Raw genomic sequence first — 54,732 nt, 5'->3', positions numbered from 1 at the left:
TCGGGCGGTCGTTGATTGAATTCGGGCGATCGTTTGTTGAATTCGGGCGATCGTTGATTGAATTCGGGCGATCGTTTGTTGAATTCGGGCGATCGTTTGTTGAATTCAAGCAGTGGTTAGGGTGGGGTAAAGATACAATTTAACTTCCACGCTGTCTTGCTTGTGCCTGTTAGCTCAAATGCTATGGATCTTCAGGAAAAACCCATTTTGGCGGTTCCATCATTTTTTTTTGCAGACGTTCTTGTGCCAACTCCAGCATTTTCTCTAAGGGAGTCTCTTCAATAAATTTTGCGGCTGACTCTCTAAACTCGGTATTAGGGCATTTATCCCCTAAAACACACCCATTAACACAGGCTACAGCGCAGTTAATCTTTTGCTCCACAGTACATTCCTCTCTCTAAAAGTTATAAGTTATAAGTTGTGAGTCATGATTTTCATCTCTAACTCTTCACTGTTAACTCTTTACTATCAGGCATGACCTACAGGTAAATTTTACCTTGCCAGTTGGTATCTCATTAGTCTAAATACTCACTATTTAGAAAGTTATGAGTTATGAGTGAAAGTTATGAGTTATGAAGTTATGAGTTATGAGTTATGAGTTATGATTTTTACTCCTAACTCCTCACTCCTCACTCCTCACTTTTATAAAGGGCGCTCATGTCAGAACTGTTTGCTACTACTGGAACTATAGCCGCGATCGCCACTGCTGTTGTCCCCCAACAGGGTAGTGTTGGGATTGTGCGGGTATCCGGTTCTCAAGCAATGGCAATCGCCCGAAGTCTCTTTCATACACCAGGGCGACAAGTTTGGGAAAGTCACCGGATTCTCTATGGTTACATTCGCCATCCCCAGACGCGACAAATAGTGGATGAAGCCCTATTGTTGATGATGAAAGCACCCCGTTCTTACACCCGTGAAGATGTAGCGGAATTCCATTGCCACGGGGGAATTATGGCAGTGCAGCAGGTGTTGCAACTGTGTTTAGAAAATGGCGCTAGACTAGCGCAACCTGGAGAATTTACTCTCCGCGCCTTTTTGAATGGACGATTAGATTTAACTCAAGCCGAAGGTATTGCTGATTTAGTCGGAGCTAAATCGCCTCAAGCTGCTCAAAGTGCTTTAGCTGGTTTACAAGGAAAATTAGCTCATCCGATTCGGCAGTTACGCGCTAACTGTTTAGATATTTTGGCAGAAATCGAAGCTCGGATTGATTTTGAGGAAGACTTACCTCCGTTGGATGATAAAGCAATAATATCAGCAATCGATAAAATTGCCGCAGAAATAACTAGGTTATTGCAAACCAAAGATCGAGGTGAGTTGCTACGCACTGGTTTAAAAGTGGCAATTGTCGGGCGTCCGAATGTGGGTAAGTCGAGTTTATTGAACGCTTGGAGCCGGAGCGATCGCGCCATTGTGACTGATTTACCAGGTACAACCCGCGATGTTGTTGAATCTCAGTTAGTTGTTGGCGGAATTCCCGTACAAGTGCTAGATACAGCAGGGATTCGGGAAACAACAGACCAAGTGGAAAAAATTGGCGTCGAGCGATCGCGTCGTGCTGCCAATGCAGCTGATTTAGTCTTGCTTACCATCGATGCTTCCGCAGGTTGGACAGAAGGCGATGAAGAAATTTATCAAGAGGTACAACATCGTCCGTTGATTATAATAATTAACAAAATCGATTTATTGCAAGAAAGCGAAAGAACAACTCTTCAATCTAAAATCTCAAACCCAAAATCCAAAATTGTCACAGCCGCAGCCCAAAATCAAGGTATTGAAGCTTTAGAAACAGCAATTTTAAAAATAGTTCAATCTGGAAAAGTGCAAGCTGCTGATATGGATTTAGCCATTAACCAAAGGCAGGCAGCAGCCTTAACTCAAGCTAAAATGTCTTTAGAACAGGTGCAAGCGACAATTACCCAGCAGTTACCTCTGGATTTTTGGACAATTGACTTACGAGGTGCGATTCAAGCTTTAGGAGAAATCACTGGAGAAGAAGTAACAGAATCCGTTTTAGAGAGGATTTTTAGTAGATTTTGTATTGGTAAATAAACTATAAAAATTTTTGTTGAATTTTACTGTTCTTTTACTCAAACTTCGATTGATAACTAAATGTACATCTCAATTCGTCAAGCAACCATACAAGATACGGCGATCGTTTCGGATGTGCTATTAGAAGCAGCTTTGTGGCTCCAGCAGAGTGGTAGACCTCTGTGGCATGAGAGTGAGATTTCGCCAAAAAGTATCTCTAAAGATGTTGCTAACGGCTTGTTTTTTATTGCTGAGTGGGCAGGTGAACCAGCCGGTACAATCAAGTTTCAACTAGAAGATTTACTTTTCTGGCCTGACATTTCTCAGGAAGATTCAGCATTTGTACATCGTCTTGCAGTTCGACGGCATTACTCCGGCGGTAAAGTCTCTTCAGCACTTCTAGCTTGGGCTGTTGAACAAGCACAAAAACTTGGCAGACATTATTTACGTCTAGATTGCGACGCTTCACGTCCACGCCTCAGAGCAGTATATGAACGTTTTGGTTTCCGTCATCACAGCGACAAACAAGTTGGTGCTTATTTTGTCTCTCGCTACGAATATCAAATACCTCCAATGTATAAAATGCGTAAGTCCTAAAAACAATGTCTGATGAGCTAGCGAGTGCTTCATTCTAAAATCAAAGTAAACCTCTTGTCTAAGTGGTAGAAAAAAGGCTAAATAAGGATTATGACCGTAACTACCTATAAATGGACAATTAAACGTTATCACCTAGCAATAGAGGCAGGTATTTTTGACGACCAGCCCATTGAACTATTGCGCGGCGACCTCATTGTTATGCCCCCAGAACGAGAATCTCACGCTTACTACAACACAGAAGCAGCTGATTATCTTCGCACACTGCTCGGTGAACGGGTAAAAATCCGCGATGCAAAACCCGTTACCTTACCCAACGATTCAGAACCTGCTTCCGATGTTGCGATTGTCAAACCTTTAGGTAAGGTCTATTTAGAACACCATCCTTACCCAGAAGATATCTTTTGGGTAATTGAATTCTCCAAAGCCACTAGTAGCAAAGATTTAGGTGACAAAAAAGACATCTACGCTGAGGCTGGTATTGTTGAATATTGGGTTGTCAACCTGAAGACTCCGCAGTTAAAAGTATTTCGTGACCTAGAAAATGGGGAATACAAGACCGAACTGACACTAACTACAGGTACTATTTCACCCCTAGCCTTTCCTGATGTATCCGTCCGAGTTGAGCGCCTTATAAGTAAGACCTAGTACAGCGTATTATGGAAAGGGCGTAGGAGTTATAAGTTATGAATTATAAATCGATCGCTCATAACTCATAACTTATAACTCATAACTCATTTTCTGTCGCGATCGCTCTTGGCATATTACCAGCAGTTGCCAGTTGCACTGTAAAAGTAGAACCTTCAGATAATTTACTTTTTACAGAAATAGATCCACCACAGCGCAGCAGCAATTGCTGTACTATCGTTAACCCTAACCCAGCACCGCCATTATCTTCGGTTGCTGTTGTACGCACGCGATAAAAGCGATCGAAAATTTTGGGAATTTCGTTTTCCGCAATACCGATACCTGTGTCGCGGAATTCTAATTGGACATAATCGCCTTGATTACGGGCACGCACCCATACTTGACCTCCATTAGGAGTAAACTTAAGACTGTTGTGCAACAGATTAATCACAATTTGCCTTAGCTTACCAGTCACGCACCAAACAGATGGGAGTTCAGTCGGTACGGTGTAGGCTAGCATAATTCCTTTTTCTTGGGCTACAGGTTGGTAAGTACTAACTACTCCAGGTACTATATCTGAGAGACGCACCAACTCCAAAGTCGTCCCGTTAAAATTCTGTTCTAGCTGCACCAGTTCCAAGAAACCAGTAATCAGGGAATTTTGCTGATCGCACTGGGTATTTAACATCTGTAAATAACGTTGTCGTTGCGGGGGTTTCAGATTAGGGGAATTTAATAACGAAAGTGCTGTCTTCATGTGTGTCAAAGGTATACGTAGTTCCTGACAGACATTTTTCAGGTATTCATCTTTGAGTTGCTCTTTGTTGTGCAGTTCTTGATTTTGCTGTTCCAACTTATTAGTACGTACTGTGATGATTTGACGATTAATTTCATCTTGTCGGAGGAGTTGTTTTGCCAACAGTTGATTCATCAGTGCAGGTTGGGGCACGGTTGGACAAATAAAACTAGCAGGTATTGAAGATGATTCTGGTGCAATCGCCTGTTGGATACTATTTAATACTTGCTGAATTACTCTCCCCTCAACAGTAGTTATAATCAGCAATGGCTGGTTTTTATTAGTATTTACCTTCCCCGATGTCTGATTTTTACGTTTTTTAAGTGGTCGATGAGCCAAAATTAAACTGCAAAACTGTGGCGATAACACCATCAGAAAGTTTTCCCGCCGCATTTGGCTATCTGGTGGTAGATGAACGGGGACATAATTAGATGATGGGGATGAAGGAGATGAGGAGATATTTAATCTTCCCTCTTCCTTATCTTCCCCTGCTTCCCTTTTCCTACTCTCGTCAATCTGGCAACTATAAATGAGACTAGACGCACCTACCGAGGATTGATAACGCGCTAATTCTGATTGCCAAATTTTATCTGGTGGTAGCTTCACCCAGAGAGTGGCTGCAATTTGCTGCTCAATGAGTAAGTCAATTTGCGCTCTCACCAGTGATAGCAGAGTAGCAGGACTGAGGGACAATGGTTTCGGAGGCGCTTGCACTCCCATAACCAGTTGATAAACAGACAGATCCTTAGCCAGAGAAACATTCATGAGTCAAGCACAACTTGGATGAAGCAAGAAATAATTCTGTCTTCGATTTTCACCTTTATATGTGCATTTTTTACAAAATCACCACGGAAAAAAACATTAACTATAAAAAACTCTATCCACGAGGGGATGGGGGAGCAGGGGAGCAGGGGAGCAGGGAAGAAATTGCAGTAAGTTTTTCTCCTCTGCCCCTCTGCCTCTCTGCTCCCCTGCCTCTTCCAATGCCCAAATTATTGTACGTTAAGTCTTTGCTGTAAAGCCTCGCGGGCGTGTTCTCGGTCGTCAAAATGGATTTTTTCGGTGCCGAGAATTTGGTAATCTTCGTGACCTTTACCAGCAAGCAATACTCCATCACCGGGTTGTGCTTGTAAAATAGCGGTACGAATTGCGATCGCTCGATCGCAAATTACTCTTGGCTGCACTGTATCAGCTATTCCCGCTAAAATATCTTGCAAAATCCTTTCTGGATCTTCAGTGCGGGGATTATCTGATGTCACCACTGCCACATCAGCTAACTCAGCAGCAATTTTACCCATTTTTGGGCGCTTAGTGCGATCGCGATCGCCTCCACAACCAAATACACAAATCACTTTTCCAGGTATAAACGGACGCGCAGCTTTCAATAAATTTTCTAAGCTATCGGGCGTGTGGGCATAATCCACAATCACGCTAATATCTTGCTCAGTACTAATCTGTACCCGTTCCATCCGTCCGGGAACTCCAGGGAACTCAGGTATCACAGCTGCCACTAACTGTAAATCTAGCCCTAAGTGCAAAACTGCTCCTACGGCTGCTAAAAGATTTTCTAAATTATATTGTCCGACTAGGGGCGATCGAAAAGCCACATCACCTTTTGGTGTATGTAATGTCCCACTAACACCATTTGGCTGGTAACTTAAATCGCTCATCCATAAATCAGCGCTGTTGTCGTTGACGCTGTAACTCCAAACGCGTTCGGAATCTAACGAGGCAATTAACCGCTTCCCGTAGGAATCATCAGCATTAATTATTGCCCGTCCCTTGAGATAATTAGGACTAAACAATAACGCTTTGGCAGCAAAGTAATCTTCCATATCGCTGTGATAATCGAGATGGTCTTGAGTAAGATTACTAAATACCCCTACCTCAAATTCACAACCCAACACTCTACCTTGGGCCAAAGCGTGAGAACTGACTTCCATCACCCCAAACTCACTACCAGCCTTTACAGCTTCTGCTAGCTGCTGTTGCAGTTCCACTGCAAAGGGTGTAGTGTGGGCAGCAGTTTGCTCAAAACCTGCCCAACGAGTGTAGAGAGTTCCCATCAAAGCTGTAGCTAAATTAGCTTTGTTGAGGAGAAATTCAATTAGATGAGTAGTTGTAGTTTTGCCATTTGTACCAGTCACACCTACCAACTTGAGTTTTCGCCCTGGATAACCGTAAAAAGCACTGGCTATCTGCGCACAAGCTTGAGTGATGTTACTTGCACTAATGACCACAGCCTGATTTGTGGGAGGATTTTTTTGTGCAGCTTCGGGAGAAACGATCGCAGCGACAGCCCCTGATGCGATCGCACTTTGCCAAAATTCCCCACCATCAACCCGCGTTCCTGGCATCCCAATAAACAAATCACCCACACGACAAGCATGGGAATTCGTCTTTAAACCCCTAACTTCCACATCCTCTAAAGTTGGATAACTAGGCAATTGCTCAACACTGTCTACCGCTGTTAGTAATTCCCGCAATTTCATTTTGTGAACCTCGTCACATTCTTGATCTTGCGCTTATTCTGCATTATTTTTTTCTAATTGGCTAAATATTTACGCAACATTTGCTCCAATTGCTGCACGTTAGCACGAGGAGAAGGACGCGGCAATGGTTTCTCACTTCCCTCTGCGCCCTCTGCGCCTCTGCGGTTCGATAAATAAAGCACCGGCACTTCATACTGATACGCAGCAAACCAATCTTCACGAGTTGTAATATCCCTAACTTCCAACTCGAAACTGAGATTTTGGATTTGTTCTAGCTTTTCTTGCAAGCCTTCACATAAATGACAGCCGGGTTTACTGTATAAAATTAGTCGCATTCTTGATATGAGTTGGCGCAAGAAGTTATAAGTTTAGAATAACGTAGACGCTTCTCCTGTCGGAGACGCTACGCGAACGGCTTGTCGCAGCCACAGCAGAGGGCACGAAGTAGAAGGATGAAAGCTCATTGATTCATGAAAGTAGTCTAATGACCAAATTCTGTGACAATGATTAACAACCAACCAGAATACTGTATTTAAGCTACTCATGAGCCAAAGTTCTCAAAACAGCCCTTTAACAGGCAAACCTGTTCAATCATATTTCCAGTGGTTATACGCCTTCTGGAAATTCTCTCGCCCTCACACAATTATTGGTACAAGTCTGAGTGTTTTGGGTTTATATTTAATTGCCATTGCCATCAGTAGAGACCCGATTAATCATATCTCTACAGACGCGATGAATCGCGTCTCTACAAACGCGATGAATCTTGTCTCTACGTATTCTGTATTCCCTGTCTTTGGTGCATGGATTGGTTGTCTGTGTGGCAATGTTTATATTGTCGGGCTGAATCAATTAGAAGATGTAGAAATTGATAAGATTAATAAGCCTCATTTACCCTTAGCGTCTGGTGAGTTTTCTCAGCAAACTGGGCAATTAATTGTTGCTTCTACTGGGATTTTGGCGCTGGTTGTGGCGTGGCTAACTGGCCCGTTTTTATTGGGTATGGTAGCAATTAGTTTGGCCATTGGTACTGCTTATTCTTTACCGCCAATTCGCTTAAAACAGTTTCCGATTTGGGCGGCGCTGTGTATTTTTTCGGTGCGCGGTACGATTGTTAACTTAGGGCTATATCTGCATTACAGTTGGGCGTTGCAACAAAGCCAAACAATTCCGCCTGTGGTATGGGTGCTGACGTTATTTATTTTGGTGTTTACCTTTGCGATCGCTATCTTTAAAGATATCCCCGATATGGAAGGCGATCGCCTCTACAATATTACTACTTTCACTATCAAACTTGGCCCTCAAGCTGTGTTCAATCTATCTCTTTGGGTAATAACTGCCTGTTATCTGGGAATAATTCTGGTTGGGGTGCTACACGTCGCCTCAGTTAACGCTATATTCCTGGTAGTTACTCATTTGGGGCTGTTGGCTTGGCTGTGGTTACGGAGTTTGACGGTAGACTTACAAGAGAAAAGTGCGATCGCTCAATTCTACCAATTTATCTGGAAACTCTTTTTTATGGAATATCTGATTTTTCCTATCGCCTGTCTTTTGGCTTAGACAATGCTAGAAACCTTTCCTACTAGTTCGATTCTCGCTGCTGTTGTAGTTGTTCTGAGTCTGTCAATCCTTGGCTATTTCGCTTGGAAAACTTTGATTACCTCAGATTTGTTTCAAAAAGGTATCAATCTTGCCCAAGCAAAAGATTACCAAGGTGCAGAAGCAGCTTTTCGCAAAGTGATTTCCATCAACTCTACAAATGACGTAGTGCGCTTGTTTTTGGGAGATGTTTTAAACCAGCAAGGACAAGTAGAAGAAGCAACAGAATTATTTCGGGAAGTAATTCGCCGCAGTCCGAAAAATCCTGATGCTTACTTGCGGCTGGCAAATATTCTCATGCAGCAAGAGCGAGAAGAAGAAGCTAAAACTAACCTGCAACAAGCTAAAGATTTATTACAAAAACAGCGCCAACCTGAAAAAGCTAAAAAAATCACTCAACTATTAGATAAAATGAGTGCTAAGTCAAGCGAATCTTAACTTTAATGAGAGTTGCAGAGATTAAATTTTCCTGTTGTGTCTCCTAATTTTTGCCATTCCCATCATTATGGTGAGAATGGTTTTTATTTGGTAATTTACTATTGTATACCATAATTATGTCTGCAACTTCCGCAAGTTTGACCGCTCTCTTCACAGCCCTTACAATTGCGATCGGATGCGCCACAAGCTTCATAGCTACAATTAATTCATTTAGGCTTTATAAGAAAAAATATTGTGAATTTTAAATTATATCATGTCTGCTTGATTGCTTATTAAACCCGAAGAACCCCACCCCGCCAAAGCTGTGCTTTGTCTCCCCTCCCCGCTTTTCGGGAGGGGTTGGGGGTGGGGTTCTTTTATTATGGGTAATTTGGCGGACATGATATTATTTATGTTTGCAAAACAGTGATGATACTAACAGCCTTTTTGTTTTGTAAAGACATATTGTAGTTTATTTAAGCAGTACAGAAATTAGACACACTGTATCACTAATATTTTAGTACTAAAATATTATTAAGCAAGGGTAGAAATTTAGTAGTAGATTGTTTAGATTAAAGAATCCAGTTTTTATGTCAAATATAATATCAGAATTGTGGACTAACTTTTTGACATCAGAATCATTTATTCCACATGGACACTGCTATCTATGGCAAACGAATTTAGTTTGGTTACACATATTATCTGACGCATTCATTGCACTAGCTTATTACTCGATTCCAGCTACACTCTTCTACTTTGTCCGCAAGCGACAAGACTTGCCCTTTGATTGGATTTTTCTACTATTTAGTGGATTTATCGTAGCTTGTGGCACTACTCATTTAATGGAGATTTGGACACTTTGGCATCCAATCTATTGGGTGTCGGGGTTTCTCAAAGCAGTAACTGCCACAATATCTGTAATTACCGCGTTAAAGCTTGTACCTTTAGTTCCTCAAGCATTGGCACTTCCTAGCCCTACTCAATTAGAACAAGCAAATCAAGAACTTCAAACACAAATAAGCGAACGCTTATGGGTAGAAGAGGAACTGCGAAAATACCAGAATCATCTCGAAGAAATGGTTGCTGTTCGCACCAATGAAATTACTCAGACTAACGAGCAATTACAACAAGAAATTCTTGAACGTCAACGCATCTTAGAAATTCTCCGGCAAAGCGAAGAACGTTACCGTTACTTGGCTGAGGCAATTCCTCAACTTGTTTGGACAACTAAACCTAACGGTGAATGCGATTATTTTAATCAAAATTGGTGCGAATACACTGGGCTAACGTTAGAACAATCTTTGGGTTCTGGTTGGTTGGCTGCATTGCATCCAGATGATGTTCAAAGAGCTGATAAAGTGTGGTCTGATGCTGTCAAAAATAGCACTATATATAACAATGAGTATCGCTTTAAACGAGCTGCTGATGGCTCTTATCGTTGGCAGCTAGCGCGAGGTTTACCACTTAAAGATGAGCAAGGTTTTGTAGTCAAGTGGTTTGGAACCTGTACGGATATCCACGAACAAAAACAAATACTTGAAGAACGAGCGCACCTACTGGAATTAGAACAAGTAGCACGAGCGAAAGCAGAAACAGCCAATCGAATTAAAGATGAATTTTTAGCCGTCCTCTCTCACGAACTACGCACTCCACTCAACGCAATTCTCGGCTGGTCAAAGTTGTTGCAAACCCGCAGATTAGACCAAACAAAGACATCTGAAGCCCTAGCCACAATCGAGCGAAATGCTACCTTACAAGTTCAACTCATTGAGGACTTGCTGGATATTTCCAAAATTTTACAAGGCAAACTGACGCTAAATATCACGAAGATTAATCTCAAGTCCACGGTATTGTCGGCACTACAGACAATGCAGTTAGCAGCAGAAACAAAGTTGATTGAGGTAAATACAGTATTTGAACCAGGTGTGGGACAAATTATGGGCGACTCGACTCGTTTGCAGCAAGTCGTCTGGAATCTCGTTTCTAACGCAATCAAATTTACACCCAGAGGAGGAAAGGTAGAAGTGCGACTCCAGGAAACTGATGGCTATGCTCAAATAATTGTTAGCGATACGGGTAAGGGAATTAGCGCTGACTTTTTGCCATTTGTGTTTGATTACTTTCGCCAAGCAGATAGCACCTCTACGAGAAATTTTGGTGGATTAGGACTGGGATTAGCAATTGTGCGTAATATCATCGAAATGCATGGCGGCATCGTCAAAGCAGATAGCCACGGTGAGGGTAAAGGGGCAATATTTACTGTTAGCTTACCGCTTCTGCCAAATGAAAGTCCAAAGCTGACGGATGGACAAAATTATCCTGCATTTTTAGCTACTAACTCCTTACCTCTGCATGACATCAGGATTTTAGTTGTCGATGATGATACTGATTCACGAGATTTTGTTGCTTTTGTATTAGAGCAAGATGGGGCTTTTGTGATGACAGTATCTTCAGCAGAAGAAGCATTACAAGCCTTAGCAGAGTTCAAGCCAGATGTGTTGGTAAGCGATATTAGTATGCCCGATATGGATGGCTATATGTTAATACATGAAGTGAGAACTCGGATACCAGAACAAGGTGGACAAATTCCAGCAATTGCCTTGACTGCCTTTGCGAGAAACGATGACCACGAAAAAGCTCTAAAAGCTGGATTTCAGATGCATTTATCCAAACCTCTTAACCCAGAAAAATTAATTGCAGCGATTGTTAAATTGATGGAAACAAAAGTGTCAGCAATTACCTAAAAACGACTTTTTACTTTTAAGAAAGCACTATCTATAGTGGGGTAAGGGTTAAAGGGTAAAGGTATGAAATTTCCCCTTACTTTTTGACATGCACCCCAATATCTTGCAAAAGTAACTTTTGCAAGATGTCTATTGTGTACAAATAGCCATTTATATGAGATTACACTTGTATCAAGTTAGCTTAATCACTTATAATTCCAGCTATAACCTCGCCAAAGCTACGCTTTTGCTCTCCTAACAGCAAGTCAGGAAGGGCTAAGATAGGGTTTTTTGACGATCGCAATTAACCAAACTCGATATTAGATGTAAACCAAGCAGGTAAGGTAAGAAAAATGCTGAAAAACAAGAATCTACTGGTAGCAGCTATTATCTGCTTGTGTTTGAGTAATGGGAATACTGCCTTTGGTCAAAATGTTGGCGTTATTTTAGCAAAAATTCAAAATACTCAGTCCGCAGTTATTCGGAACAAAAACGCAGTTGCTAACTTCGAGCAAGGAAGCAATCTCTATAAACAGGGAGATTTAAAAGGAGCAGAGGCGGCTTTTCGGAAGGCAATTGAACTAGAACCCAATTTTGCACAAGCTTATATTGCCTTGGGAAATACTCTCGACGATCGCGGTAAACCACAAGAAGCGATCGCTCAATACAATAAAGCCATTAGTCTCGATCCTCAAGACTCTAGAGCATATTTTAATTTAGGTTTGACTTTAGCAAGACTGAATCAATTAGAACCTGCGATCGCCCAATACAAAAAAGCCATCAGCCTTGAACCCAAGTATGCTGAAGCTCACTATAACTTAGGAAACGCTTTCTACGCTCAAGGCAAGCTAAAAGAAGCAGTTACCGAATATACAGCAGCTATTCGCCTCAAACCAGACTATGCGCCGACTTACACCCGTTTAGGAAATGCTCTCTACGATCGAGGTGAGCTAGCAGAAGCAGTTACCCAGTATAAAAAATCTATTAGCTTCGATCCTAACTATGCAGACGCTCACTATTACTTAGGAAACGCCTTGTACGCTCAAGGAAAGCCAGCAGAAGCAATCGCCAACTATACCGAAGCCATTCGCCTCGCTCCGAAAAATCCAGCAGGTTATAATGCCTTGGGAAATACTCTATACGCTCAAGGCAAACTAGAAGAAGCGATCGCACATTACCAAAAAGCCATCAGCTTCGCTCCCAACTATGCAGACGCTCATTATAATTTAGCAAGTGCTTTTTACGCTCAAGGCAAGCTCACAGAAGCAATCGCTGGCTATACCGAAGCGATTCGTCTCGATCCCAAACACGCACAAGCTTACACAGGTTTGGGAAATGCGATGGACGATCGAGGTAAACCTCAAGAAGCGATTGCACATTACAAAAAAGCCATTAGCCTCGTCCCCAACGATGCATTCACTTACTATAATTTGGGAATCACTTTAGGAAGACAACAACAGTCAAAAGAAGCGATCGTTAATCTCAAAAAAGCCAGAGAATTATTCCAAGCTGAGAAAAACAAGGAGATGATTGAGCAAGTCGATCGGCTAATCGAAAAAATTAATACGCAAACGGATTGAATAAAGGGATTGGGGACTGGGGACTGGGGACTAGGAAAGAAGCAGGGAAGAAGAACTATTAACAAATGACAAATGACAAATGAAAGGGGTAAAGTCTACCTCGTAGGTGCTGGGCTTGGAGATGCAGCATACCTGACAGTAAAAGCTTACAATCTCTTAGCTACTGCTCAAGTATTAGTCTACGATGCTTTAGTAGATGCTCAATTATTGCAGTGCGTCCCAGATGATTGCCTGAAGTTAGACGTTGGTAAACGCGGTGGCAAACCCAGTACAAGCCAAGCCCAGATTAACAAGTTACTGGTAAAACACTGTCTGCAAGGAAAACAAGTTATACGGCTCAAATCAGGCGATCCTTTAATTTTTGGGCGTTGCACCTCCGAAATAGAAGCGTTGAAAGCATCCGGTTGTGACTTTGAATTAGTACCAGGAATTTCCTCAGCCCTTGCAGCACCTTTACTGGCAGGAATTCCCCTGACAGATCCGGTGTTAAGCCGCACTTTTGCAGTGCTTACAGCTCACGAACCAGAGGTTTTAGACTGGGAAGCACTGTCACGCTTAGAGACACTGGTAATTTTAATGGGAGGGCGACATCTACGAGAGATTGTAGATCGACTGGTGCAGCATGGGCGATCGCACATAACACCCATTGCCATCATCCGTTGGGCAGGAACTCCCGAACAACAAATTTGGACGGCGCAACTGGGCAATATTCTAGAACAAACCGCCGGATTATCCCTTTCTCCGGCGGTAATTGTGATTGGCGAAGTTGTTGGGCTACGCAAGTACTTACAACCTGAGAAAATAGATTGTCAGGTTTCTACTACAGGCAAAACTTTTAGCCCCCCTGCTATGTCAAGCAATTTCTCCCTATCTCCCCTTACTGGTAAAATGATCTTGGTAACACGCTCAATTGGGCAATCGAGTCAATTTAGCGATCGCCTCATTGCATCAGGTGCAACAGTCATCGAAATGCCTACCTTAGAAATCGGCCCCCCCTCCAGTTGGGAAGCTTTGGATAATGCGATCGCTCATTTATCTGACTTCGACTGGTTAATTCTTACTTCTACCAATTGCATAGACTACTTTTTTGAAAGGCTAACTACCCAAGGTAAAGATAGCCGTGCCTTAGCTGGCATTAAAATTGCCGTCGTTGGTGAGAAAACAGCCCAAAGTCTCAAACAACGCTCTCTGCAAGCAGATTTTATTCCCCCCAACTTTATTGCCGATTCTTTAGTGGAAAATTTCCCAGATCGATTAGATGGTAAAAAGGTGTTATTTCCCAGAGTTGAAAGCGGCGGCAGAGAAGTTTTAGTTAAGGAATTAACTCTCAAGGGAGCAAAGGTGATAGAAGTTGCGGCATATCAATCTTGTTGTCCTAGTAGTATTCCACCTGCGGCAAAGTTAGCTCTCCAAAACCGCAAGGTAGATGCAATCACCTTTGCCAGTTCTAAAACTGTACAATTTTTCTGTCAACTTACTAATAGTATATTTGCCAACAACTCCGATCCTAGCCAATTATTAGAGGGAGTTTGTATTGCCTCTATCGGCCCCCAAACCTCTAAAACTTGCCATGATTTATTCGGACGCGTGGATGTAGAAGCCGAAGAATACACTTTAGATGGTTTAACCCAAGCACTGATCGCATGGGCGACAAATTCTTAGATGAGGGAGCAGGGGAGAAATAAATTCAAAATTCAAAATTCAAAATTCAAAATTAAAACATTTTAGAACTTCTGCCTACTCTGCCTCTTGTGTCCCATGCCCAATGACAAATGACAAATGACAAAACGCATAATCGGCTTAACTGGTGGTATCGCCACAGGCAAAACCACTGTCACCAATTATTTGGCTAGCACTTATAACCTGCCGATTTTGGATGCAGATATTTATGCTAGAGAGGCAGTATCTTTAGGTTCGCCTATTTTGGGTGCGATCGCTCAACGTTATGGCGAACAAATTTTACTACCAGATGGCAGCCTCAACCGCCAAAAGCTAGGCGAAATTATCTTTAATCGTCAAGATGAACGCAAGTGGATAGACAATTTGATTCATCCTGATGTGCGCGATCGCTTTCTCAAAGCAATTGCTCAGTCTTCCTCACAAATACTGGTGTTAGTAGTGCCTCTATTATTTGAAGCTGGGATGACTGATTTGGTAACAGAAATCTGGGTAGTGCGTTGTTCTCAAGAGCAACAACTACAAAGATTGATACAACGAAACCATTTAAATACAGAACAAGCACGAGCCAGGATTAACAGCCAATTATCCATCGAAGAAAAAGTGGCTCATGCAGATGTCGTTTTAGATAACTCTTCTACCCTAGAAATACTACTGAAGCAGATAGATGTAGCTCTAGCTACGACAAGTAGTAACTAAATTATATTTTTATTAAAATATATACATATATGACATTTTCAAGACATAAAAAGCTTATTAATTAATACTAGATAGTTAAGCAAAAAACTTATATCTCACCAGATATTGTCCTACAGTTAGGTGATTTTACAGTTGAATATGCGATTAATAGTACTGTAAATTTAAAAGAATGACTTTTAAATAAATTATAAGTTCTATTTTTTAAATGTTTTTAAGTGCCTTCTCTTCAATCATAACAGGTATGAACTTAAGTTTTAGTTTTTTAAATAAATTAGCTTTGGTTATCTCGCCAGTAACAGAATTAAAACAAAAGAATAAAATCCATGATTACAGACAACAAGTTTGTGGAGGCGACTACATATTTGAGCGCTTCAATGAAGGAACAATCGGGTACATGACTGGAGTAGGGAAAAGCGTTAAAGCTTGCGATCGCATTATTTTACGAGAAGGTTGTGAATCTTATCAATATCAAGTTGAAGAAATTGATTATTACTCCGCTCCATCTGATATGTGGATAGCTTTACTCAAGCAAATACCGAATGACTAAATATTGTTAGCGAAAGCTTTAAATTGCGTGAGGGATTATTTGCACAATAGTACAGCTGTGAAAGAAGATGAGCGGCATTTGTGCGATGGGCTAGGCCCCGCCGTACGCGATCGCATTTCCAGAATCCTCCTTAAATTTAGCAGATGAGGCGATACTCACTAACAAATATCGCTTACTTAGAGCAATTAGCACCCAAATTCTTCTCTAAGCCTGCGCCTTAAATCTCCAGAGATAGGTAGCCAGTTAATTTCTTGGCAGATATTGTTACGAGTTTCCCCATTTTGTAAGCGTTGTCTATAGATGGCTATTAACAACGCCTCTAGACCAAACTTAGATAACATATCAGCTGCCAATCCTATTATTCCCAGCAGAACTATACCACCTATCATCCCTCCTGGCCCCAACATTGCTAAAGCTGCTGTAATAGCAGCAGCACCAGTAAGACCTGTAGTAGCCATCGTAATTATAAGTACAATTGCAGGCAAACCTATTCCAGCTGCTTTCCTTACAAATTCATCCATACTATATCCTCTAATAAATACTGATATAACAGACTCATTGGGTTTCAAGTTTAGTGTTCCCCGAAATTTGTACGGCTCAACATCAAATAACAATTGTTTTATAGCGCAGTGATTTGAGGTTGGTTATGGGGAAATATTATAACAGTACAATTTCTAGCAGTTATAACTGTAATTATTCACCAGTATGCTTGTATTCTTTATCCACAGTGTCAACACTCAGAATTCTAGATATGCTGACGTAATCATAAAAAAAATACACAACAAACTAGCAATTCCTGCAAAGTTTTACTCAAGTTTTTGGGGGAACTTATTCAACAATAAAAAACATCAAACTATTAGATGTATTGAGAAGGATTTTTCTAGATTTTGTGAACATCATAAAGAATATAAAGGTTCGTATGATGATATTTACAGATACAGAAAACGAAGAAATGAGATAATCAGTAATTTTTTAGGTGATTTTTTAATCTATCAAAATCCTGATCGCGGTAAAGCAATACGTAAAGCTATCGTTGAACAACTGAGTCAGTTCTTAAATGACCACTCAAATCAACAAGAAATTCATTTGATTGCTCATTCTCTAGGTAGTTTAATAGCCATAGATAAAGCTGTACATCTTGGTAGCATTGAGTGAAGTACCCGTCACCAAGGGAGCGAGGGCGATGTACGCAACCGTCACACAACCACTGACTTTTGAAGAATTTCTTGCCTGGGACGATGGTTCAGGCAGAGAGTTTGAGCTATTGGATGGGATTCCTGTGCCATTATCAGAACCAAATGCAAATCATGAGGATTTGATCGAGCGACTGTGTGCTTACTTAGAAAATCACTGCCAAGAAAATGACCTGCCTTACGTGTCGCGCCAGTCCAAGCAGGTTCGGCTCAAAACAGCACCAGGCGAAAAGGAAAAAAGCCGGAAAGCAGATATTGTCATATTTGCAAGAGTTGAATGGCAGAGGATGAAAACTAGCTCTAGTTCTGCTGCTGCATATATTCCACCACCCGGAGTCATTGAGGTCGTTAGCAACAACTGGAAGGACGACTATCTGACAAAACTTGCTGAATATGAGGACTTGGGCGTTTTTGAGTACATCATTGTGGACTATGCTGCTTTTGGTGGCATTCGGTTCATTGGCTCTCCCAAACAGCCAACCATTACAATCTACCAACTTGAAAATGGAGAGTATTTACCCCCAAAGGTGTTTCGAGGGCAGGATCGAATTGATTTTAGATTGTTTCCGAACATTCCCTTAACGGCTGAACAGATTTTTGCAATGAGTCGCTGATTAGCAACGAAGAAATTTATTTTAGTCGTCTTCTCGCCACAATCACCCAACGGTAATCAAATGTGACGTAGCTGGCTGCATTATTCTACACAAGTTGTAGATTGAGCGATCGCACCCCAAAAAATCCTTACATAATGAAATATACGACATTAGTCTATGCATTAATACTGATTAATAACACGAAAGACCGACTGACTTAAGGTAACAAAGACACTTTAAGAGCGATCGCTACGATCGCAGCATCAAGCTACTTAGTATAGAAAAATACTTATTGTCAGATTGAAAGTAAATTTTTTTATTTTACCTAAAAATCTAAGTAAACATACTAATACACTGTGAGATAAATTTGCTTACCTTTAACAAGGGACTTGAGTAGGGGAAATTCATTAATTGCCCTTACTTGTCTGCTTGCTTAATTGAGATGGTAGCTGGATTTGCGCCGCACTCTATTAGGCTGTGATTGGTTTATTATTCTCAGCTTAATTTCGGTCTGATCATGATCAAAAACATTACTCTAGATCCTCTAGTAACTGATATTCGGTGTGAAGAAATTTGTCAGATTTTGGGAGAAACTTACAACCAGGAACACTGGAACGATTGGCGCTGGCAAATGCGGCATCGGTTGACTAAGCTAGAACACTTTCAGAAGTTATTAAGGCTTAGTGCTACCGAAGAACAGGGACTTTTAATTGCACCAGAGAAGTTTGCTGTAGCCGTAACTCCATACTTTGCATCGCTACTCGATCCAGAAGATCCCCTTTGTCCACTACGGTTACAAGTGATACCACGGCAAGAAGAACTAATAGTTAGTCCAGCAGACATGGTAGATCCATGCGGTGAGGATGGCGACACTCCAGTACCAGGACTCGTACACCGCTACCCCGATCGGGTGTTGCTGCTTGCCCTAGACAGCTGCGCTGCTTATTGTCGTTACTGCACCCGTTCTCGTTTGGTGAGCCAAGGTGAGATGTACCCAGTAACGCGGCGGTTGGATGCGATCGCCGCTTACCTAGAGGAACACACCGAGATCCGTGATGTGCTAATTTCCGGTGGCGATCCTCTATTGATGGCTGATGAACCTTTAGACAATTTGCTGAGGCGGCTGCGTGCCATTAAGCATATTGAATTTATCCGCATTGGTTCCCGCGTGCCAAGTTTTTTACCGCAGCGAATTACACCAGAACTGGTTGCCTTGCTACGTAAACATCGTGTGTGGCTATCTTTGCACTTTTGTCATGTGCAGGAACTTACCCCAGAAGTCGCACAAGCTTGCGATCGCCTCGCTGATGGCGGCATTCCTCTAGGCAGTCAAACCGTGCTGTTAAAAGGTGTGAATGATTCTGAAAAAGCCCTGAAGAATCTGTTTCACGGTCTTCTGAAGCTGCGTGTGCGACCTTATTATCTTTATCAATGCGACCCTGTTGTTGGGACTGCACATCTGCGAACGAGCGTGCAAACTGGGCTTGATTTAATTTCTAAATTACGCGGTCATACTACTGGCTACGCTGTACCAACTTATGTAATTGATGCCCCTGGTGGCGGTGGCAAAGTCCCAATTCAAGCCGAAACTCTAGTTGCTTATGAGAATGGTACAGCTACAGTGCAAAATTGGGCAGGTAAGACGTACACCTATGTAGATCCAGTAAAGTAGGTTTAACCCTACATATAAGTTGCTTGCCATCATCAAAAAGGGTCAGTTGGAATAGGTTCTGTTGAGTTCTTGGCAAACCAAAAAACTAAGTAATTGCAGGAGATTAGTTGGAATGTTGATTGTTGGTAATACAAACCTAAAAGGTCGAGGTGTCTTCGCACAGAAGCACTTTTTGAAAGGAGAACTCATTGAGAGAGTGCCAGTTGTTGTTATACCCGCAGAACAGGTTGAATTCCTAGATCAAACAATTTTGGGCAACTATTACTACGATTGGGAAGATCAAGCTGCGGCGATCGCTCTAGGTTTATCTTCCTCGATCAACCATTCCTACAATCCCAATGTTTATTATGTGAAAAAATTCGCTGACCGAGAGTTGGATCTGATTGCCTACCGAGATATAGAAGTGGGAGAAGAAATTACTGCTAACTACAATGGTTCTCCTGATGATAAATCTCCTATATGGTTTGATGTTGTTGATGAGATATTTTCACTTAATTAAGGATTTAGTAATCGAAATTCTTTAATTAAGATATTTGATTTGTACGTTAAAGCGAACAGAGAAAGCTTTCTCACTGGGAATTATCGGGCTATGGGGTTATTCATTGGTCTGTGTTATGACCTGAAGGCAGATTACCTTCAGGCTGGTTTCAATGCCTCTGAGGTGATGGAGTTCGACGATGAAGAAACCATCATCGGGCTGGAAACTGCACTATTGCAGTTAGGTCATCAGGTTGAACGTGTCGGTAATGGTAGAAAACTTGCTCTGCGTTTGGCAAAAGGCGATCGCTGGGATCTGGTTTTCAATATTGCTGAGGGTTTAAAGGGTCGTTCTCGCGAAGCTCAAGTCCCGGCAATCTGCGAATTATTTGCTCAAGCTTACACCTTTTCCGATCCGCTTACCTGCGCCCTGACGTTAGACAAGGCACTAACTAAGAGAGTAGTGCGCGATCGCGGTTTGCCGACAGCTCCCTTTGAGGTCGCGAATACTACCGCAGAAGCAGCAGCTGTGTCGTTGCCAATGCCACTTTTCCTTAAGCCTATGGCGGAAGGCAGTTCTAAAGGGGTAACTGGGCGTTCTCTTGTTAAAGAACGCGAGGAGCTAGTCAATACTTATCAAGTGTTACACGAACTTTTTGGGCAACCAATACTCGTGGAAACCTTTCTTCCTGGTAGAGAAGTAACAGTAGGCATTATTGGCAACGGTAGCAACTCACGGGTAGTAGGTGTGATGGAAGTAATTTTTACAGGTCAAGTGGAAGCTTTCGCCTACACCACCCTCAATAAAGATGAGTATTTGGAACGGGTATCTTATCGTTTGCTCATAGATCCCGAACCACTGGCAGCACAGGCAAGGCAACTAGCGCTGGATGCTTACCATACTCTTGGTTGCCGTGATGCTGCCCGTGTGGATCTACGCTGCGATCCTAGTGGTGTGTTGCAGTTTATGGAGGTTAACCCATTGCCAGGGCTACATCATATCCGCTCAGACTTACCAATGATCGGACGTTTGGGTGGTATGACATATACAGAAATCATTGCTGAAATAGTCGAGTCTGCATGGCAAAGATATAAATGCTGAAAAATAGGCAGTGGGGCAGGCTGACAGGTGCAACAAACCTATATATGTCAGCGACTTCCCCCTCCCCTCTGCCTTTTTTATGCAATATGAAGTTGCTCAAACTAAACTACAGAGGGATGTTAGGTGATACGCTCATCTTATAGGGTGTTCAATAGTGTTACCTGACTGTGGAGAATATACTCATGAATTTATTATTTATGCAAACAGCAGCACCAGCTATAGATGCTGCCCCTCATTTTCCTGTTGCTTTTACCTTGGTGTATGTCGTTGGTTTTGTTGCTGCTGTCACCATTGGCTCAATAGCTTGGTACAACTCGAAACGCCCCGCAGGTTGGGAAAGCAAAGAACGTCCTGATTTTGTGCCTAAAGTTGATAAAGAAGAAACTCCGGGTGTGGGTGAACCTAAATAATAAGCAGTGATGAGTGCTGAGTTTAATAATCAAACTTACAGCAGTTTTCATTTATTTTGAACCACATTTTAGATTATTCAGAAGCCTTGTAGAGACGTAGCAGTGCTACATCTCTACATTTGCCTATTAACTCCGCAAAGAAGTTACATTCATATCGTCGTTCAATCTGCGAATCAAACGGGATAACTCACGAATGATATTCACTGCAATTTCGGGAGTTTCTTCGATCGCATCATATAGTTGCTCTTGCGTCAGTTCTAAAAATTCACAAGGTTCTAGAGTCGTGGCAGTGGCAGATCGAGGTTGAGTATCGAATACTGCCATCTCACCAAAATATTTTCCCTGTTCCACCTCTGCCAACTGTTTATTCCCAATGTGAACTTTAACTCGACCGGAGACGACAATATAGAGCGATCGCCCTTCTTCTCCCTGTCGAAAGATGGTGTAATTAGCTGGGAATGACAATTCGTTCATCACTGAAGTGAGCCGCACAATAAAATCATCCCGCAATTCCTTAAAAATCGGGACTCGCCGGACAAATAATAAACGGTCAACACTGGTTAGCATAATTACAAGTTAAAATTCAACATTACTGAACATCTCAAAACTGAAGTCAGAGGGCGATTAGTCATATTACCGATGTTGAATGCTAGCCGTCAAGGATATCCGAGCCTTTATCATCTGACAAGAGTTCTCTTCAATAAGAGCGATTGCATAGAAGTTTCTCAAACAATAGCTCAGTATTCAATACTACTCATTTTGTGCATTTTGAACTCAGAATTTAGTTTAGGGAAAAGGTTAAAGGCTATTTTCTTTCCGTTTTTCCCTCATGAGTGTCAATGGGTACAAAGCCCAAAACATTTAGTAATTTTGTCAATCACTTTTATTTATCATTTTAAAAAACAAGAGTATTTGCTCTTATTTGGCTGCAAGCCATAATATTGACTTCATGAGCTCCCAAGGTACCTTGCTGAGAAAAAATCACCAATTTGATTGGAGGCAATGCCTCTAAAAATTGGATCATTGGCTGATAAATAACGAATATCGCTCGGTTGTCGTTAGAAAAACAGTCACAAAATCTCTGAACCTGCCCTCAGATCGAGAAGCAGAGAAGATTAACACAAACAGCATTAGAATTACTGTGAGCAACAATTATGGCTTGGCTAATTAGTACATTATTGATTGGAATCTCTGTCGCTTTTGCAACTACCTTTGACGACAACTTATATTTGACAGCTTTTTTCGGTAAAGTCAATCGTAGCTTTCGTCCTAAGCATATTGTTCTCGGTGAATTCCTGGGATTTACTACCTTAGTATGTGCTAGTCTCCCTGGTTTCTTCGGGGGTCTGATTATTCCTAGCAGCTGGATTGGTTTACTAGGTTTACTTCCCGTCGCCATTGGTATCAGTAATCTCATCAGTCGAGAAGAACAAGAAGAGACAGTGCAAGCTGTGTCAGTTGACTTAACCTCTCCGGTAAAATCTGCACGCCAGAAGAAATCACTATTAGCAACCATCCGCGATCCTCAAACTTACCGTGTTTCTGCTGTCACCATTGCCAATGGAGGAAACAACATTGGAATTTATGTACCGTTGTTTGCCAGTAGCAATCTTCCAAGTTTGGGCGTAATTCTGTGTGTTTGTTATTGCGCTGTTGGGATGTGGTGTTTACTCTCTTACAACTTGACTCGTAATCCTCTGATGACTCCCGTTTTAACTCGCTATGGTCGCAAAATCTTCCCCTTTATCTTAATTTACTTGGGACTGTCTATCTTAATTAAAAGTGAAACATATCGTCTTTTACCTAGTCTGGCAATGCTTGGGAATTAGGTATGAAGCGATCGCTCCCCCTTGAGTGGACGCTCCACGCGATCGCAATTCTTGATGATGTAAGCAAACAAATCAGCGATCGGTTCCCATCCAAAAAGATTTTTTAATCACTTGAATTTATCAATATGAATAACAATAATATTTGCTCTTATCAATCAAGTTATCTAAAGTGAGAATAAAGCACATTATCGATGGCTCTTATAAAAGCAAGCCCACCAATAGGAATCAGATTATGAAGGAACTAATGAATCAATCCAACTCTAAAAAATTAACTCAGTGGCTCGTAAAAGCAGTGTTTCTGGTAGTTGTAGCGGGATTTACTCTGCTTATCCAGCCCAGCGCTAGAGCGCAAGCACTAACACCATCCATACCTACGGAATCTGAACTAGCTCCAGTTGAATCGCCAATAGAGCCTGTAACACCACCAGTAATATCTCCGCTTAAATTACCAATAGAGCCTGTAACACCACCAGTAATATCTCCAGTTGTGCCGCCAATAGTGTCAGTAGCAGATAACGTTAGACATTTATTACAAACCAATGAATGTGTCGGCTGTAACCTGGCTGGGGCAATGTTAAAGGACACAAACCTGCAAGCAGCAAATTTGGAAGGTGCTAACTTACAAAATGCAGACTTAGAAAGAGCTAACTTGCAGCAAACAAACTTACAAGGGGCTAACTTTCAAGGAGCAGATTTAGGCAAGGTAAACCTTTGGGGAGCAAACCTGGTGGGAGCAAACCTATTTGATGCAGACTTAGAGAAAGCCAATCTACTGGGAGCCAATCTGCAAACCGCTAACCTACAAAACGCAGACTTGGAAGATACAAATCTGACAAATGCAAACATTCAAGGAGCTAACCTGATGGGTGTTGATTTGGAAGATGCAATCAGACCAGAAGGATTCGCTATTCGGTAATTAAACTGAAGTTCTCCATACGAGTTGAATAAAAAATATCAAAAGCCTGATTCAGCAATGAATACAGGCTTTAATTAATAGGCAAGTTCGTAGTAAGGACTTTAGTCGTTAATTTTCTAAGCACTAAAGTGCTTACTACAAATTTTTCATTACTAACAGGACTTACGCAACTGGCATATTATTTTCAGTTCGTAGTATTCGCGCAGCGTCTCGTTCGCGTTAGCGTCTCCGAAAGAGAAGAGAGGGCTAAAGTCTTCAAAATAAGGGCTAGAGCCGCTTACTACAAACTACAAATCCGATTTTTTTGTGACACTTGCGTAAGTCCTAACTAACTTAGACATTGTAATAGTACAGTACCGCGTAAATAAACATACCATTGCAAATGGCGCAAGAGCTTGGAATACAATTATGCGTGACTTTTCACTTGTGCCTTGCGGTACTAAGATACTTTGCGACTTTTCAAACATCCTCTTAATGGCAAAATATTTTCAGTCATTTAATTCCAGCAATTCTTTTGTTTTCAAATCAGCCGCGACAGGTTGAGAACATGCAATCTGAGGAGAGATGGAGCAAATCGCCTCTGTGGTTGTTTCAAAACAATTTGATAACCCAATTGTATTTAACAATCCTGTACGTTCTAGTAGTTGTTGGACTTCGGGTTGTAAACCTGTGAGAATTAAGCGGCAATTGTGCCGTTCCAAGTCATGATAAATATCTTCTAAGGCTACTAACCCAGTTGTGTCCATATTTGGTACAAACCGCAACCGGAGAATTAAATACTTTACTTCCGGTTCATCGCGGAGGAAAGTAGCAAACCGTTCAGCAGCACCAAAAAATACGGGGCCATCTACCCGATAAACGGCAATTTCTTTACCTAATTCCAGAGGAGTACCAGGGGGAAATACTTCGGTTTCAGGTATTTTGGCTAGGCTCAATTCGCTCATGCGTTTGATGAACAAGGCTCCGGCTGCAATCAATCCCACTTCGACAGCGAGAACTAAGTCAAATAAGATTGTCACTAGCCAGGTGAGAATCATTACAGCAAAGTCTGAGTAGGTAGCACGCATCAATAAACCAATAGCTTCCCACTCAACCATTCGCAGGCTAACCACCATCAAAATCCCAGCAAGTGCCGCTAAAGGAATCTGTGCTGCTAGGGGTGCTAAAGTTAAAACGATGATGGCTAAAACAACACCGTGAATTACGCCAGATAGTCGGGTTTTGCCGCCAGAACGGACATTTACAGCAGTTCGAGCGATCGCACCTGTGGCAGGAATACCACCAAAAAATGGCACAATCATATTAGCCAAACCTTGACCAATTAATTCGCGATCGCTATTATGTTTCTCGCTGACAGTCATACCATCTGCCACTACCGCCGATAGCAACGATTCAATACTTCCCAGTGCAGCTAAAGCCAAAGCCGGGTTAATTAGTTCCCGAATCAGGCTAAAATCATTCCAGTGGGGAATACCTTGAGGCATCGGTAAAGATTGAGGAATCGTGCCAATTGTTGGTACATTCAGATGGAAAGCAGAAGCGATCGCAGTTGCTAACACTAGTCCCACTAAAGAACCTGGTATTGTCGTATTGATCCTTGGCCACAAAAGATTGGTGGCAATTACCACAACTGCCAAAGCAACTGCTGCCCAGTTGAAAGCTTCTACATGAGTTAGACTTTGCCAAAGTCCGGGTAAAAAATGTTCGCTACGTGGTAATTTTAAACCAAAGAAATTATTTAACTGACCACAAAAAATAATCACGGCAATACCATTAGTAAAACCTGCCGTTACCGGATAGGGAATAAATTTGACTAACTGTCCCAGTTTGGCAACCCCCAAGGCAATTTGGATAATCCCAGCCATCACCCCAGCAATCCAAACTTTCTCAAGGCCGTACTTGGCGACAATTCCCACCAAAACTACAGCCATCGCACCTGTTGGCCCTGTAATCTGTACTGAGGAACCACCAAAAATCGCGGCGACAATTCCCGCCACAATCGCGGTGTAAAGTCCCGCCTTTGGTTCCACACCACTAGCCACGGCAAAGGCTAAAGCTAAAGGCAATGCCACCACTGCTGCTGTTAGTCCTCCCGTGAAATCGCCACGCAGCCCACTAAACAAGCTACCCAGCCGCAAAAGCTGTGGTTCTTTGAGGATATTAGATGTTGCCATATCGTCATTTTTAACTCTTATACACAATTTGCTGAAGCACACACAAATGTTATTCCATCTTTTTAGTAGATTTCATCAGGGTTATTGAGAATTCCCTGATTGCGTATGGGTTTTGGTTCAAGTTCGCCTATTTGCTGATTAATAAAAGCGCAGGCTTGCTTGACATAATCGATAGAGTGTGTATGTGGTATGCGATCGCTACCTAAAGTCTCAGTTACAGAGATAAATTTCTGCTTTAATCCAAACAGAGGCGAATTTAAAGATTGGGATGCAAAGTATACAACCACGGTCGAGATCGTTACTTGAGAAAGCTATAATTTGCTTGGAGTAAAGGTGATGTATCCTTATGCTGACACTTGAGCAAATTGAATCCGCGATTCTTCAACTGCCACCCAACGAGTACGAAAAGCTTATTCAATGGTTTGCTGATTTAGACTATCAACGGTGGGATGAACAATTAGAGAAAGACATTGCTGATGGCAAACTGGAAGCTTTTGCACAAGAAGCGATCGCTGAGTTCAAGGCGGGGAACTGTCGAGCAATTTAATGCATTCGTTTTATCCAGGAATCGCTTTTATTACAATCACTGGCTTACCTATGAACTTCACAATAGAGATTGAACAAGAAGAGGATGGACGCTTTCTGGCTGAAGTGATTGGTTTTTCTGGTGTACTGGCTTACGGTCAGACACCAGAAGAAGCAGTTGCTAGAGTTCAAGCATTAGCTCTGCGTGTGTTAGCAGATAAGCTGGAACATGGAGAAGTAACTCCAGAGCTAGTCAGCGTTTCATTTGCCGCAGCATGAGTGAGTGGTCTAGCACAAAGGCAAAGCGTGTCCTAGCTGCTTTGCTGCGTATTGGTTGGGAGATTAAACGCCAATCAGGTTCGCATAAAATTATGACACGTCCTGACTGGGCTGATTTTGTGTTTGCCTTTCACGATGGTCAAGAGATTGGGCCTCGGATGTTAGCAAGAATTGCTAAAGTAACAGGTTTAACACCTGAAGATTTGTAATCAAAGTTCTAATTTTAGATAAATAAGCTAGGTTAATTTGAGTATTTCGGCTTTATGAAAAATTCATTCAGTATTTCAGTAAAAGTACAAATGTAAACATAAAAAATATTTTGTTAATTTGGTTCTAAATCTATTAACTGTAAGCGAAAAAATAATGGCTGAAAAGCGTAAAGAAGACGATATCAAAGAAGCTTCAGGATTCGCAGCAGGCGGAGCCGCAGCAGGTGCAGGAGTGGCAGCTGTGGTTGGTAACATGGGACTGGCAGGAGCATTCGGTGGTATTGCTATTGGGGCAGCCCCAGTCGTAGCTGCTGGTGCTGTAGTTGGACTAGCAGCTTATGGTTTGAAGAAGCTCTTAGACTAAAGAATACAGGAAAGAAATAAACAAATGCTAAACTCTGAAAACTCTAAGGCTATAGGCGCTATCGCAGCAGCTTCATCTGCTGCTGCTGGTCTAGGTTCAATTACAGTAGCTACAATTACTTCTACCGCTCCTGGAATTTTAGGTGTTTTGGGATTTACAACAACGACGGTTGTAGCATTGCCAGCAGCAGGAATTGTAGCTACAGCAGGACTTGCAGCTTATGGAGTAAAAAAGGTCTTTTTTGACTAAGCTGTAGATGGTAAAAATTTGTCAAATATTATAGATAGCCCTCCAGTAAGTTTACTGGAGGGTATTTGCTATTCTAAAAAAACTTTATCTCAACCGAGGAAGGATGAAAATGCATAGGCGCAACCCGCCGTAGGCATCACACTTTGCCTTGTTTTTTCTTAATTTGTTCCTCTTCAAAAACAAAAACCAGTGACACAAAACTCTAAAACAGGCGCAGCATTCATTGCAGGTGGAACCATAACAGGTGTTGGTGTTTCCGCAACTGTAGGCGGGATGGGTCTAGCAGGTGGTTTTGGCGCTGTCGGTATTGGTACAACTCCTGTAGTTGGTGCTGGCGCTGTAGCTGGTGCTGCTACTTATGGCGCTTTTAAAGCGATCGCAGAAGGAGATGCAGCTGCCTTCGCTACAATGGGAATTGGTGCAGTCGGCGGTGCTGGTGTTTATAGCATCGTCGGTGGTATGGGTTTAGTCGCACCGAAAGTAGGACTAGCATTTGGCATTGGTGCAGTACCGATGGCAGGAATCGGTGCAGTAGTGGGACTCGCCGCCTATGGTATTGCCAAACTGTTAGACGAATCAGGAATTAGCGAAACTCCAGCACAGCTTTTTGAGCGGATGGAAGAGAAAGTTTTGCAGATGGGATACTATTCCGAAGCAGTGATGGAATTAGATGCATTTTTATCTGGTGACGATCTCAACCAAAAATTTGCCGTTTTGGAAATGGAAGACGAGTTACAAGCGCTTAAAACTGAATTAAAGAAAAAATCAGAATTTGTTACTCCTAAACCTTCTACTCCCAATATTGAACCAGAAATAATTTCTCTAGAAACCCAGCTACCTGAAACTTGGAGATGTGTACGCACACTCAAGAGTCACTTAGCGGCAGTTAATGCGATCGCAATCAGTCCTGATGGTATTACCTTAGTTAGTGGCAGTGATGACAGACAAGTTAATTTGTGGAATTTGAAAACCGGAAAATGGCTGTATACGTTCTCTGGACAAGCCGAGGCAGTTTTATCTGTTGCTATCAGCCCTGATGGACAGCAGATTGCAAGTGGTAGTGTGGATCGCAAAATTAGCAGTTGGCAGATAGACACAAAAAAATTTCTCTATACATTCTTTTATTTAAATTCTCCCTACAGTCATAATGGCTTTGTTAACTCGGTAGCATATAGTCCTGATGGGGCAATTATTGTTAGTGGTAGCACTGATAAAACGATTAGAATTTGGGGACGCTACACGGGAACAGTAAAACGCACCTTGAATGGACACTCAGATGCAGTTTTGTCTGTCACCATCAGTCCCGATGGTAAAATCCTTGCAACTGGTAGTGCCGATAAAACTATTAGGCTTTGGGATACCAAAACTTGGGAACAACGCTATATTCTCACTGAACATTTGGGAGCGGTGAATACAGTTGTTATTAGTCATAACAGTCAAACTCTTATTAGTGGTAGCACAGACACCACAATTAAACTGTGGAATCTCCAAACTGGAGAATTACTTTCCACTTTGACTGGACACTCAACAGCGATTTTGTCTGTTGCCATTAGTCCTAATGGAAAAACCCTCGCCAGTGCCAGCCGAGACGGTACAATCAAACTTTGGAACCTCCACACTGGGGAATTACTACAAAATCTTTCTGGGTGTAATCCCGTTGCTTTTAGCCCTGATGGCAAGACACTGGTAAGTGGCGGTAATGGCGGAAGCATCAAGATTTGGAGTCAATTTCCTCTCAATGGATTATCTGGGGAATGGTGGGAAGTCTTGGGCGTAAATCAGAGCGATCGCCCCAATGTTGTTAAAATTGCCTACCGTCGATTAGCAAGATTGTATCATCCTGATGTTAATAGTTCTGCGATCGCAAAAGCCTCAATGCAAGCAATTAATCGAGCTTATAAAGAATTCCAGCGACAGGTAATATGAAGTTAGCAGTTTATCGATGCTAGTCAAAATATGAATAATATTTGAGGAAATAGTGTTATGTTTCAACATTTAGTAGAGTCGATAAATTTTGAAGAATTTGTCGAATGGAAACCGGAAAACGGCAGATATGAATTACATAAAGGAGTAATAGTTGAAATGCAGCCGACAGGGGAACATGAGTTAGTCAGAGCATTTCTGATTAGAGAACTCAATTTTGATATTCGCCGGTTTAACCTAGCTTATTCGATTCCGGCTCAAGCATTAATCAAATCTGTCGATAAAAAATCTGGTTATATTCCAGATGTGCTGGTATTTAATATCCCAAACTTAATTAATGAACCACTTTGGAAAAAATCATCAACAGTTACTCAAGCAGCATCAATTCCATTGGTAGTAGAAGTTGTGAGTACAAATTGGCGAGATGATTACTTTCTCAAATTCGCTGAATATGAGGAAATTGGAATTCCAGAATATTGGATTGTTGACTATGCTGCTCTTGGTGGAAAACGGTTTATCGGCAATCCTAAACAACCGACAATATCAGTTTATATATTAGTGGATGGCGAATACCAAGTAACTCAGTTTTGTGGTAATGAGCAAATTCAATCGCCAAGCTTAACAGAGCTGAATCTAACTGCCGAACAAGTGTTTAAGGCTGCTTCGGGAGAACAGTATTAACAATTCAAAATTCAAAATTCAAAATTCAACTCTTTTACTTACGATAAACATTGTACTAATACTTGTTACTTATATAATTGGATACATACTGCGTTCCTTGGAACAGTCTTTGACTCAGCACTCTTCGTTATCTTTGGATAGACTCCTATAAACGCCCCATGTCATCTGTCAGCAGGGTAAGATATTTAACCCTTGAGAAGTATTGACATATTAAAATTTTATAGCCTTCATCTTGCATATTCAGAAAAAACGTTATAAATTATTAGAGAATAGGGCAATAATCTGGCTTCTTAATGTCAAAAACTAATCCTGCTCAAGTAAATATACTGCAACCAGTTTAACTTCACACAACTCCTAAACAGCGCTGAAGATATGTTTTTGTTTGGTAAAGCAAAGATTCTGGACAGACAACGGAACAATAAATAATCTAAAAGTATATCTTATGTGACTGTTTTTAGGAATTATCTTACTAGTTGCGGTGGAAAATAACAACTATAATTCACCAAAATAGTAATAGATGGGAAGCAATTAACTAACAATAAATTTGTATAAATATCAGCAATTTTATTTCTTGTTAGTTGATTATTTTTTGCTCAACTATTTTTGCTATTAAAAGAATCGTTTTTGTTATGCTGAGAATAGCAAAAAGAATAAATGAAGACACATCTACCACAAATTCACAATCCTTATGGAGTTATTCTGGCAATGCACCTAAATGAATTGGAAACTACTGAGAATTTAAAAGAAGTGGAAGAAGCATGGCTAGCACTAGAAAAATCAATTCTCTATTATCAAGGTCGCCCTGTTGGCACAGTAGCGGCTTATGATGCTTCTGTAGAAGCGCTTAATTACGATCAGTGCTTTGTCCGAGATTTTGTTTCTTCAGCTCTAATTTTTCTGATTAAAGGTAGAACCGATATTGTTCGTAATTTCTTAGAAGAAACCTTAAAGTTACAGCCTAAAGAAAAGGCATTGGATGCCTATAAGCCAGGACGCGGATTAATACCAGCTAGCTTTAAAGTGGTATCAGACAATGGGCAAGAATATTTAGAAGCAGACTTTGGCGAACATGCGATCGCTAGAGTTACACCTGTAGATTCTTGCTTATGGTGGATTATTTTATTGCGCGCTTATATAGTCGCCACAGAAGATTTTTCTCTCGCCTATCAACCTGAATTCCAAAATGGAATCAGGTTAATTATGGAAATCTGCTTGGCAAATCGTTTTGATATGTACCCAACGCTGTTGGTTCCAGATGGCGCTTGTATGATTGACCGTCGTATGGGCATTTATGGGCATCCTTTAGAATTACAAGTCCTCTTTTACACGGCATTGCGTGCATCTCGCGAACTGCTAATTTGTCAAGGTAATTCTGATATTGTTGAAGCCATTGATAACCGTTTGCCTCTTTTATGCGCTCATATTCGCCAGCATTATTGGATAGATATTAATCGTCTGAATGCAATTTATCGCTTCAAAAGTGAAGAATATGGCAAGGCTGCTGTTAATCTGTTCAACATATATGTAGATTCCGTTCCCTATTATGAATTAGATAAGTGGCTACCAAAAAAAGGTGGTTATTTAGCAGGAAATGTTGGCCCCTCGCAGCTAGATACTCGCTTCTTTTCACTCGGAAACTTAATGGCAATCATTTCAGATTTAGCCACCGAAGAACAGTCACAAGCGATTATGACTCTCATTGAGGATCGATGGGATGATTTGGTGGGAGATATGCCAATGAAAATTTGTTTCCCAGCTTTGGAACATGAAGAATACAGAATTGTGACTGGATGTGACCCCAAAAATATACCTTGGTCGTATCATAATGCTGGTAGTTGGCCTGTTTTAATGTGGATGTTGGCGGCGGCGGCTGTGAAAACTAATAGAACAAATCTCGCACAAAAGGCGATTCAAACTGCCCAAGGACGCCTTAGTACAGATGAATGGCCAGAGTATTATGATGGAAAAAAAGGGCGACTGATTGGCAAACAAGCTAGAAAATATCAAACTTGGACAATCACTGGGTTCTTATTAGCAAAAGAACTCGTGGCAGACCCCACTTCTTTACCATTAATCAGCTTTGGAAAATTACCAGCAGAACAGGTTTCTAGAGCGTGTGAGTTAGAAATTGCCACTGTAGACCCATATATGCAATAATTCGTAATTTATAATTCGTAATTCGTCATTAAAAGACAGTTCTAGACAGAAATTTAGACCCGAATAAAAGTAAGACCACCTATAAACAAGGGGGAATTCAACTCGACAATTACGAATTACGAATTACGAATTAGTAAAGAGTTGGGAGTTAGAATACAAAAGCCTCCTGACTCCCGAATCGTGTTTTCATGACAAACGCCCGTCAATTAGCTTTTATCGCCCTGCGAGATGTTCATAAGGGGGCTTATGCTGATGTTGCCCTAGATAGAGTGCTGCAAAAAGTTAATTTGCCTGATTGCGATCGCCGCTTAGTGACAGAATTGGTTTATGGGAGCGTCAGAAGGCAACGCACCCTCGATACTCTCATCGATCAATTCGCCAAAAAGAAATCTCATCAACAACCACAAGACCTCCGCACTATCTTACATCTGGGCTTCTACCAGCTGCGTTATCAAGAGCGTATTCCCGCCTCAGCTGCTGTTAATACCACAGTCCAACTCGCTAAAGAAAACGGTTTTGCTGGACTGGCGGGTTTTGTTAACGGTTTATTACGACAATACATCCGCCTTGCAGAGAAGATAAAGGGCGATCCGTTACAACTTCCAGAATCACCAAATCTGGAAACCTCACTTCCATTCCTCTCCCCTACAAAGGGAGAGGCTTTGAATTCTCCCCCTTCCCTACAAGGGTTGGGGGCTGGGGGGTTAGGTTTCGCGCTAACTTTTCCAAATGATGTGAAAAATCAGGTGGAACGCTTGGGCATTTTACACAGCTTTCCTGATTGGATTGTTCAAGTTTGGTTAGAACAACTGGGTTTGACTGAGACAGAACAATTGTGTGAATGGATGAACCAATCACCAACCATTGACTTACGCATCAACCCACTTCGCACCTCCATTGAGGAAGTTGAGGCGGCTTTGCAATCTGCTGGTGTTTTGGTGAGACGGATTCCTCATTTACCCCAAGCTTTACGATTTATTGGTAATACTGGGTCAATTCAAAAACTACCGGGTTTTAAAGAAGGTTGGTGGACTGTACAAGATGCTAGCGCTCAATTGGTAGGTCATTTGCTCGACCCCCAACCAGGTGAGGTGGTAATTGATGCCTGTGCTGCACCAGGGGGGAAAACAACCCACATTGCGGAATTAATGGCAGATGACGGTAAAATTTGGGCTTGCGATCGCACTCCGTCTCGTCTTCGCAAACTCCAAGAAAATTCTCAACGGCTAAATTTACAATCTATTCAAATTTACACTGGCGACAGTCGCCACTTCAAGCAATTTCAAAATACCGCAGACCGTGTATTACTTGATGCTCCATGTTCTGGTTTGGGAACTATGCACCGTCATGCTGATGCGCGTTGGCGACAGACACCAGAATCCGTCCGAGAACTTTCGGTACTGCAACGAGAATTATTGACACATACCTCAACTTTTGTCAAACCTGGTGGTGTACTAGTTTATGCCACCTGTACATTGCATCCAGTTGAAAATGAACAAGTAGTTTCGGCGTTTTTAGCTGATTCACCTCAGTGGCAAATTGAGTCTCCTATTGGCGTTGAGTTACCTGATTCTACCGATAGTGCGCCTGAAGGTTGGTTTAAACTTTGGCCCCATCGACAGGATATGGATGGTTTTTTTATGGTGCGCTTAAGAAAAACCAATAATTCCGAGTGAATACTGTTTGGGATTGTACGATTTGGTGGAGGCCTGAATCTACCAGAGGAGGCAGCAATGGTTTCCCCTTCCAATGTGAAAAACTTAGTTAAAATCCTGATTGGAGCAGCCTGGATCGATGGCAGAATCCAGCCAGAAGAACGGCAATATCTCCGCGAAATAGCTCAAGCAAAAGGTTTAGCTAACGACCCAGAAATTAAGCCTTGGCTGTACGAATTAGTTCCTGTGCAGCCAAAAGAATGTTACGACTGGGTGCGGGAGTATCTAGGCGATCGCCCCAGTCTTGAAGATTGCGAAAATCTGATTGAAGCCATCAGTGGTTTAATTTATAGCGATGGTGAAGTTGCTGTCGAAGAAGCCAGACTCCTGACGCAATTGCAGGATATGGCGAAGCCGAATGAGTCAAATCAACCAGCTCACACTGCGCTTCTCAAACAAATTCAAAAGCTTTACCGCCGTTGGGTTGAAGTCCAAAACTAACATGGAACTATGAGTTGATCCCAGAGGAGGCGGTGAATTATCTCATATTATGTCCGCTTGATTGCTTATTAAACCCGAAGAACCCCACCCCCGCCAAAGTTATACTTTGTCTCCCCTCCCCGCTTGCAGGGAGGGGTTGGGGGTGGGGTGTAATGACTGTGGTTAGCATAACTAATTATGCGGACATGATATCACTGCCTTTTTGTGTCTCTTTGTCCCCATACCCCGCGATAAATCAAGACGCGATAAATCGCGTTTCTACATGAGGGTTTTGGGTTATCTGAACTGTGTTGGCTTAAATCCACGTTTTTGAAGATGCTACTTTTAGACATTCTTTAAGAAACTGTTGAGGAATTTCTTTACTTTCTCCCCAATGCTGATGAATATAAGAAGCATGAATATTTGCAGGTAAACCCCATCCTTCGCATCCCATATTTTCGTCACAATCGTAGCGAGAGGTTTCAAATAGGGGTTGAGTCGGAGTTAAGGTTAAATGGGAACGATGAAACTCATGTCCGTAAACAGTTGTATTTGCCTTAACTAACAAATTATCTTGCAAAGCGACAGCACGACGATAGCCCAAAGTTAAACGTCCACCCATCACAGCAGATGTTGGTAGCACTCCCGCCATCGACCAAGATTTACCTTCAAAATCGATAATTTGTTCGCACAAATACATCAACCCGCCGCATTCGGCGACTGTAGGCATTCCTTTAAGTATTGCCGTTTTCACTGCATGACGAACGCTGATATTTTCTGCGAGTTGCTGGGCAAAAACTTCCGGGAAACCACCGCCAAAATACATTCCCTGAATATCTTTTGGTATACCAGCATCTTCTAAGGGACTCCAGAAAACCAATTCTGCACCAAGCTGTTGCAGTAAATCGAGATTGTCCTGGTAGTAAAAATTAAAGGCGCGATCGCGGGCTACTGCAATCCTAACTGGGAATGAGGGAGATAAGGAGGATGAAGCAGAAAAAGAAAGGGGTTCTGATTTTAACAAAGGTAATAAACGTTGCCAATCGAAGCAACTATCTCCTAAATCGGCGAGGCGATCGATTAAAGCATTGAGTTCGGGAAGTTCGGCTGTGGGTACTAAACCCAAGTGGCGATCGGGAATTGTAATGTTATCTTGACGCCGCATGACGCCGAGAATGGGTAATTGTAAGGGTTCTAGGGAATCTTTCAAGAGAGAGAGATGGCGATCGCTCCCGACGCGATTTAATATTACCCCAGCTATTTTAATTCGGGGATCAAAAGATCGATAGCCGTGAGCGATCGCAGCTACAGAACCAGATAAACGGCTGCAATCAATCACCAATATCACAGGCAAATCTAAAAGCCGTGCAATGTGTGCCGTACTTGCAAAATCAGTAATTTGTCCTTTGTCATTTGTCCTTTGTCCTTCGTTATTTGCAAATGACAAATGACTAGTGACTAATGACGAAATCCCATCAAACAACCCCATCACCCCTTCCACGAGGGCATATTCACTCAGTTGGCTATGACGGGCAAAACATTGCTGAACGTAGGCTTCAGAAGTCAATACTGGGTCTAAATTGCGACAAGCACGACCAGTTACGTGTTGATGAAACATCGGATCGATGTAGTCTGGCCCTACCTTAAAAGATTGCACCAAGCGATCGCGACGGCGTAAAGATGCTAAAAGGGTGAGCGTGACTGTTGTCTTACCCACCCCACTACGTTCCCCGGCAATGACTAAAGCCATAAATGAAACAAATTAGGTTTTTATGCAGCAACTATTTTGATTATTGGCTGTGCGTCCATCGTTGCTTTATGCAAAAGCAGATGTACCAGTTTATCAAACCAATTAACTCAAACTTATACCAATTAGAAACCAGAAAACTACCCAATTAGGGGAGTTAGGTTAAAAACGTCTGTTTAATAATACAGTTGGAGATTAGCCGAGATCGGATAACAATCAGCTACCAAAAGAGGAACGTTTTATGATAATAGTGCATCATCTTAACAACTCGCGATCGCAGCGGGTGCTGTGGCTGCTTGAAGAATTAGGTATCGAATACGAGATCGAGTTCTATGAACGCGATGCTAAAACGATGATGGCACCGGAATCGCTGCGCCAAGTTCATCCTCTCGGAAAGTCACCAGTAATCACAGATGCAGACTTGGCGATCGCTGAGTCGGGTGCAATTATCGAATACCTAGTCGATCGCTATGGTAATGGTCGGTTAGTCCCAGCATCCGGTACGCCGGAGCATCTGCGCTACAAGTATTGGCTGCATTACGCCGAAGGTTCGGCAATGCCACTGTTGGTAATGCGGCTGGTATTGAACAATTTCGGGGCAGGCGACAGCAGCGTGGTTAGCGGATTCGTCGCGCCCCAAATCAAACTTCACTTTGACTACATAGAAGACGAACTCCGTAAAAATACGTGGTTTGTAGGCAATGAATTTACCGCCGCCGATATCCAAATGAGCTTTCCCCTAGAAGTGGTGGCTGCACTCCCCGAAGAAGTCGAGAACCGACCAAAGCTGAAAGAATTTGTCGAGCGCATTCATGAACGACCTGCTTACAAACGCGCCCTGGAGCGTGGAGGTAAATACGAGGTATCTTTTCAATAGACTTCTTGCATGAATCGATGAGCTTTCACCCCAAATCCCTCTCCCAAGCAAGGCTACAGTGTACACAAAAGTCTTCTAAAGCTGTCCCACGTCTTGATCTGCTATGTTAATGCATTGACTTGTTATGTTAATACATCGACTTGTTATGCCAATACATCGACTTGTTATGCCAATACATTGACTTGTTATGCCAATACATCGACCTGTTATGTTAATACATCGACTTGTTATGTTAATGCATCGACCTGCTATGCCAATGCATCGACCTGCTATGCCAATGCATTGACCTGTTATGTTAATGCATCGACCTGCTACGCCAATGCATTGACCTGTTATGTTAATGCATCGACCTGCAAAGATTAGCCCACCCTAAGTTACACCTGACTTTTCACATTATGTGGAAAAGCTAACGATTGACCTAACCCCCTAACCCCCTTCCCTCGCAGGGAAGGGGGAAAATTCAAAGTCTCTCTCCTAAAAGGAAGAGAAAAATAGAAGAGAGGTTTTCCAGATACCGTGAAAAGTCAGAAATTACACAGCAACTCTAAAAGACTAATGTGTACAGCGTAGCCCAAGCTTAGGAGAAGGTTGGGACAATACGGTTCGATTAAGATTTTTTGATGAAAATTATTGCTCGCCAAAGACGCGATACGCCGTCAAGACAAAAGATTGATTATTGTAGAGACATGATGAATCCCGTCTCTTGCTTTAACCGAACAGTATTGATTTAACACCAAGGAAAATATGGCGGTTCTCGCGTGGATGCAATATACTCTGACCTCACTTCCATTCCTCTCCTAAAAGGAGAGAGGCTTTGAATCTTACTCCCCAACGCTAGTAGGGAAGGGGCTGGGGGTTAGGTCTGTATTGGACTCAACCGAGAAGCGCTATAGAAAAACCCTCCAGATTATTGAAATATCCAAAAATCTGAAGAGTTTGTGTTTGATTTTCGCAATTTTGGTAAATTTTATTGTTTCCAAGCGCAACTAACTATTTGTTTCCAATTTGAAAATATTCGCAGTCACTCCCAGACTTTCTTCAAAAAGTGACTCGCGACCCCAGCGTTGTACCTGCTGACTCAGCAATGCTTCCGCCTTTTGTTCTGAAAGTGAAGTCACTTGCTGAAACAAACCAGCAGATTGAGCGCCGCCGTGGGTTTCCATCCGCATACAACCACCAGTTTCCGAGCAAATTACTGTACCACAGTCTGCCTGCGGATTGGTCGAACTGAGGCGCAAAGCAATCAAGTCGCCAGCAATTTCACCCACATCAGCCAGGGGAACACCCGCTAATTCGGTTTCTACTTGGCGTTGGTCTTGGGCAATAAAGTTAATCCGAGTGATTTCATAATCTCCGGTTTCCTTTTGATAGGAAACTGGCTGCCATGCGAGACGACTTGCCAACCAACCCAAAAACAGCAGTGCTTGTGCGGGGTTGCCTTTTTCGTAATCAATAGTTACTCGGTCAACTTCCCGAAGGGCAGCCCGACGATGAGGCGAGTCGTAAGCTTCAGCTGCCAATTCTTGCCAAGCTGAGAGGCGACGCCAGTTAAGGTCAGCTAGGGGAACACCACTTTCTACCAATTCTTGGAGACGAAGTAAGTCACTTTCTGGCTCGTTAAAGCGGCAAGAATCCACAATCACATTATTGCAGACGGCTGCCAGCCGCTTGAATAGAGTGTTGTTGGGGTGTGGTGTTGCTTTCCACCAGAGAAACTTCGGTAAGCCGCCAATCAACAATGCTGGAATCATCCCCCCTACACGTTCCAAGGCAGCAGCAGTACCACTGATAGTGATGTATTCGCAGCAAATTAGTGTGCTTGATGATTGCTTCTGGATGGGGCAATAGGCAGAAACTTGAGCTTTGACCCCTTCATCTTCGCCAGTAATCGGAAATAGCGCGATGATGCGGCAGGGGTTGCGGAGGGCGATTTCATCAGCAATTCTGGGGCTTGGGGCATTTAAGCTGGGAAGATCGATAGAACCATTATCTCCGGCAGCACCGTTTCCTTGACGTTTAATGAATTCTTCTCTCAAGATAGCCAGGGTTTCAGGGGTTGCTGTTCCCGTATCTGGCAGTCGATATTTTGTCTGTACTTGCCGCAAGGCAGCTACCATCTGAGGCCCTAAAATCCCATCAAGCGGGCCGTTGTAAAATCCCAAAGTAGCCAAAAGATACTGGGTTTCTTCGGGTTCGTAAACCACTAAGGTAAATGTCGTGGCGCGGGTGGCAGCAGGAAGCCCACCGTCCTCGCCAGTAATGCCATAACTTTGCCAAATTTGATGAAGTTCCGCTTCTATTTCGTTAAGCGAAATATCTTTTGGCGTCTGAAGTGAAAAAATTGTAGAAGCTTGGGGAGCCATAGTAGTTTTGAGTTGTCAGCTTTGTTTGGTGAATCAGTTAGGAGTTAGAAGTTAGGAGTTAAAAGTTGGGAGTTAGGAGTTAGGAGTTAGAATAACTGAAATTATTAACTCAAAAACTCATAATTTATTACTCCTAACTATTAACTCATCACTCCTAACTTTTTACAGTCTGCGCCAGCGACGGCCATCTTGGTTAATTAAGAATTCTGCTTCTGTTGGTTCCCAAGTACCAGCTTCATACTGGGGAATAGTATTGGCGTCGGCGGGTGCATCCCAAACGGAAAGGGCTGGCGTTACTACCTGCCAAGCTGCTTCTACTTCATCGGCGCGGGTGAATAATGTTTGATCGCCCATCATACAATCAAGGAATAAGCGATCGTAGGCATCAGATGTGGCTTGGATGCCAAAGGAACCATAACTAAAGTCCATATCAACGGAACGGGTACGGAATTCTGCCCCTGGCATTTTCACATCAAAACGCAGGGAAATACCTTCATTCGGCTGAATCCGCATCGTCAAAATATTGGCGTTTGCCTGTTGGGCGGCTGATTGGAACATCCGAGACGGAACTTCGCGGAAGTGAATGGCAATCTCACTGACTTTTTTCGGCATCCGCTTCCCGGTACGCAAGTAGAAAGGAACACCTTTCCAGCGCCAGTTATCTACCACAAACTTCATGGCGACGTAGGTCGGTGTGGTGGAATTGGGATTAACGCCTGGTTCTGTCCGATACCCTGGCACTGCTTGACCTTTCATCCAGCCAGCACTATATTGACCGCGGACTGCTGACCGCGACAGATTCTGAACATCAGCTAAACGAGTAGCTTGGAGTACCTTCACTTTTTCTGTGCGGATGCTGTCGGCATCCATTGCGTTGGGCGCTTCCATCGCTGTTAGGCAGTAAAGTTGCATGAGGTGATTTTGCAACATATCCCGCAATGCGCCGGCGCTTTCATAATAACCAGCCCGATCTTCCACTCCCACGGTTTCTGCTACGGTAATTTGTACGTGGTCAACAAATTGACGATTCCACAACGGCTCAAAAATCGCATTGGCAAAGCGAAACACCAGCAAATTTTGAACTGTTTCTTTACCCAAGTAGTGGTCAATCCGGTATACTTGGTTTTCTTTGCAATATTTCTGTACCACTTGGTTAAGACTTTGGGCAGAAGCCAAATCCCGACCAAAGGGTTTTTCAATTACTAGACGATGTTTGTAGGGATCTTCTAGCATCCCGGCGGTTCCTAGCTGCTTAATCGCTTCGGGAAAGAATGAGGGGGCAACTGAGAGGTAGAACATTCGATTACCTCGTGTGCCCCGTTTTTCGTCTAATTCACTCAATAAGTTTTTCAGTTTTTGGTAGCCTTCGGGGTTGTCTATATCCCCAGGGCTGTAGAACAGACCTTGAGAGAAATCTTGCCAGAGTTCCCCTAAATCAACATCCGCATGTGCTTCTTCCATGCCTTTTTGCATTTGTTCGCGGAAGTACTCATGGCTCCATTCTCTACGTGCTACACCGACAATGGTAGTTTCTGGTGGAATACGCCGTTCTCGCCGCAATTTGTAAAGTGCTGGCACTAGTTTGCGCCAAGTGAGATCGCCAGAAGCGCCAAAAATGACTATAATCTGGGGTTCGGACATCCGTTGTTGTTGCAGACCAACGCGCAAGGGATTTTCTAGCAGACTAACCATAACAATTTTGGATTTTGGGTTTTGGATTTTGAGATTGGGCATTGGGTATGGGGCATGGGGCATTGGGCATGGGGCATGGGGCATTGGGCATGGGTTATTCTCCTTGTCCCCTTGTCCTCCTTGTCCCCTTGTCCTCCTTGTCCCCTTGCCCCCAATACCCAGTCCCTACACTGGTGACAATACCTTGATCTTGTCTTCTAAAGAGTTCATCAAGGACTGGAAGGGCTGGATAAACTTGTCAATACCATCGACTAACAGTTCATCCATGACGTTATCGAGATCGATGTTGATGTCGGGATCTTTGAGGTTTTCGATCAGCGTGTAAGCTTTATCTACATCTGTTTCTAAGCGATCGCCTACGTTACAATGATCGGCACAAGCTTTAATGGTCGCTGGTGGTACGGTGTTGACGGTATCATGGCCGATCAACTCTTCGATATACATCACATCTCTGTAGTTGGGGTCTTTGGTGCTGGTGCTAGCCCAAAGTAGCCGTTGTTGTGTAGCCCCTTTTGCTGCCAAATCTTGCCAACGCTCGCTTCTAATGATTTTCTTGTATTCTTGATACGCAATCTTCGCGTTAGCGATCGCTACTTTTCCTTTAACAGCTCTTAGCTTTGCTTCCACGGAAATATCATCAACGCCTTTTTTCAACTTAGCATCAATCTTGCCGTCAATGTTGCTATCGATCCGGCTGAGGAAGAAGCTAGCGACTGAAGCAATTTTACTGATGTCCTTACCTTCAGCCACCCGTTTTTCTAAGCCCCGAATATAAGCCATTGCTGTGTTTACATAGCTTTCTACAGAAAACAGCAGCGTAATATTAACATTCATTCCTTCGGATATTACCTGTTCTACTGCTGGCAAACCAGGTTCTGTACCAGGAATTTTAATCATCAGATTTTCCCGACCAATTTCTTGGAAATAGCGTCGGGCTTCGCTTATGGTTGCTTCAGTATCATGGGCAATGGTTGGCGGTACTTCAATACTCACATAACCATCTAGTCCATTCGAGGCTTCATAAACAGGGCGTAAAATATCACAGGCATTACGGATATCTGCAAAAACTAGGGATTCGTAAATTTTGTCTATGGGTAAGTTAGCCCGAACTCCGGCTTCGATATCGGCATCATAAATAACGTTACCAGCGATCGCTTTTTCAAAGATAGCTGGGTTAGAAGTAATCCCAGATATACCTTGATTTTCAACCATGTCTTTGAGTTCACCTGATTGAATAATGTCACGGGTCAAATTATCCATCCAGATACTTTGACCGTATTGGTTAATTTCTAGTAGATGATTGGTAGTCATAGCTAGTTTATTTCACTCCTGTATAGTGATGTTTCTAAGTGAAGTTGGCAAAACGCATCGATACTTACTTTTGAATTGTGGCGTTGCTAATCACTTATCGCATCGGCCAGCTGAGATAATCTTTAATTGATCTTCAAAAAGCGCTACATTGCATCCCTGATCCTAAATCACCATGATTAACTTTTAATTAATGCCAGATGAGAGTACAGCACAGAGGAAATAAGTTACTCTTATAAAACGTCTAAAATCCTTACGTAACAGTAATTACGAATTACGAATTACGAATTATCTTCTAGTGTCCGTTTTGAATAAAAGACTCCACCTTTGCTACATCCTCTCTGCTACCAATAATTAAAGGTGTGCGCTGATGCAGTTTTTTTGGCACCACATCCAAGATATTTACTAGTCCTGTAGTAGCACGACCGCCTGCTTGCTCAATCAAAAAGGCGAGAGGAGCCGTTTCATAAAGCAAGCGTAATTTTCCTTCTGGATTTTGAATTGTGCCTGGGTAGAGAAACACGCCGCCTTGAACCAAAATTCTATGGATGTCGCTCACCATTGCGCCGCTATAACGAGCGCTGTAGCCTTCTGTGCGATGAACGTAGCGAATGTATTCCCGAATTGATTCTTCCCACTGCCAAAAGTTACCCTCGTTCACGCTGTAAACAGACCCGTGGTTAGGAATGCGAATATTTTCTTCTGTGAGAATAAACTCTCCTAAGCTGGGATCGAGAACAAAGGAATGAACCCCCTTACCTATAGTATAAACCAGCATCGTGCATGGCCCATACAGGATGTATCCGGCAGCGAGTTGCTTACGTCCGTTGGCGAGTAGGTCAGTTGCCTTACCATCGCTATCAGTTCCTTCTTGTTGGCGAATGGCGAAAATGGAACCTAAGCTGAGATTATTATCAGTGTTGGATGAGCCATCAATTGGGTCATACAGCAGGGTATAGCGGCCAATGGGGCAGTTTTCGGGAATATAGTAAGGATTTTCCATTTCCTCAGAAGCGAGGCGACAGACTAAGCCACTTTGCTTAAACACTGAGATAAATACATCATTGGCATAAACATCCATCTTTTTGACGGATTCGCCTTGGACATTAACTTCCCCAGTAAATCCCAGAACGCCTTCCATTAAACCGGCGCGACTCATACGACGAGCCACCAGTTTTCCGGCCAGGGCGATGCGATTCATCAGCGCACTCAAATCCTGTGCATCTGGCGAAAAACTCTGAAGTTGTTGGAGGACGTGACGGGATAAGGTTGTACAGTCACGGTCTAAAGCTCTGTCTGTAGCATCGTAGGCAGATAAGTCTAAAGATTCTGGCGCTTTAGCCATTTTTATGTTCTCCGCAGCAACTAGCTGTTAATTGGGTTTTAGTCATCTATAGCAACTTATAGTTGCTGCTTCTATCTTAGAAAGGTAATTTGATAACTTAGATGCGACTTTAGATAAACTAAAGAAATGAATCTTCAGTGACTCCTGTACCTAGATCCTAGCTACTTCGACTTAACATGAATTTCTCAAGCGGGCGGGTATGCCTATGCTTACTATCAACAAATTCAGGAAGCAGGAGGCAGGAGGTAGGAGGCAGAAGGCAGGAGGCAGGAGGCAGGAGGTAGAAGGCAGAAGGGAACCCACGTTTTTAAACGTGGAATTGAAGTAAGGATGCCTTGTGTCGAGATGCATGGCAGGAGACACAATTTTTTTATACTAGTGGGCAATAATCCATAACTAAAGTTTTCGTTAGTACTTCTTTCCTTCTGCCTTCTGCCTTTCTTTGTAAAATCCACACATTTGCGGCAGGGACTATAGCTTTACTCTGAAACATTAATACAAAACTAGTATCAGATTTGCCCAAAGCAAGCAATCTGCCTAGTTAACTAAGTACAGCTTTGCTTAAAAGCGTAGCGTTTTTAGTTTTTAATGCAAGCCAACGCATTAACAAGGCGGCCACCGCATTAACAATACAAGCCCATGCATTAACAAGGCGGCCACCGCATTAACAATACAAGCCAATGCATTAACAAGGCGGCCACCGCATTAACAATGCAAGCCGACGCATTAACATTGTCGTGGATTGCCAATTTAATTCGGTACGAATTAATGAAATGCTGTACTAAGATACTTTTGGTTGCTGCCATAGGATGAGTTTCAATTCAGAGCAGTAGTAAGCCTCATCACTGATTTGGTGTTCGTGGTCAGCTATCCAATCATAAATTTGTGTTGCTTTTGCTAATGCCACTTTTTCTGAACGATAAAGCTGAGGAGTAGGACAGTAGGCTTGGCCATTGATGTGTATAGCTGCAATCTGCCAATAATCGCTCTCTGGTACAACTTCTAAAAACCCGTTACTGTAAGGCTGGATTATTCCTATGTTCATCTACAACCATCAAACTTTCTAACATTGGCCACAACAAAGCCGATACCAGCCAATTCTTTTGAGTCAAAGCTGGAATCATCGAAGAGGCAGAGGGGAAGGGGCTTTTAGCTGGGGGAGCAGGCCAACACTCTGCGCAAAGCCAAGCAGAGCATGGGTACGTTCGCGTTGGCGTTCGCGCAGCAGCCCCGCCCATAAGAGGGCGCTCATCTGGGGAGGGGTACAAGCTTTGTCTCAGCTTCTCCCCCTTGCTCCCCGCTCCCTACTCCCCTGCTTCTTTCGATCGGGGAATGCAGTCGCAACCCCTGCTAATGATTTTGGATTCGTAGTCAATGTAAATCTGAATTATTGGTCACTTTTTTGGCTTGATTCCCTTATTGGCAGGAATAATGGCACAAGGGACTGGTCGGCGCGGCTACATCGCGATTGCCCAAACTCAGAGTGCGGCTGGATAGATGATAATCTGTAGAGCGAACCAGCAATTCGCAGTACTCACTCAAAATAACCGCACAAAAGGACTAAATTTATTATGTCCCGTTTACTAACAGCATTCCGGCAGCGATTCTTACGGAGTATTGCAAAAGCAATACTTTTAACTTTGATTAGTAGTTTAATACTTCCTGGGGCTACTTGGGCTGCTTCTAGCTTGGGAGTTGAGAATGGTCATCTTAGTTCTTGTCCGGCTTCAGACAACTGTGTTGTTAGTCAAAACCCAGATGAAAAACACGCCATCGACCCGATTCCTTATCATGTAGACCGCAATGCAGCTAGAGAAATCTTACTAAAAGTTATCAGTGTTGTTCCGCGTACAGAAATTGTAGAACAAACAGATAATTACATCCACGCTCTTTCTAAAAGCCGTATCTTCAAATTTGTTGATGATGTAGAATTTTATTTACCTCCTAATGAGTCAGTAATTCATCTGCGATCGGCATCTCGTGTGGGAGAGTCCGATCTTGGTGTCAACCGCAGACGAGCCGAACAAATTCGTCTGGCTCTACGCGATTTAAACATTTGATTTTGTCGCTACTTATTCTCATTTAACTGAGAGAAGTGCGATCGCAATACCATTTAAAATTTATACTTAATGGAGAAATGTCAGACTATCTGCAATGATTGTGCTTTCCACACCTTAGTAGAAGAAGGGATAACGTGCATTCATCCTGACGAATTTGGGGTTAATTGTTCTACCGTTATTTTCTGCAATTCATTTGAGCCAGCACTCATCATTGACAGTCCTTGCGTGACATACGGGAACGATGAAGAATAACGTCAATTGCGTAGGCACAGCAAGTCAAAGTAATTCGTAATTAATAATGACGCTCCTGCGTCGCTAACGCTGCGCTAACGTAATTCGTAATTACACCCCATACCGCATGTTGGGGTTTGAATAATGAATAACTTTTTTTATTTTCCATTAATAAATTAAGCGGCTTGTATCCTCAATTTATTAATTACGAATTACGAATTACGAATTACGAATTATTTGGTCAGCCCTGAGCATTTCAACTTACGTCGTTATTTAATAAGTTATAGTAATATAAAAGGTCTTGGGCGATTAGCACAGGGGTAGCGCACATCCTTCACACGGATGGGGTCACTGGTTCAAATCCAGTATCGCCCACTTATATAGAGCGACAAACGCAAAAATCTGAGAATTTCTATTATCTAATCATCTTCTCTAAAGCGATTTGCAAATCTTTTGTCAAATCGCTCACAGCTTGTCTAGACGCTTGGCGATCGCCCTGACAATTTTTGAAGCGTTCTGTAACTGAAATTGGCTCTCCCACAGTGATTTGTGCCTGTCGCAAACCTAACCGAGGTCGCCCCGGAAGTGTTGTATCCTGAATTCGAGAAAGCATATCGAATACAAGCAAAGCTGTTTCTGCAAACCGTTCCGCCGTCGGTTGTTCCTGAATATAAGTAGCTGTGACTGCAACAAAACTTTCCACTATCCGCATATGCCGCATTCGCAAGTCAGCTTCTTCTGCAATCCAGTCTGCCAAACCGCGTTTGAAGGGTGCTAAAGCATTGATATCTGGCAAATCGTCTCGGTAAATGTAACTCCAGCCAGCCTCTTCTAAGCGGCGACAACGGTCAATAAAATTACCCTGCGCTTGAACTCCAAAATATTGTTCGCTAACTTGTAATGCCTTATCTAGTAGGCGATGGAGTCGGGCAATTAATACCTGATTAACACTCTTCGATTCATCAGTTGAGATGGTTTTGGGGATATCTTGATGATAGAAGCGACGATAAAACTCTTCCATCTCGGTAATTAGATATTCAGCCAACCTACAGAGGCGTTGATGGTAAATCTCTTCGCGATTACCCGAATCAATTTCCAAAACTTTCAAGCCACCATCAGCTTCTAACTTACTCAACAACCAATCGAGTTTAGACCAAGGTGGCTCAACGTAACTATATTGGATAGCGATCGGCACAACAATTACAGTCTCAGAACGGTTAGCTTTTTCTAAGTCTTCTACACACCAGAACCCCATTTGAGCAACACCAGGTTCTAAGGGGCTAACAATGCCACTATGACCATTAGTACCGCCTTCCGGCGCTACTGCGATCGGTAGTGCGCCATTAGCAAACAACTCTCGTGCATTTTGGATAGCTTGCCGATCTAGTCGCCTACCACGCCGAACCGGCACACCCCCCAGCAGAGAGAACAGCCAACCTAGCCACTTTCCAGCCCAAACTGTCATACCTCGGTCATAAAGAAAATAGCTGTGAACCAGGGATTTTAATGTAATACCTTTTTGACGAGCAACTTGTGGCACAATCCGAGAAAGCAAATACAGCATACAGAGGGGATCTTCCACCTCTGGGTGGCGAAATGCCAACAAAAAGCGAATTTTTCCAGCCTGAAATTGTTGATAGAGTTCAGCTAATACTTCAACATTCGTGGCTTCAATCTTGACAATCCCAGCTGGTAGCCAAGGGCGAGTGCGAAACCGTAGTGCGATCGGCAGTAACCACCGAACAATCTGGAGTACCAGCGGATTCAACCGTTGGGGAATAAATTTCAATGGTGGTTGAGTAGACTGAATCGATCTAGGCAAGTCGCTCTCCAGATTATATTTCTAGCGATTGTACAACGTGGGGTCTTGGTTTTGCGTAAACCCTGAGCTTTTCGCGGTCAAGCTTTTTAATCACTACCTTTCGCTCTTTTGGTTACTCAACACTCCTAAACTTTTCAACGATAGACCCTAACTATCGAATCAAAAATTAGTTTGGATGTTTAGGAAAATTTTGGAATAAATAGCCAAATACAGCTAAATTTAACACAAAAACTAATGTTTTAATCGGAGAGATTCCCCGAATCAATTCATAAATCTCTGGTGGAATACTGATACCGACAAGTCCCAATACTAAGACATGTGCCCAACGCTTTTCGTACCATAAACCAATGGCTTCAATAGTGGTAACAATAGCATATATTCCGGTTCCGATGCCGCTAAATGCTAGAGTTCTAGGATTTAAGTTAACAACTTTCATTAAAAGCCAATCAATAATTGTCGATTTACCTTCTAAAACATAATTTTCTGAAAACGCCTCTAGAGTTTGATAATTTTTTAATGTTAATAATAAAGCGATCGAAGTAACCATAAGCAGCAAGGCGGCAAATGTTTTGTAGAGAACAATTGCCACTAACCCCAATGGACGCTTTTCCAAATAACCCCCTAAGTATAGATAAGTCAAATTTTGAACGTCAAAATTACCTGAGTGCTGTCAAGTCAGAGTTCACCTCCTTATCCAGAGATTCTTCTAACTAAGTACGGCTTTGAATCGGTGCAATGAATGCAATACTATAATTTCCTCTCCCCGAACCCCCTGCTTAACAAGGAAAAATAATCCCATTTTTTGAAAATGAATCGGGTTTTAATTGATTTTAATGTGCGTAGACTAGCAAAAATAGCAGGCATCACACATTTCAATCAAAAATTTTCAATGGAGGTTAGCGGACTCGAACCGCTGACATCCTGCTTGCAAAGCAGGCGCTCTACCAACTGAGCTAAACCCCCATACTAAAATAGTAGATAACTTTGATTACCGTTGTTATTGTAACTTATATCGTTCTATTACCAAAGGAATGAAGCCAGAAAATATCCAAGTTGTCGCCACACTGTATAAATTTGTTAAGCTGCCAGATTTTGCCGAGAAACGAGATTCTCTGCTGTCTTACTGCCAAACGCAAGGTGTCAAGGGCACTATTTTGCTGGCACTTGAAGGGATTAACGGGACAATTGCTGGTTCGCGTCAGGCGATTGACTCAGTTCTCTGGTTTTTGCGTTCTGACCCCCGTCTAGCAGACTTAGAATCCAAAGAGTCCTATACCGAAACCCCACCTTTTGAGCGGATGAAGGTGCGGTTGAAGCAAGAAATTGTTACTTTGGGGTTGCCAGAAATTGACCCAACTGAGCAAGTTGGCATCTATGTCAATCCCCAAGAATGGAATGATTTAATTTCCAATCCAGAAGTAACGGTAATTGACACCCGCAATGATTATGAGGTGAATATCGGTACTTTCCAAGGGGCAGAAAATCCCCAAACTGAATCATTCCGCGAATTTCCCGATTATGTGCGCCACCATCTCGACCCAACTAAACACAAAAAGGTTGCTCTCTTTTGCACAGGCGGCATTCGCTGTGAAAAAGCTTCATCTTTCATGCTTGCACAAGGCTTTGCAGAAGTCTATCATCTCAAGGGCGGCATTCTGAAGTATTTGCAAGAAGTTCCAGCACAAAAAAGTTTATGGGAAGGAGAATGTTTTGTTTTTGATGAGCGGGTAGCCGTTAGTCATGGATTGGAGAAAGGAAGTTATGAGTTGTGCCTCTGTTGTGGGCATCCGATTTCAGAAGAAGATAAAGTGTCTCCCAAATATGAGCAAGGTATCTCCTGTCCCTATTGTTTTGATAGCCTCACCGAGGAGAAAAGAGCGCGTCAGCAAGAAAAATGGCGCTACTATCAAACCCAAGTTGGCAACAAAAATCAGGATGTGAGTTGAAGAATAATTTATAACTCATGATTCAGAATTTAAGGGCAAAATTACTGTAAATTTAGTACCAACTCCAACTTCACTTGTGACACTGATTTGACCCTGATGAGCATCAACGCATCTTTTAACAATTACTAACCCCAATCCAGTACCCTGAATTGATTTGACATTTGAGGCTCGGTAGAATGATTCAAACAGTCGAGCTTGGTCTGATTCGGGAATACCCATACCCCGATCTTGAATGTAAAAAGTTGCTACTTTCTCAATGGGATCGCATATTAAATCAAACTGAATCTTGCCACCTTGGGGAGAATATTTAACCGCATTTGAGAGAAGATTTGCAAATAGGTAATGTAAGAGTCCTTCATCCATGACAGCTGACGTATTCTCACTATGACAGGTAAAAGCAATTTCACACATACTGCTTTTAACCATCAAAAAATCTTCGATTAACTCTTGACAAAATTGCTCTAAGTTAAGAGGAGCAGGGTTGAATATGAGTTTTTCTGCTTCTGCTCGACCCATAAACAGCACTTCTTCCATGAGTTTTTCCATAGATTGGACAGCGCCTTGAATTCGCTTTAAATAGATGCCTCTTTTTGTATCTGTCAAATTTGCTCCTTGCATTTCCATGAGTTCTACTGCGGTTTGAACAACAGTTAGGGGATTACGGAACTCATGAGATACAGTAGAGATAAATAGGGATTTGAGACGGTTAAGTTCTTGCTCCTTCTCTAATGCTTGCTCTAGCAATTTTGTTTGCCGTCGTTCGCTAAGATCCCAAAAAACAACTACTACACCATTTATCTGGTCAGTTCCTCGCTTCAGTGGTGAAGCACTATCGCCAATGGGAATTCTTTTGCCATTTTTTGTAATCAGAGATGTGAATTCCCCTAAATAAACAGCCTGTTGCTCGCGCAGCACTTTTGTCACAGGGTTTTCTAATGTTGTCTCTGTCACTTCATCGACAATATGAAAAATTTTTGCTGCTTCATTTCCTAAAGCATCTTTTTGCTCCCACCCAGTCAGTGCTTCAGCTGCGGGATTCATGAATGTCATCTTTCCCTGCTCATTAGTAGCGATTACAGCATCACTCATTGAGTTTAAAAGAGTTGCTAACTGATCTCGATTTTCCCGCAGTTCGCGTTCTAATCGGTGTTTTAACAAACCAATCTCGATCGCAATTTTTAAATCTTTTGTAGTAAATGGTTTAACGATGTATCCAAAAGGTTGGGTAATTTTGGCTCTTTCTAAGGTATGGTCGTCGCCATAAGCGGTTAAATAAATTATAGGTACATCTAACTGCTCGCGAATCTGAGTGGCAGTAGCAATACCGTCCATATCACCTTTAAGAATAATATCCATTAATACTAGTTCTGGTTGAGTTTCCGATGCCTTGGCAATGGCAACTTTTCCAGATGAAGCTGTACCCGTAACAATGTATCCTAGCTGATTGAGTTGACTAGCAATAGTTCTAGCCACAATCACTTCATCTTCAACGACTAAAATCCTAGCTCGATCCATTTGATATTGATGAATGCAAAGTTAACTGCGTAAATTTTATGTTGAATACTGTTCCGCGATCGCGTTCTAGAGTAATATCGCCTTCTAGTTGTTCTGTAACCAAGTCATGTACTAACGACAGACCCAAAGAATCAGTATTTCTCCAATCTAAATTATCTGGTAAACCAATCCCATTATCTCGGATAGTCATCTCGATGCTATTGTCAATATTGTGTAAAGCGATACTAATTGTGCCTACTTGTTGATTGGGAAAAGCGTGTTTGAGGGCATTGGAGATTAATTCGTTAATCACCAATCCACAGGCGATCGCTTGATCGACATTCAAGCTTACTGAATCTATATCAGTTTCTAGAGAAATTTTACCAGGGCATATTTGATAGGAAATTAGTAAGCTAGCTGCTAAATTATTGATATAGTCAGCAACATCAATTTGTCCGATATTAGCGGAAGTATATAAATTTTTGTGAATTAGAGATATTGACTCAATTCGATTTTGACTCTCTCGAAGAACTTTGATTATTTCCGGGTCTTTGAGTGTTTGAGACTGAAGTTGTAATAAACTGGAGACAATTTGCAAATTGTTTTTAACTCGATGATGAACTTCTTTTAAAAGAACTTCTTTTTCAGCTAAGGCTGTTTTTAACTTTATTTGAGCTTTTTGTCTTTGAACAAGTTCCGTTTGAGCTTGCGCTAAGATGCTGGATTGTTGAATTGCGATCGCTAATTGCACTGTTACTCGATCGAGCAAATCTAATTGATTTTCTTCCCACTCCCGAAAACCAGAGCATTGGTGAGCAATCAGTAAACCCCAAATGTGAGAGCCAGGGTTTTGAGAGCTTACTTCTAGTAAAATCGGCACAACTAAATTTGCTTTCACCTCAAACTGTTCTAACAGGCGAATATGGCAATCAGTTAGTCCAGCTTCATAAATATTAGCGATCGCTCGTTTGCGTCCCTGATAATATTCCACTCCTGCACCTGTTTGAAAACACGTATCAGGAATCTCCACACCTAAAGAAACCGTCCATCCAGGTTCCACTGATTCTGCCATAATTGTGCCGATCATCTCTGAGTTAAATTGATAAACTACTACTCGATCAACCCCAAGTAAATCTCGCACTTCTTGAACTGTTGCATTCAAAATATCTTGAAGATTCAATGATTGACGAATCCGTTGAGCAACAGTTCGCATCAATTGCTCCCGCTCGGCTTGGGCTTTTAGAGCTAGTTCAGTTTGCTTACGTTCTGTGATATCTTGCCCAATACCAATAATTTGACCATTTGAAAGGTAAACATTAGTCCAAGAGGTATCCAGTAAACGACCATCGCGCACCTGAGTTTTAAAGTCACCCCAAATACGTTGTGCAGACTGAATAAAATTAATTACATCCTGTCGATATTCAGAATTAGGATATAGCACTTCTAAGACATCACGAGTTTGGAAATCTTGAAATTTCCAACCGAGAATATTTTCCCATTCTTGGTTCACCCACTGGAGTTTACCATTGGCATTGACCAGGGCAATCATCAATGGTATGTTCTCAAAAATTATCCGCAAAAACTCATTTTGTTCTTGGAGTTTCGTTTCGGCGTTTTTGCGGTCATTAATATCATTAAATACTGTTAAAATGGCTGACTCATTGTTAAAAACTAAATATTGTAAAGAAGCGATCGCCCAAAAACGAGTTCCATCTGCTTTTTTTAATTGCAGTTCATAATTATGAATAAACCCTTGTTGATTAAGAACTTTTAACAGTGCTTCTAAATCTGTCAAATTATGATATAAATCTACAATTTTTTTGCGATTAACTAAATACTCTGGAGAAAACTGAAATGTATGAAGAGACTCTGTATTAGCGTATAAAATCAACCCATCAGACACACGCGAAATAATGAATGGAACAGGAATAGCTTCAGAAATAACTCGAAATCTAGCTTCACTTTGTTGAAGAGTTCTTTCTATTTGTTTGTGTTCTGTGATGTCTCGTATATGAACTAAACGAGCCTTATAATTGCCATAGTCTATTGTCTGTGTGAAAATTTCAACATCAATAATCTGTCCGTCTTTTCGCTGATGTCGCCATCGTCCAGTAAAGTCCAAGCTAGAATGCTTTTGTCGTAAATATTCAAGTAAGAGAGGCACATCTTCTGAAGGGCGAACGTCAGTTATTCGCATTTGCAAGAACTCTTCTCGTGAGTAGCCGTAGTGAACAACAGCAGCTTCATTTACATCTAAGAATTGCAGATTATTCTGGTTATATACCCACATAGGATTGGGATTTTTAGAGAAAAGGAAATTAAAACTCCTTTGGCTTTCATTTTCAGAAAATAGCATTAGTGGTTTTGTGATAAAAGTTTTTATTATGTACTAAAATTTAATTATTTTAAATCTAAAATAATTATTAATTTTTTTGCAAAATTTGTTTTTTACGATCCAATCTTCTACTGATTCAGAATTTCATGTATAAGCTCTTTGATATTTAGGGATAAAAAATTGGTCTGTACTCAAAGAGACTTCTTACAGAGATACATGTCGGTTCAATATTTATGCAAATCTCCAGTGTAAAATATGTCTGATAGTTTACACTAAGAAAATATCACTTGCACAGCTAGGGGGAAGATAAAATAGCCTGAAATGCCTACATATTAAATAATGTGGCAATTTATGATAAAACAACAAAAAGACTTAATTATCAATAAGCCTTCTTTAATGATAAATTTGCCTGAATTCTACGAAAGACACCTGAAACAGGACTTGGACTTGTTTAATACTAAAAATCCTAATTTATTACAATCGATAAAAACTATCAACATAGAAGCATTTACTACGGCTTTACCATAGCAATACTTTATGAAAGTAGATGAAAGAAAATTCAACAGTTTTGATCTTTAAATTATATAAATGTTGAAGAGATATGGTTTCCTATAGTAAAAAATTGGCTGGCTAGAAATATATTTTTCTTTAACTCAAGTCATTTATGTAGTAATTGACCGAACTAATAATTGATGTCTATTCCCATATATATATTTTAAATTGTTAGGAAAAGTGGGTTAAAGCAACTTGTAATTCTTATACATTAAAACAAAAAGCGCCCTCCGTTACCAGAGGGCGCTTTCTTATTTAGCTAAACTTCAGAATTAACCGTTGATAGCAGGAGC

General features: G+C 42.0%; 49 protein-coding genes and 2 tRNA genes. 32 read left to right on the top strand and 19 right to left on the bottom strand.

Annotation, left to right across the window (positions count from 1 at the left end; all coding sequences use genetic code 11):
* Nucleotides 1–181 precede the first annotated feature (181 nt).
* The gene (locus RMY64_RS28650) at nt 182–382 is read right to left on the bottom strand and encodes a hypothetical protein (RefSeq protein ID WP_322673224.1); all 201 of its coding nucleotides are present in this window, start codon (nt 380–382) and stop codon (nt 182–184) included.
* 275 nt (nt 383–657) lie between these two features.
* On the opposite strand from RMY64_RS28650, the gene mnmE reads away from it, so the two are divergent.
* From mnmE to RMY64_RS28635, 3 genes are all read left to right on the top strand, one after another.
* Nucleotides 658–2,052, top strand: a complete 1,395-nt coding sequence (mnmE, locus tag RMY64_RS28645) for a tRNA uridine-5-carboxymethylaminomethyl(34) synthesis GTPase MnmE (protein WP_322701772.1) — start codon at nt 658–660, stop codon at nt 2,050–2,052.
* Nucleotides 2,053–2,112: 60 nt separating this feature from the next.
* Nucleotides 2,113–2,628, top strand: coding sequence for a GNAT family N-acetyltransferase (locus RMY64_RS28640; protein WP_322701771.1), 516 nt, complete (start codon nt 2,113–2,115; stop codon nt 2,626–2,628).
* Between the two features lie 90 nt (nt 2,629–2,718).
* Nucleotides 2,719–3,273 (top strand): Uma2 family endonuclease, encoded by a 555-nt coding sequence (locus RMY64_RS28635; protein ID WP_322701770.1) that lies wholly within the window; start codon nt 2,719–2,721, stop codon nt 3,271–3,273.
* Nucleotides 3,274–3,352: 79 nt separating this feature from the next.
* Here RMY64_RS28635 and RMY64_RS28630 read toward each other — a convergent pair whose 3' ends face one another.
* The 3 genes from RMY64_RS28630 to RMY64_RS28620 form a co-directional block, all read right to left on the bottom strand.
* A complete protein-coding gene (locus RMY64_RS28630; RefSeq protein ID WP_322701769.1) occupies nt 3,353–4,813 on the bottom strand; it encodes a DICT sensory domain-containing protein in 1,461 nt (486 codons plus the stop codon).
* A 227-nt stretch (nt 4,814–5,040) separates the two neighbouring features.
* Nucleotides 5,041–6,540: a UDP-N-acetylmuramoyl-L-alanyl-D-glutamate--2,6-diaminopimelate ligase gene (locus RMY64_RS28625; RefSeq protein WP_322674785.1), complete on the bottom strand. Its 1,500-nt coding sequence runs from the start codon at nt 6,538–6,540 to the stop codon at nt 5,041–5,043.
* Nucleotides 6,541–6,593: 53 nt separating this feature from the next.
* The gene (locus tag RMY64_RS28620; protein ID WP_322674786.1) at nt 6,594–6,875 is read right to left on the bottom strand and encodes a glutaredoxin family protein; all 282 of its coding nucleotides are present in this window, start codon (nt 6,873–6,875) and stop codon (nt 6,594–6,596) included.
* Between the two features lie 208 nt (nt 6,876–7,083).
* Here RMY64_RS28620 and RMY64_RS28615 point away from each other — a divergent pair, with 208 nt between their 5' ends.
* The 7 genes from RMY64_RS28615 (at nt 7,084) to RMY64_RS28585 (ending at nt 15,779) form a co-directional block, all read left to right on the top strand.
* Nucleotides 7,084–8,097: a homogentisate phytyltransferase gene (locus tag RMY64_RS28615; protein WP_322674787.1), complete on the top strand. Its 1,014-nt coding sequence runs from the start codon at nt 7,084–7,086 to the stop codon at nt 8,095–8,097.
* A 3-nt stretch (nt 8,098–8,100) separates the two neighbouring features.
* Nucleotides 8,101–8,574, top strand: a complete 474-nt coding sequence (locus tag RMY64_RS28610; protein ID WP_322674788.1) for a tetratricopeptide repeat protein — start codon at nt 8,101–8,103, stop codon at nt 8,572–8,574.
* Between the two features lie 569 nt (nt 8,575–9,143).
* Nucleotides 9,144–11,297, top strand: a complete 2,154-nt coding sequence (locus tag RMY64_RS28605; RefSeq protein WP_322701768.1) for an ATP-binding protein — start codon at nt 9,144–9,146, stop codon at nt 11,295–11,297.
* 332 nt (nt 11,298–11,629) lie between these two features.
* The gene (locus RMY64_RS28600; RefSeq protein WP_322674789.1) at nt 11,630–12,856 is read left to right on the top strand and encodes a tetratricopeptide repeat protein; all 1,227 of its coding nucleotides are present in this window, start codon (nt 11,630–11,632) and stop codon (nt 12,854–12,856) included.
* 72 nt (nt 12,857–12,928) lie between these two features.
* The gene (gene cobA, locus RMY64_RS28595; RefSeq protein ID WP_322674790.1) at nt 12,929–14,518 is read left to right on the top strand and encodes a uroporphyrinogen-III C-methyltransferase; all 1,590 of its coding nucleotides are present in this window, start codon (nt 12,929–12,931) and stop codon (nt 14,516–14,518) included.
* Between the two features lie 117 nt (nt 14,519–14,635).
* Nucleotides 14,636–15,232 carry a dephospho-CoA kinase gene (coaE, locus tag RMY64_RS28590; protein ID WP_322674791.1) on the top strand — a complete coding sequence of 199 codons (597 nt, stop codon included), beginning with the start codon at nt 14,636–14,638 and terminating at the stop codon, nt 15,230–15,232.
* Nucleotides 15,233–15,473: 241 nt separating this feature from the next.
* Nucleotides 15,474–15,779 carry a hypothetical protein gene (locus RMY64_RS28585; protein ID WP_322674792.1) on the top strand — a complete coding sequence of 102 codons (306 nt, stop codon included), beginning with the start codon at nt 15,474–15,476 and terminating at the stop codon, nt 15,777–15,779.
* Between the two features lie 185 nt (nt 15,780–15,964).
* Here RMY64_RS28585 and RMY64_RS28580 read toward each other — a convergent pair whose 3' ends face one another.
* Nucleotides 15,965–16,300, bottom strand: coding sequence for a hypothetical protein (locus RMY64_RS28580; RefSeq protein ID WP_292733993.1), 336 nt, complete (start codon nt 16,298–16,300; stop codon nt 15,965–15,967).
* Between the two features lie 184 nt (nt 16,301–16,484).
* On the opposite strand from RMY64_RS28580, the gene RMY64_RS28575 reads away from it, so the two are divergent.
* The 6 genes from RMY64_RS28575 (at nt 16,485) to psb35 (ending at nt 21,226) form a co-directional block, all read left to right on the top strand.
* Complete coding sequence (locus RMY64_RS28575; RefSeq protein WP_322674793.1) at nt 16,485–16,934, top strand: hypothetical protein; 450 nt, start codon at nt 16,485–16,487, stop codon at nt 16,932–16,934.
* The gene (locus RMY64_RS28570) at nt 16,918–17,586 is read left to right on the top strand and encodes a Uma2 family endonuclease (protein WP_322701767.1); all 669 of its coding nucleotides are present in this window, start codon (nt 16,918–16,920) and stop codon (nt 17,584–17,586) included. The genes RMY64_RS28575 and RMY64_RS28570 overlap by 17 nt, the downstream gene beginning before the upstream one ends.
* Nucleotides 17,587–18,082: 496 nt before the next feature.
* Nucleotides 18,083–19,237 (top strand): KamA family radical SAM protein, encoded by a 1,155-nt coding sequence (locus RMY64_RS28565; protein ID WP_322701766.1) that lies wholly within the window; start codon nt 18,083–18,085, stop codon nt 19,235–19,237.
* Between the two features lie 112 nt (nt 19,238–19,349).
* On the top strand, nt 19,350–19,736 hold the full coding sequence (locus RMY64_RS28560) for an SET domain-containing protein (protein WP_322701765.1): 387 nt from the start codon (nt 19,350–19,352) through the stop codon (nt 19,734–19,736).
* 90 nt (nt 19,737–19,826) lie between these two features.
* Nucleotides 19,827–20,816, top strand: a complete 990-nt coding sequence (locus tag RMY64_RS28555) for a D-alanine--D-alanine ligase (RefSeq protein WP_322701764.1) — start codon at nt 19,827–19,829, stop codon at nt 20,814–20,816.
* A 182-nt stretch (nt 20,817–20,998) separates the two neighbouring features.
* Nucleotides 20,999–21,226 (top strand): photosystem II assembly protein Psb35, encoded by a 228-nt coding sequence (gene psb35, locus RMY64_RS28550; protein WP_322674798.1) that lies wholly within the window; start codon nt 20,999–21,001, stop codon nt 21,224–21,226.
* A gap of 126 nt (nt 21,227–21,352) precedes the next feature.
* Here the strand turns inward: psb35 and RMY64_RS28545 are convergent, their stop codons facing one another.
* Entirely contained in the window at nt 21,353–21,793 is a 441-nt protein-coding gene (locus RMY64_RS28545) for a Crp/Fnr family transcriptional regulator (RefSeq protein ID WP_069074674.1), read from the bottom strand.
* 587 nt (nt 21,794–22,380) lie between these two features.
* Here RMY64_RS28545 and RMY64_RS28540 point away from each other — a divergent pair.
* On the top strand, nt 22,381–23,055 hold the full coding sequence (locus tag RMY64_RS28540) for a cadmium resistance transporter (protein WP_322701763.1): 675 nt from the start codon (nt 22,381–22,383) through the stop codon (nt 23,053–23,055).
* A 244-nt stretch (nt 23,056–23,299) separates the two neighbouring features.
* Complete coding sequence (locus RMY64_RS28535) at nt 23,300–23,971, top strand: pentapeptide repeat-containing protein (protein WP_322674800.1); 672 nt, start codon at nt 23,300–23,302, stop codon at nt 23,969–23,971.
* 488 nt (nt 23,972–24,459) lie between these two features.
* On the opposite strand, the gene RMY64_RS28530 is transcribed toward RMY64_RS28535, so the two are convergent.
* Complete coding sequence (locus RMY64_RS28530; protein WP_322701762.1) at nt 24,460–26,145, bottom strand: SulP family inorganic anion transporter; 1,686 nt, start codon at nt 26,143–26,145, stop codon at nt 24,460–24,462.
* 62 nt (nt 26,146–26,207) lie between these two features.
* On the bottom strand, nt 26,208–26,432 hold the full coding sequence (locus RMY64_RS28525; protein ID WP_322701761.1) for a hypothetical protein: 225 nt from the start codon (nt 26,430–26,432) through the stop codon (nt 26,208–26,210).
* Nucleotides 26,433–26,491: 59 nt separating this feature from the next.
* Here RMY64_RS28525 and RMY64_RS28520 point away from each other — a divergent pair, with 59 nt between their 5' ends.
* The 10 genes from RMY64_RS28520 (at nt 26,492) to RMY64_RS28475 (ending at nt 34,688) form a co-directional block, all read left to right on the top strand.
* Nucleotides 26,492–26,692 (top strand): hypothetical protein, encoded by a 201-nt coding sequence (locus RMY64_RS28520; protein ID WP_322701760.1) that lies wholly within the window; start codon nt 26,492–26,494, stop codon nt 26,690–26,692.
* Nucleotides 26,692–26,949 carry a type II toxin-antitoxin system HicB family antitoxin gene (locus RMY64_RS28515; protein ID WP_322701759.1) on the top strand — a complete coding sequence of 86 codons (258 nt, stop codon included), beginning with the start codon at nt 26,692–26,694 and terminating at the stop codon, nt 26,947–26,949. The genes RMY64_RS28520 and RMY64_RS28515 overlap by 1 nt, the downstream gene beginning before the upstream one ends.
* Complete coding sequence (locus tag RMY64_RS28510; protein ID WP_322701758.1) at nt 26,946–27,158, top strand: type II toxin-antitoxin system HicA family toxin; 213 nt, start codon at nt 26,946–26,948, stop codon at nt 27,156–27,158. Before RMY64_RS28515 ends, RMY64_RS28510 begins: the two co-directional genes overlap by 4 nt.
* A gap of 154 nt (nt 27,159–27,312) precedes the next feature.
* The gene (locus tag RMY64_RS28505; RefSeq protein ID WP_190911601.1) at nt 27,313–27,522 is read left to right on the top strand and encodes a hypothetical protein; all 210 of its coding nucleotides are present in this window, start codon (nt 27,313–27,315) and stop codon (nt 27,520–27,522) included.
* Nucleotides 27,523–27,546: 24 nt separating this feature from the next.
* Entirely contained in the window at nt 27,547–27,771 is a 225-nt protein-coding gene (locus tag RMY64_RS28500) for a hypothetical protein (RefSeq protein WP_322701757.1), read from the top strand.
* A gap of 189 nt (nt 27,772–27,960) precedes the next feature.
* Nucleotides 27,961–29,697, top strand: a complete 1,737-nt coding sequence (locus RMY64_RS28495; RefSeq protein ID WP_322701756.1) for a DnaJ domain-containing protein — start codon at nt 27,961–27,963, stop codon at nt 29,695–29,697.
* Nucleotides 29,698–29,754: 57 nt separating this feature from the next.
* Nucleotides 29,755–30,375 carry a Uma2 family endonuclease gene (locus RMY64_RS28490; RefSeq protein WP_322701755.1) on the top strand — a complete coding sequence of 207 codons (621 nt, stop codon included), beginning with the start codon at nt 29,755–29,757 and terminating at the stop codon, nt 30,373–30,375.
* 705 nt (nt 30,376–31,080) lie between these two features.
* Complete coding sequence (locus tag RMY64_RS28485; RefSeq protein WP_322701773.1) at nt 31,081–32,532, top strand: glycoside hydrolase 100 family protein; 1,452 nt, start codon at nt 31,081–31,083, stop codon at nt 32,530–32,532.
* 188 nt (nt 32,533–32,720) lie between these two features.
* Nucleotides 32,721–34,208 carry a 16S rRNA (cytosine(967)-C(5))-methyltransferase gene (locus tag RMY64_RS28480; protein ID WP_322701754.1) on the top strand — a complete coding sequence of 496 codons (1,488 nt, stop codon included), beginning with the start codon at nt 32,721–32,723 and terminating at the stop codon, nt 34,206–34,208.
* A gap of 57 nt (nt 34,209–34,265) precedes the next feature.
* Nucleotides 34,266–34,688, top strand: coding sequence for a TerB family tellurite resistance protein (locus tag RMY64_RS28475; RefSeq protein ID WP_194043291.1), 423 nt, complete (start codon nt 34,266–34,268; stop codon nt 34,686–34,688).
* A 295-nt stretch (nt 34,689–34,983) separates the two neighbouring features.
* Here the strand turns inward: RMY64_RS28475 and RMY64_RS28470 are convergent, their stop codons facing one another.
* Nucleotides 34,984–36,417, bottom strand: a complete 1,434-nt coding sequence (locus RMY64_RS28470) for a cobyrinate a,c-diamide synthase (RefSeq protein ID WP_322701753.1) — start codon at nt 36,415–36,417, stop codon at nt 34,984–34,986.
* Nucleotides 36,418–36,655: 238 nt separating this feature from the next.
* Here RMY64_RS28470 and RMY64_RS28465 point away from each other — a divergent pair, with 238 nt between their 5' ends.
* Entirely contained in the window at nt 36,656–37,291 is a 636-nt protein-coding gene (locus RMY64_RS28465; protein ID WP_322701752.1) for a glutathione S-transferase, read from the top strand.
* A 986-nt stretch (nt 37,292–38,277) separates the two neighbouring features.
* Here RMY64_RS28465 and opcA read toward each other — a convergent pair.
* The 5 genes from opcA to RMY64_RS28440 form a co-directional block, all read right to left on the bottom strand.
* Entirely contained in the window at nt 38,278–39,654 is a 1,377-nt protein-coding gene (gene opcA, locus RMY64_RS28460) for a glucose-6-phosphate dehydrogenase assembly protein OpcA (RefSeq protein ID WP_322701751.1), read from the bottom strand.
* A gap of 162 nt (nt 39,655–39,816) precedes the next feature.
* Complete coding sequence (gene zwf, locus RMY64_RS28455; RefSeq protein WP_322674813.1) at nt 39,817–41,346, bottom strand: glucose-6-phosphate dehydrogenase; 1,530 nt, start codon at nt 41,344–41,346, stop codon at nt 39,817–39,819.
* Between the two features lie 165 nt (nt 41,347–41,511).
* Complete coding sequence (tal, locus tag RMY64_RS28450; RefSeq protein WP_322701750.1) at nt 41,512–42,657, bottom strand: transaldolase; 1,146 nt, start codon at nt 42,655–42,657, stop codon at nt 41,512–41,514.
* A 292-nt stretch (nt 42,658–42,949) separates the two neighbouring features.
* The gene (fbp, locus tag RMY64_RS28445) at nt 42,950–43,999 is read right to left on the bottom strand and encodes a class 1 fructose-bisphosphatase (RefSeq protein WP_322701749.1); all 1,050 of its coding nucleotides are present in this window, start codon (nt 43,997–43,999) and stop codon (nt 42,950–42,952) included.
* 781 nt (nt 44,000–44,780) lie between these two features.
* Nucleotides 44,781–45,044, bottom strand: coding sequence for a hypothetical protein (locus RMY64_RS28440; RefSeq protein WP_322674816.1), 264 nt, complete (start codon nt 45,042–45,044; stop codon nt 44,781–44,783).
* Nucleotides 45,045–45,570: 526 nt separating this feature from the next.
* Between RMY64_RS28440 and RMY64_RS28435 the strand changes: the two genes are divergently transcribed.
* Nucleotides 45,571–46,059, top strand: coding sequence for a DUF1499 domain-containing protein (locus RMY64_RS28435; protein ID WP_322701748.1), 489 nt, complete (start codon nt 45,571–45,573; stop codon nt 46,057–46,059).
* Between the two features lie 534 nt (nt 46,060–46,593).
* A tRNA-Val gene (locus RMY64_RS28430) sits at nt 46,594–46,665 on the top strand.
* Nucleotides 46,666–46,705: 40 nt separating this feature from the next.
* On the opposite strand, the gene RMY64_RS28425 is transcribed toward RMY64_RS28430, so the two are convergent.
* The 3 genes from RMY64_RS28425 to RMY64_RS28415 form a co-directional block, all read right to left on the bottom strand.
* The gene (locus tag RMY64_RS28425) at nt 46,706–48,112 is read right to left on the bottom strand and encodes a 1-acyl-sn-glycerol-3-phosphate acyltransferase (protein ID WP_322674818.1); all 1,407 of its coding nucleotides are present in this window, start codon (nt 48,110–48,112) and stop codon (nt 46,706–46,708) included.
* 166 nt (nt 48,113–48,278) lie between these two features.
* Nucleotides 48,279–48,725 carry a DUF2127 domain-containing protein gene (locus RMY64_RS28420; protein ID WP_322701747.1) on the bottom strand — a complete coding sequence of 149 codons (447 nt, stop codon included), beginning with the start codon at nt 48,723–48,725 and terminating at the stop codon, nt 48,279–48,281.
* Between the two features lie 277 nt (nt 48,726–49,002).
* Nucleotides 49,003–49,075: transfer RNA gene (locus RMY64_RS28415), tRNA-Ala, on the bottom strand.
* A 68-nt stretch (nt 49,076–49,143) separates the two neighbouring features.
* Here RMY64_RS28415 and RMY64_RS28410 point away from each other — a divergent pair.
* A complete protein-coding gene (locus tag RMY64_RS28410) occupies nt 49,144–50,058 on the top strand; it encodes a rhodanese-related sulfurtransferase (protein ID WP_322701746.1) in 915 nt (304 codons plus the stop codon).
* A gap of 15 nt (nt 50,059–50,073) precedes the next feature.
* Here the strand turns inward: RMY64_RS28410 and RMY64_RS28405 are convergent, their stop codons facing one another.
* Together RMY64_RS28405 and RMY64_RS28400 are read right to left on the bottom strand one after the other, a co-directional pair.
* Nucleotides 50,074–51,573 carry an ATP-binding protein gene (locus RMY64_RS28405; protein WP_322701745.1) on the bottom strand — a complete coding sequence of 500 codons (1,500 nt, stop codon included), beginning with the start codon at nt 51,571–51,573 and terminating at the stop codon, nt 50,074–50,076.
* Nucleotides 51,560–53,908, bottom strand: coding sequence for a PAS domain S-box protein (locus RMY64_RS28400; RefSeq protein ID WP_416212165.1), 2,349 nt, complete (start codon nt 53,906–53,908; stop codon nt 51,560–51,562). The genes RMY64_RS28405 and RMY64_RS28400 overlap by 14 nt, the downstream gene beginning before the upstream one ends.
* Nucleotides 53,909–54,732: the final 824 nt, after the last annotated feature.

It is taken from the genome of Nostoc sp. DedQUE08, assembly GCF_034530895.1.
Classification (GTDB): Bacteria; Cyanobacteriota; Cyanobacteriia; order Cyanobacteriales; family Nostocaceae; genus Nostoc.
Note: the sequence above shows the minus strand (reverse complement) of the source record. Positions and strands in the feature narration are given on the sequence as shown.

Coding starts and splice junctions, on each gene's coding strand:
- RMY64_RS28585 (WP_322674792.1), top strand. CDS start 15,474: ATGAACTTAAGTTTTAGTTTTTTAAATAAATTAGCTTTGGTTATCTCG.
- RMY64_RS28435 (WP_322701748.1), top strand. CDS start 45,571: ATGTCCCGTTTACTAACAGCATTCCGGCAGCGATTCTTACGGAGTATT.
- RMY64_RS28545 (WP_069074674.1), bottom strand. CDS start 21,793: ATGCTAACCAGTGTTGACCGTTTATTATTTGTCCGGCGAGTCCCGATT.
- RMY64_RS28500 (WP_322701757.1), top strand. CDS start 27,547: ATGCTAAACTCTGAAAACTCTAAGGCTATAGGCGCTATCGCAGCAGCT.
- RMY64_RS28440 (WP_322674816.1), bottom strand. CDS start 45,044: ATGAACATAGGAATAATCCAGCCTTACAGTAACGGGTTTTTAGAAGTT.
- RMY64_RS28505 (WP_190911601.1), top strand. CDS start 27,313: ATGGCTGAAAAGCGTAAAGAAGACGATATCAAAGAAGCTTCAGGATTC.
- cobA (WP_322674790.1), top strand. CDS start 12,929: ATGACAAATGAAAGGGGTAAAGTCTACCTCGTAGGTGCTGGGCTTGGA.
- RMY64_RS28555 (WP_322701764.1), top strand. CDS start 19,827: ATGGGGTTATTCATTGGTCTGTGTTATGACCTGAAGGCAGATTACCTT.
- RMY64_RS28470 (WP_322701753.1), bottom strand. CDS start 36,417: ATGGCTTTAGTCATTGCCGGGGAACGTAGTGGGGTGGGTAAGACAACA.
- RMY64_RS28620 (WP_322674786.1), bottom strand. CDS start 6,875: ATGCGACTAATTTTATACAGTAAACCCGGCTGTCATTTATGTGAAGGC.
- opcA (WP_322701751.1), bottom strand. CDS start 39,654: ATGGCTCCCCAAGCTTCTACAATTTTTTCACTTCAGACGCCAAAAGAT.
- RMY64_RS28475 (WP_194043291.1), top strand. CDS start 34,266: ATGGTTTCCCCTTCCAATGTGAAAAACTTAGTTAAAATCCTGATTGGA.
- RMY64_RS28465 (WP_322701752.1), top strand. CDS start 36,656: ATGATAATAGTGCATCATCTTAACAACTCGCGATCGCAGCGGGTGCTG.
- RMY64_RS28575 (WP_322674793.1), top strand. CDS start 16,485: ATGCTTGTATTCTTTATCCACAGTGTCAACACTCAGAATTCTAGATAT.
- RMY64_RS28490 (WP_322701755.1), top strand. CDS start 29,755: ATGTTTCAACATTTAGTAGAGTCGATAAATTTTGAAGAATTTGTCGAA.
- psb35 (WP_322674798.1), top strand. CDS start 20,999: ATGAATTTATTATTTATGCAAACAGCAGCACCAGCTATAGATGCTGCC.
- RMY64_RS28580 (WP_292733993.1), bottom strand. CDS start 16,300: ATGGATGAATTTGTAAGGAAAGCAGCTGGAATAGGTTTGCCTGCAATT.
- RMY64_RS28640 (WP_322701771.1), top strand. CDS start 2,113: ATGTACATCTCAATTCGTCAAGCAACCATACAAGATACGGCGATCGTT.
- RMY64_RS28400 (WP_416212165.1), bottom strand. CDS start 53,908: ATGCTATTTTCTGAAAATGAAAGCCAAAGGAGTTTTAATTTCCTTTTC.
- RMY64_RS28615 (WP_322674787.1), top strand. CDS start 7,084: ATGAGCCAAAGTTCTCAAAACAGCCCTTTAACAGGCAAACCTGTTCAA.
- coaE (WP_322674791.1), top strand. CDS start 14,636: ATGACAAAACGCATAATCGGCTTAACTGGTGGTATCGCCACAGGCAAA.
- fbp (WP_322701749.1), bottom strand. CDS start 43,999: ATGGCTAAAGCGCCAGAATCTTTAGACTTATCTGCCTACGATGCTACA.
- RMY64_RS28535 (WP_322674800.1), top strand. CDS start 23,300: ATGAATCAATCCAACTCTAAAAAATTAACTCAGTGGCTCGTAAAAGCA.
- RMY64_RS28625 (WP_322674785.1), bottom strand. CDS start 6,540: ATGAAATTGCGGGAATTACTAACAGCGGTAGACAGTGTTGAGCAATTG.
- RMY64_RS28485 (WP_322701773.1), top strand. CDS start 31,081: ATGCACCTAAATGAATTGGAAACTACTGAGAATTTAAAAGAAGTGGAA.
- tal (WP_322701750.1), bottom strand. CDS start 42,657: ATGACTACCAATCATCTACTAGAAATTAACCAATACGGTCAAAGTATC.
- RMY64_RS28630 (WP_322701769.1), bottom strand. CDS start 4,813: ATGAATGTTTCTCTGGCTAAGGATCTGTCTGTTTATCAACTGGTTATG.
- RMY64_RS28560 (WP_322701765.1), top strand. CDS start 19,350: ATGTTGATTGTTGGTAATACAAACCTAAAAGGTCGAGGTGTCTTCGCA.
- RMY64_RS28530 (WP_322701762.1), bottom strand. CDS start 26,145: ATGGCAACATCTAATATCCTCAAAGAACCACAGCTTTTGCGGCTGGGT.
- RMY64_RS28635 (WP_322701770.1), top strand. CDS start 2,719: ATGACCGTAACTACCTATAAATGGACAATTAAACGTTATCACCTAGCA.
- RMY64_RS28510 (WP_322701758.1), top strand. CDS start 26,946: ATGAGTGAGTGGTCTAGCACAAAGGCAAAGCGTGTCCTAGCTGCTTTG.
- RMY64_RS28405 (WP_322701745.1), bottom strand. CDS start 51,573: ATGGATCGAGCTAGGATTTTAGTCGTTGAAGATGAAGTGATTGTGGCT.
- mnmE (WP_322701772.1), top strand. CDS start 658: ATGTCAGAACTGTTTGCTACTACTGGAACTATAGCCGCGATCGCCACT.
- zwf (WP_322674813.1), bottom strand. CDS start 41,346: ATGGTTAGTCTGCTAGAAAATCCCTTGCGCGTTGGTCTGCAACAACAA.
- RMY64_RS28515 (WP_322701759.1), top strand. CDS start 26,692: ATGCATTCGTTTTATCCAGGAATCGCTTTTATTACAATCACTGGCTTA.
- RMY64_RS28605 (WP_322701768.1), top strand. CDS start 9,144: ATGTCAAATATAATATCAGAATTGTGGACTAACTTTTTGACATCAGAA.
- RMY64_RS28600 (WP_322674789.1), top strand. CDS start 11,630: ATGCTGAAAAACAAGAATCTACTGGTAGCAGCTATTATCTGCTTGTGT.
- RMY64_RS28410 (WP_322701746.1), top strand. CDS start 49,144: ATGAAGCCAGAAAATATCCAAGTTGTCGCCACACTGTATAAATTTGTT.
- RMY64_RS28480 (WP_322701754.1), top strand. CDS start 32,721: ATGACAAACGCCCGTCAATTAGCTTTTATCGCCCTGCGAGATGTTCAT.
- RMY64_RS28540 (WP_322701763.1), top strand. CDS start 22,381: ATGGCTTGGCTAATTAGTACATTATTGATTGGAATCTCTGTCGCTTTT.
- RMY64_RS28610 (WP_322674788.1), top strand. CDS start 8,101: ATGCTAGAAACCTTTCCTACTAGTTCGATTCTCGCTGCTGTTGTAGTT.
- RMY64_RS28520 (WP_322701760.1), top strand. CDS start 26,492: ATGCTGACACTTGAGCAAATTGAATCCGCGATTCTTCAACTGCCACCC.
- RMY64_RS28565 (WP_322701766.1), top strand. CDS start 18,083: ATGATCAAAAACATTACTCTAGATCCTCTAGTAACTGATATTCGGTGT.